The organism is Kitasatospora sp. NPDC004531 (assembly GCF_053602195.1).
On the sequence record NZ_JBSGDD010000013.1, the window covers coordinates 56,445 to 105,027 of the forward strand.

The 48,583-nt window shown below is 73.4% G+C and carries 36 protein-coding genes, 3 tRNA genes and 1 riboswitch (1 of these 40 running past the window's edge); of the genes, 27 read left to right on the forward strand and 12 right to left on the reverse strand.

Translation table 11 applies throughout. The features are described 5' to 3' along the window. Nucleotides 1–299, forward strand: partial view of an N-acetylmuramic acid 6-phosphate etherase gene (gene murQ / locus ACWEMJ_RS08750; RefSeq protein WP_452136294.1) — the final stretch only. Its footprint begins 649 nt before the window's first position; only the last 299 of its 948 coding nucleotides appear in the window; the start codon falls outside the window, past its left edge; the stop codon is at nucleotides 297–299. A gap of 11 nt (nucleotides 300–310) precedes the next feature. Here murQ and ACWEMJ_RS08755 read toward each other — a convergent pair whose 3' ends face one another. Beyond that, nucleotides 311–2,380, reverse strand: a complete 2,070-nt coding sequence (locus ACWEMJ_RS08755; RefSeq protein ID WP_452136259.1) for a SpoIIE family protein phosphatase — start codon at nucleotides 2,378–2,380, stop codon at nucleotides 311–313. Nucleotides 2,381–2,664: 284 nt separating this feature from the next. On the opposite strand from ACWEMJ_RS08755, the gene ACWEMJ_RS08760 reads away from it, so the two are divergent. Beyond that, nucleotides 2,665–3,921: a sensor histidine kinase gene (locus tag ACWEMJ_RS08760; RefSeq protein WP_452136260.1), complete on the forward strand. Its 1,257-nt coding sequence runs from the start codon at nucleotides 2,665–2,667 to the stop codon at nucleotides 3,919–3,921. 23 nt (nucleotides 3,922–3,944) lie between these two features. Here ACWEMJ_RS08760 and ACWEMJ_RS08765 read toward each other — a convergent pair whose 3' ends face one another. Further along, nucleotides 3,945–4,589 (reverse strand): response regulator, encoded by a 645-nt coding sequence (locus tag ACWEMJ_RS08765; protein WP_452136261.1) that lies wholly within the window; start codon nucleotides 4,587–4,589, stop codon nucleotides 3,945–3,947. Between the two features lie 95 nt (nucleotides 4,590–4,684). Here ACWEMJ_RS08765 and ACWEMJ_RS08770 point away from each other — a divergent pair, with 95 nt between their 5' ends. The 4 genes from ACWEMJ_RS08770 to ACWEMJ_RS08785 all read left to right on the forward strand — a co-directional run bounded on the left by ACWEMJ_RS08770 (nucleotide 4,685) and on the right by ACWEMJ_RS08785 (nucleotide 8,607). After that, complete coding sequence (locus ACWEMJ_RS08770) at nucleotides 4,685–6,520, forward strand: AMP-binding protein (RefSeq protein WP_452136262.1); 1,836 nt, start codon at nucleotides 4,685–4,687, stop codon at nucleotides 6,518–6,520. A 356-nt stretch (nucleotides 6,521–6,876) separates the two neighbouring features. Then, a tRNA-Asp gene (locus tag ACWEMJ_RS08775) sits at nucleotides 6,877–6,957 on the forward strand. Between the two features lie 6 nt (nucleotides 6,958–6,963). Then, a tRNA-Ala gene (locus ACWEMJ_RS08780) sits at nucleotides 6,964–7,035 on the forward strand. Between the two features lie 36 nt (nucleotides 7,036–7,071). Continuing rightward, the gene (locus ACWEMJ_RS08785) at nucleotides 7,072–8,607 is read left to right on the forward strand and encodes an SDR family NAD(P)-dependent oxidoreductase (RefSeq protein WP_452136263.1); all 1,536 of its coding nucleotides are present in this window, start codon (nucleotides 7,072–7,074) and stop codon (nucleotides 8,605–8,607) included. Nucleotides 8,608–8,739: 132 nt separating this feature from the next. Here ACWEMJ_RS08785 and ACWEMJ_RS08790 read toward each other — a convergent pair whose 3' ends face one another. From ACWEMJ_RS08790 to ACWEMJ_RS08805, 4 genes are all read right to left on the reverse strand, one after another. Then, nucleotides 8,740–9,318, reverse strand: a complete 579-nt coding sequence (locus tag ACWEMJ_RS08790; protein ID WP_452136264.1) for a hypothetical protein — start codon at nucleotides 9,316–9,318, stop codon at nucleotides 8,740–8,742. Further along, nucleotides 9,315–9,869: an RNA polymerase sigma factor gene (locus ACWEMJ_RS08795; RefSeq protein ID WP_452136265.1), complete on the reverse strand. Its 555-nt coding sequence runs from the start codon at nucleotides 9,867–9,869 to the stop codon at nucleotides 9,315–9,317. The genes ACWEMJ_RS08790 and ACWEMJ_RS08795 overlap by 4 nt, the downstream gene beginning before the upstream one ends. A 168-nt stretch (nucleotides 9,870–10,037) precedes the next feature. Then, nucleotides 10,038–10,799 (reverse strand): SDR family NAD(P)-dependent oxidoreductase, encoded by a 762-nt coding sequence (locus tag ACWEMJ_RS08800; RefSeq protein WP_452136266.1) that lies wholly within the window; start codon nucleotides 10,797–10,799, stop codon nucleotides 10,038–10,040. A 166-nt stretch (nucleotides 10,800–10,965) separates the two neighbouring features. Beyond that, nucleotides 10,966–12,105 carry an acyl-CoA dehydrogenase family protein gene (locus ACWEMJ_RS08805; protein WP_452136267.1) on the reverse strand — a complete coding sequence of 380 codons (1,140 nt, stop codon included), beginning with the start codon at nucleotides 12,103–12,105 and terminating at the stop codon, nucleotides 10,966–10,968. A gap of 399 nt (nucleotides 12,106–12,504) precedes the next feature. Between ACWEMJ_RS08805 and ACWEMJ_RS08810 the strand changes: the two genes are divergently transcribed. After that, nucleotides 12,505–13,098, forward strand: a complete 594-nt coding sequence (locus ACWEMJ_RS08810; protein WP_452136268.1) for a TetR/AcrR family transcriptional regulator — start codon at nucleotides 12,505–12,507, stop codon at nucleotides 13,096–13,098. Between the two features lie 18 nt (nucleotides 13,099–13,116). On the opposite strand, the gene ACWEMJ_RS08815 is transcribed toward ACWEMJ_RS08810, so the two are convergent. Continuing rightward, nucleotides 13,117–13,284, reverse strand: coding sequence for a hypothetical protein (locus ACWEMJ_RS08815; protein WP_452136269.1), 168 nt, complete (start codon nucleotides 13,282–13,284; stop codon nucleotides 13,117–13,119). A 193-nt stretch (nucleotides 13,285–13,477) separates the two neighbouring features. Here ACWEMJ_RS08815 and ACWEMJ_RS08820 point away from each other — a divergent pair, with 193 nt between their 5' ends. From ACWEMJ_RS08820 to ACWEMJ_RS08830, 3 genes are all read left to right on the forward strand, one after another. Next, nucleotides 13,478–13,996 carry a SigE family RNA polymerase sigma factor gene (locus tag ACWEMJ_RS08820; RefSeq protein ID WP_452136270.1) on the forward strand — a complete coding sequence of 173 codons (519 nt, stop codon included), beginning with the start codon at nucleotides 13,478–13,480 and terminating at the stop codon, nucleotides 13,994–13,996. 97 nt (nucleotides 13,997–14,093) lie between these two features. Further along, on the forward strand, nucleotides 14,094–15,089 hold the full coding sequence (locus tag ACWEMJ_RS08825) for a hypothetical protein (RefSeq protein ID WP_452136271.1): 996 nt from the start codon (nucleotides 14,094–14,096) through the stop codon (nucleotides 15,087–15,089). Between the two features lie 141 nt (nucleotides 15,090–15,230). Beyond that, entirely contained in the window at nucleotides 15,231–17,390 is a 2,160-nt protein-coding gene (locus tag ACWEMJ_RS08830) for an AAA family ATPase (RefSeq protein WP_452136272.1), read from the forward strand. 10 nt (nucleotides 17,391–17,400) lie between these two features. On the opposite strand, the gene ACWEMJ_RS08835 is transcribed toward ACWEMJ_RS08830, so the two are convergent. Both ACWEMJ_RS08835 and ACWEMJ_RS08840 read right to left on the reverse strand, forming a co-directional pair. After that, nucleotides 17,401–19,041, reverse strand: a complete 1,641-nt coding sequence (locus ACWEMJ_RS08835) for a translation initiation factor 2 (protein WP_452136273.1) — start codon at nucleotides 19,039–19,041, stop codon at nucleotides 17,401–17,403. A 162-nt stretch (nucleotides 19,042–19,203) separates the two neighbouring features. Continuing rightward, nucleotides 19,204–21,072 carry a flavin monoamine oxidase family protein gene (locus ACWEMJ_RS08840; protein ID WP_452136274.1) on the reverse strand — a complete coding sequence of 623 codons (1,869 nt, stop codon included), beginning with the start codon at nucleotides 21,070–21,072 and terminating at the stop codon, nucleotides 19,204–19,206. Between the two features lie 326 nt (nucleotides 21,073–21,398). Here ACWEMJ_RS08840 and ACWEMJ_RS08845 point away from each other — a divergent pair, with 326 nt between their 5' ends. The 13 genes from ACWEMJ_RS08845 to ACWEMJ_RS08905 all read left to right on the forward strand — a co-directional run bounded on the left by ACWEMJ_RS08845 (nucleotide 21,399) and on the right by ACWEMJ_RS08905 (nucleotide 41,298). Beyond that, complete coding sequence (locus ACWEMJ_RS08845) at nucleotides 21,399–22,643, forward strand: MFS transporter (protein ID WP_452136295.1); 1,245 nt, start codon at nucleotides 21,399–21,401, stop codon at nucleotides 22,641–22,643. Continuing rightward, the gene (locus ACWEMJ_RS08850; protein ID WP_452136275.1) at nucleotides 22,640–22,906 is read left to right on the forward strand and encodes a sulfurtransferase TusA family protein; all 267 of its coding nucleotides are present in this window, start codon (nucleotides 22,640–22,642) and stop codon (nucleotides 22,904–22,906) included. The genes ACWEMJ_RS08845 and ACWEMJ_RS08850 overlap by 4 nt, the downstream gene beginning before the upstream one ends. A 37-nt stretch (nucleotides 22,907–22,943) precedes the next feature. Next, nucleotides 22,944–23,161, forward strand: a riboswitch (cobalamin riboswitch). Between the two features lie 47 nt (nucleotides 23,162–23,208). Next, nucleotides 23,209–23,646, forward strand: coding sequence for an acyl-CoA thioesterase (locus ACWEMJ_RS08855; RefSeq protein WP_452136276.1), 438 nt, complete (start codon nucleotides 23,209–23,211; stop codon nucleotides 23,644–23,646). 229 nt (nucleotides 23,647–23,875) lie between these two features. Further along, nucleotides 23,876–25,600, forward strand: a complete 1,725-nt coding sequence (locus ACWEMJ_RS08860; protein ID WP_452136277.1) for a putative Ig domain-containing protein — start codon at nucleotides 23,876–23,878, stop codon at nucleotides 25,598–25,600. A gap of 168 nt (nucleotides 25,601–25,768) precedes the next feature. After that, nucleotides 25,769–27,031: an MFS transporter gene (locus ACWEMJ_RS08865; RefSeq protein ID WP_452136278.1), complete on the forward strand. Its 1,263-nt coding sequence runs from the start codon at nucleotides 25,769–25,771 to the stop codon at nucleotides 27,029–27,031. Then, entirely contained in the window at nucleotides 27,028–30,363 is a 3,336-nt protein-coding gene (locus ACWEMJ_RS08870) for a type I polyketide synthase (RefSeq protein ID WP_452136279.1), read from the forward strand. The genes ACWEMJ_RS08865 and ACWEMJ_RS08870 overlap by 4 nt, the downstream gene beginning before the upstream one ends. Further along, nucleotides 30,360–38,303 carry a MupA/Atu3671 family FMN-dependent luciferase-like monooxygenase gene (locus tag ACWEMJ_RS08875; RefSeq protein WP_452136280.1) on the forward strand — a complete coding sequence of 2,648 codons (7,944 nt, stop codon included), beginning with the start codon at nucleotides 30,360–30,362 and terminating at the stop codon, nucleotides 38,301–38,303. Before ACWEMJ_RS08870 ends, ACWEMJ_RS08875 begins: the two co-directional genes overlap by 4 nt. A gap of 365 nt (nucleotides 38,304–38,668) precedes the next feature. Beyond that, nucleotides 38,669–38,899, forward strand: coding sequence for a hypothetical protein (locus ACWEMJ_RS08880; protein WP_452136281.1), 231 nt, complete (start codon nucleotides 38,669–38,671; stop codon nucleotides 38,897–38,899). After that, nucleotides 38,880–39,398 carry a DUF6879 family protein gene (locus ACWEMJ_RS08885; protein WP_452136282.1) on the forward strand — a complete coding sequence of 173 codons (519 nt, stop codon included), beginning with the start codon at nucleotides 38,880–38,882 and terminating at the stop codon, nucleotides 39,396–39,398. The genes ACWEMJ_RS08880 and ACWEMJ_RS08885 overlap by 20 nt, the downstream gene beginning before the upstream one ends. Continuing rightward, the gene (locus ACWEMJ_RS08890) at nucleotides 39,395–40,234 is read left to right on the forward strand and encodes a helix-turn-helix domain-containing protein (protein ID WP_452136283.1); all 840 of its coding nucleotides are present in this window, start codon (nucleotides 39,395–39,397) and stop codon (nucleotides 40,232–40,234) included. The genes ACWEMJ_RS08885 and ACWEMJ_RS08890 overlap by 4 nt, the downstream gene beginning before the upstream one ends. 89 nt (nucleotides 40,235–40,323) lie before the next feature. After that, nucleotides 40,324–40,650: a hypothetical protein gene (locus tag ACWEMJ_RS08895; protein ID WP_452136284.1), complete on the forward strand. Its 327-nt coding sequence runs from the start codon at nucleotides 40,324–40,326 to the stop codon at nucleotides 40,648–40,650. Then, nucleotides 40,643–40,951: a hypothetical protein gene (locus ACWEMJ_RS08900; RefSeq protein WP_452136285.1), complete on the forward strand. Its 309-nt coding sequence runs from the start codon at nucleotides 40,643–40,645 to the stop codon at nucleotides 40,949–40,951. The genes ACWEMJ_RS08895 and ACWEMJ_RS08900 overlap by 8 nt, the downstream gene beginning before the upstream one ends. Next, nucleotides 40,948–41,298: a hypothetical protein gene (locus ACWEMJ_RS08905; RefSeq protein ID WP_452136286.1), complete on the forward strand. Its 351-nt coding sequence runs from the start codon at nucleotides 40,948–40,950 to the stop codon at nucleotides 41,296–41,298. The genes ACWEMJ_RS08900 and ACWEMJ_RS08905 overlap by 4 nt, the downstream gene beginning before the upstream one ends. A 572-nt stretch (nucleotides 41,299–41,870) precedes the next feature. Here ACWEMJ_RS08905 and ACWEMJ_RS08910 read toward each other — a convergent pair. Continuing rightward, nucleotides 41,871–41,955: transfer RNA gene (locus tag ACWEMJ_RS08910), tRNA-Leu, on the reverse strand. 247 nt (nucleotides 41,956–42,202) lie between these two features. Between ACWEMJ_RS08910 and ACWEMJ_RS08915 the strand changes: the two genes are divergently transcribed. From ACWEMJ_RS08915 to ACWEMJ_RS08925, 3 genes are all read left to right on the forward strand, one after another. After that, the gene (locus ACWEMJ_RS08915; protein WP_452136287.1) at nucleotides 42,203–43,525 is read left to right on the forward strand and encodes a M20/M25/M40 family metallo-hydrolase; all 1,323 of its coding nucleotides are present in this window, start codon (nucleotides 42,203–42,205) and stop codon (nucleotides 43,523–43,525) included. A 193-nt stretch (nucleotides 43,526–43,718) separates the two neighbouring features. Beyond that, nucleotides 43,719–43,961: a chaplin gene (locus ACWEMJ_RS08920; RefSeq protein WP_452136288.1), complete on the forward strand. Its 243-nt coding sequence runs from the start codon at nucleotides 43,719–43,721 to the stop codon at nucleotides 43,959–43,961. A gap of 368 nt (nucleotides 43,962–44,329) precedes the next feature. Further along, complete coding sequence (locus ACWEMJ_RS08925; protein ID WP_452136289.1) at nucleotides 44,330–45,238, forward strand: chaplin; 909 nt, start codon at nucleotides 44,330–44,332, stop codon at nucleotides 45,236–45,238. A gap of 149 nt (nucleotides 45,239–45,387) precedes the next feature. On the opposite strand, the gene ACWEMJ_RS08930 is transcribed toward ACWEMJ_RS08925, so the two are convergent. Beyond that, nucleotides 45,388–45,597, reverse strand: coding sequence for a DUF5703 family protein (locus tag ACWEMJ_RS08930; RefSeq protein ID WP_043912690.1), 210 nt, complete (start codon nucleotides 45,595–45,597; stop codon nucleotides 45,388–45,390). Between the two features lie 355 nt (nucleotides 45,598–45,952). Here ACWEMJ_RS08930 and ACWEMJ_RS08935 point away from each other — a divergent pair, with 355 nt between their 5' ends. After that, on the forward strand, nucleotides 45,953–46,555 hold the full coding sequence (locus ACWEMJ_RS08935; RefSeq protein ID WP_452136290.1) for a hypothetical protein: 603 nt from the start codon (nucleotides 45,953–45,955) through the stop codon (nucleotides 46,553–46,555). A gap of 159 nt (nucleotides 46,556–46,714) precedes the next feature. Here ACWEMJ_RS08935 and ACWEMJ_RS08940 read toward each other — a convergent pair. Beyond that, nucleotides 46,715–48,583, reverse strand: a 1,869-nt coding sequence (locus ACWEMJ_RS08940; protein WP_452136291.1) for a helix-hairpin-helix domain-containing protein, incomplete at its 5' end; no start/stop codon positions are given.

Sequence of the window (48,583 nt, forward strand, 5' to 3'; positions counted from 1 at the left end):
TGGTGCTCAACATGATCTCGACGATCACCATGATCCGGCTCGGCAAGACCTACGGAAACCTGATGGTCGACCTCCGCGCGACCAACGAGAAGCTCCGCCACCGCAGCCGCCGCGTCGTCGCCCTCGCCACCGACGCCGAACCGGCCGACGTCGCCGCCGCCCTCCACGCCACCGGCGGCAAGGTCAAGGACGCCGTCCTGCTGCTGCTCGCCGACCTGGACGCCGCCACCGCCGCCGCGCTGCTCGCCCGGTACGGCGGCCGGCTGCGCGAGGCCCTGCGCGAAGCGATGGCGAACTGAGCCCCGCCGCTTCAGAGTTGCTGCTCGGCCCAGATGGTCTTGCCGCGCGGAGTGTGCCGGGTGCCCCAGTTCCGGCACAACTGCGCCACCAGCATCAGGCCCCGGCCGCCCTCGTCGAAGGTGCGCGCCCGCCGCAGGTGCGGGGCCGTGCTGCTGCCGTCCGACACCTCGCAGATCAGCGTCCCGCCGTCCCGGATCAGCCGCAGACCGATCGGCGGCAGCCCGTAGCGGACCGCATTGGTGACCAGCTCGCTGACCACCAACTCGGTGACGAACGCCGCCTCTTCGAGCCCCCACTCGGCGAGCGCCGCCGCTGACAGCTTGCGGGCCCGCGCCACCTCCGACGGGTCGCGCCGCAACTCCCAATCGGCGACGTCCTGTTCGTGCAGCGCCCGGGTGCGGGCCAGCAGCAGCGCCACGTCGTCGCTCGGCGCGTCCGGGCCCAGCGTCGCCGACAGCACCCGGTCGCACAGCTCCTCCAGCGAGCCCGCAGGCTCGCTGAGCGCCGAACCCAGCCCGTCCAGGCCCAGCGCCGGATCGCCGCGCAGCTCCGAGGCCCGTAGCAGACCGTCCGTGTACAGCGCCAGCACACTTCCCTCCGGGACGGCCAACTCCACTGCCTCGAAGGGGAGTCCGCCGAGGCCGAGGGGCGGTCCCGGCGGCAGCTCCGGGAACGACACCGTGCCGCCCGGCTCTACCAGCACCGGGCCGGGGTGGCCCGCTCTGGCCATCGTGCAGGTCCGCGCGACCGGGTCGTACACCGCGTACAGGCAGCTCGCGCCGACCGCGCCGCCCGCCCAGGCGGCGGCGTTCTCCGACAGCTCGTCCAGATCCACCCGCAGCACCAAGTCGTCGAGGTGGGTGAGGAGTTCGTCCGGCGGCATGTCGATGTCCGCCAGCGTCCGCACCGCCGTCCGCAACCGCCCCATCGCCGCCGCCGCGGGCACCCCGTGGCCCACCACGTCGCCCACCACCAGCGCCACCCGGGCGCCCGACAGCGCGATCACGTCGAACCAGTCGCCGCCCACGCCGTCCCGGTCGTTCACCGGCAGATAGCGGAACGCCACCTCCACCGCCGCCTGGGCGGGCGTCCGGGCGGGCAGCAGGGAACGCTGCAACGCCAATGCGGTGTCCCGCTGTTGGGTGTACTGGCGGGCATTGTCCACGGACAGCGCCGCGCGCGCCGTCAACTCCGTGGCCAGCACCAGATCGTCGTCGTCGAACGGCTCCGGCGAACGGTGCCGCAGGAAGATCGCCACCCCCAGCGTCACCCCGCGCGCCGTCAACGGCACCATCAGCGAGGAGTGGATCCCGAACTCCGCCGCCGACCGCTGCCGCTGCGGCTCACGCTGCATCCAGTCCTGCTGCCTCGGGGCCCGCATGTCCGTCCGCAGCGGCCGGCCCGAAGCCAGCACCTGCGCCATCGGCGACTCCGGAAGGATCACATCGCGCGCGCCCGTGGGCACCGCCGACTCCGGACAGCCCGGCAGCACCGACTGCTGGGCCACCCGGTAGAACACCAGGCCCGCGCCGGACGGCGGGCCACCACCGAACACCGGATCCAGCAGGTCCACACCGACGAAGTCCGCGAAACCCTCCGTCGCGACGTCCGCCAACTCCTGCGCGGTGCGCTGCACTTCGAGGGTCGAACCGATCCGCAGGCCCGCTGCGCCGAGCAACGCCAGCCGCCGCCGGGCCAGATCCTCCGGGTGCGACGCCTCCGCGGACACCTCGGCGAGCGCCGCCGGCGGCTCGGCGTCCAGCGGCTGCAAGGGCTGCGCCGACACCACCCAGGTCCGCTCGGCGCCCGCCGTCCGCACCGGGACGAGCGCCAACTCCACCGCCACCGGCCCGCGTTCCGAACGGACCAGCCGCACCATGCCGGTGAACGGCTCGCCCCGAACCACCGCGCGCAGGACGGCGACCGGCGCGTCACCGGCCAACAGCTCGAACGCCGGCCGGCCCAGCACCCGGCCTGCCGGGAACCCCGACACGCGCTCGGCGGCCGCCGACCAACCCGTGATCGAACCGCCGCCGTCCACCGTCGCGGTCGCCGCGCGGCCCGGTACCCGTGTCGCCATGTCCGCACATTCCCCTTCGGAGCAGCAACCCCCAGGCCCTCCCCTCAGCATCGCGCCGCGACGCAGCGGCCTCAAACCGCCACGCCGAACGGCCCCGGGGTCCGCCGGGCACCTGCGGGCAGGGGCCGCGAGCCGACCGGCGCAGGGCGGCGAAGGCCGGAGCGGGCCGACGCGGGGCGGCGAAGGCCGACGCGGGCCCTCGCAGCCCGGAGCAGGTCGTGGCGATGATCGGACGGTGCGATCAGCAGACCCGGCCGGGCATATGGACCGGTACGCTGCCGCGCATGAACGGCGGTGGCAGAAGCGAACGGGAGGCCGAAGTACTGGCCGCGCTCGCGGAACTGGACCGGCTCGAACGCGAGCGCACCCACCGGATCGGCCTGCTGGACGTCCGCAGCACGCTGCGCGCAGTCGCCGAACGGGCCCGCACCGAGCACGGCTTCGAACTCGGCCTCGGCGGACTGGTCGAGGGCCGCGACCTGGTCCTGCGCGCCTGGTCAGGCACCCTCCACACCACCCTGCACGACCTGCGCATCCCCCTCGGACTCGGCCTCGGCGGCCGGGTGGTGGCCGTCGGCAGCGCCGTCGCGGTCCGCGACTACTACCGCTCCAGCCGGATCACCCACGACTTCGACCAGCAGGTCGGCAGCGAAGCCGTCACCGGCATGGTCGGCCTCCCGATCGGCACCGGCCCCGCCCGCGGCGTCCTCTACGGCGCCATCCGCGACACCGGGCAGATCGGCGACACCGCCATCGACGGCCTCACCCGCCTCGCCCACCTCGCCACCCTCGCCGTGGACGTCGCCGACGGAGCCGCCACCCTCGCCGACGCCGCCGTCACCGGAGAACGCCGCCGGATCGCCGCAGAACTCCACGACGGCGTCGGCGCCATGCTGTTCGGCCTCGGCAGCACCGTCCGCGACCTGCGCGCCGACACCGCCCAACACCCCGAACTCGCCGACCGCCTGCACCGCCTCGAACGCGAACTCGGCCACGCCGCCGCCACCCTGCGCGCCGCCGTCGCCCGCCTGCACCGCGACCGGCCCGCCGAACCCGACACCGGGCACCTTGCCGCCGACCTCGCCGCAACCCTCCGCGGCTTCGAACAACGCACCGGCACCCCCGCCACCTTCGTCCCCATCGGACCCGCGCCCCGCCTCGACACCGAACGCGCCGCCCTGCTCCGCCGCACCGTCGCCGAGGGCCTGCTCAACGTCGAGAAGCACACCCGCGCGGGCTCCGTCGCCGTCACCCTCACCCACGACGGCCACCGCCTCGACCTCGCCGTCATCGACGACGGCCCCGGCCCCGAAACCAACCGGAAACCGCTTTCCCACCCCAACGGGAAACCGCTTTCCGCACCCCACCCCGCCACCGGCGCGGGCCTCCCCGAACTCCGCGCCCACTACGAACGCCTCGGCGGCAACCTCCACCTGCACAGCGACGAGGACGGCACCACCCTGCGCGGCGAACTCCCGCTCCCCGCCCGCCCGTCCCCGCCGCCGTCCCCGCCACCGGCTCCGCTCCTGCCGCAGGTCTGACCGACCGGCGCGCTCGCCCGGGGTCAGAGCAGCTGCTCCTGCTGCGCGCGACGGATCGCCTCGACCCGGTTGCGGGCGCCGAGCTTCTGCATCGCCGTCTGCAGGTAGGTCTTGACGGTGTTCCGGGTCAGGCCGAGCTCCTCCGCGATCTCCGGGTTGGTGCGGCCCGTCGCGGCCGACCGGATCACGTCGTACTCGCGGCGGCTCAGCGACAGGCGGAACAGCCGGGCCTGCAACTGGGCCGGCCCCGAACCGTTCAGCCGGGGATCCAGCACCCGCCCGCCGGCCGCCGCCACCCGCAGCTGGGCGACCAGGTCGGTGTCGGTCACATCCTTCAGCAGACAGCCGTGCGCACCCGCCGCGAGCGCTGCGGACAGCGCGTTCCGGTCCTCGAACGCGGTGAACAGCACCACCCGCGCGTCCGGCGCGGCCGCCCGCAGCAGCGGCACCGTCCGCGAACCCGGCAGGTCCGGCAGCCGCAGGTCCAGCAGCACCACGTCCGGCCGCAACGTCGCCGCCAGCGCCACACCCTCGCGCGCCGTCCGGGCCGACCCGACCACGGACACGTCCTCGGCCCGCCGAATCAACGCGGACACGCCGTCGCACACCACTGGATGGTCGTCGACCACCAGGACCCGTACGGTACGACCAGTGGAGCCATCCGCCATCCGAGCGAACTCTCCTCTCCAGGTGGGGGGACCGCAGGCCCACGGCCAGCGGAAACATTGGGTGCGACGGTAACTGAACACAGAGGGGTCAGGCCATGGGCTCAGCCGAGAACGTCCAGAACAACGAGCAGCCGCCGTCCGGTCGAAGCACCGGCCCGGGCACCGGTGCCCGCCCGGCTGCCGGCACCGGCCCGGATGCCGGCACCGGCGCCCGCCTCGACCGGGCCGCGTCGGCGGCCAACTTCCGGACCGCCCGCGAGGTGCTCTGGCAGCACGCCACCGACTACGACACCGCGTACCGCACCTTCGCATGGCCCGAGTTGGGCGAGTTCAACTGGGCCCTCGACCACTTCGACCCGATGGCGCGCGGCAACGACCGGCCCGCCCTGTGGGTGGTCGAGGCCGACGGCAGCGAGCGGATCCACAGCTTCGACCAGCTCGCCCGCCGCTCCGACCAGGTCGCCAACCACCTGCGCGAACTCGGCCTCGGCCGCGGCGACCGGGTACTGGTGATGCTCGGCAACGTCAGCGAACTGTGGGAGGTGATGCTCGGTGCGATCAAGCTCGGCGTGGTGCTGATCCCCGCCACCCTGCTGCTGTCCGCCGAGGACCTCGCCGACCGCCTCGAACGCGGCGAGGTGAGCGCCGTGATCGCCGCCGCCGAGGTCGCCGACCGCTTCGCCGGCCTCCCCGGCGCCCCGCTGCGGATCGCCGTCCGCGCCGACCACGGCACCGGCCAGGTACCCGAAGGCTGGCACGACTACGCCCAGGTCTCCGCCGCCGCCGAGGAGTTCACCCCCGACGGCATCACCCTCGCCGACGACCCGCTGCTGCTCTACTTCACCTCCGGCACCACCTCCAAGCCGAAGCTGGTCGAGCACACCCACGCCTCCTACCCGGTCGGCCACCTGTCCACCATGTACTGGATCGGGCTGCGCCCCGGCGACGTGCACCTCAACATCTCCTCCCCGGGCTGGGCCAAGCACGCCTGGAGCAACCTGTTCGCGCCGTGGAACGCCGAGGCCACCGTCCTGGTGTTCAACTACGGCCGGTTCGACGCCCAGCAACTGCTGGAGGTGATCTCCCGCTGCCGGGTCACCACCCTGTGCGCGCCGCCCACCGTCTGGCGGATGCTGATCCAGGCCGACCTCGGAGCACACCGCACCGAACTGCGCGAACTCGTCGGCGCCGGCGAGCCGTTGAACCCCGAGGTGATCGAACAGGTGCGAGCCGCCTGGGGGCTCACCATCCGGGACGGCTTCGGCCAGACCGAGACCACCTGCCAGATCGGCAACAGCCCCGGCCAGCCCGTCAAGACCGGCTCGATGGGACGGCCGCTCCCCGGCTACCACGTCGCCCTCCTCGACCCGGACGGGAAGCCCGCCACCGAAGGCGAGTTGAGCCTCGACCTGGCCCGCCGCCCGCTCGGCCTGATGCGCGGCTACCGCGGCGACGCCGAACGCACCGCCGACGCCATGCGCGACGGCCACTACCACACCGGCGACGTCGCCGCCCGGGACGAGGACGGGTACATCACCTACGTCGGCCGCGCCGACGACGTGTTCAAGGCCAGCGACTACCGGATCTCGCCGTTCGAGCTGGAGAGCGTCCTGATCGAACACCCCGCCGTCGCCGAGGCCGCCGTCGTCCCCTCGCCCGACCCGCTGCGGCTGGCCGTCCCCAAGGCGTACGTGGTCCTGGTCGACGGGCGCACCCCCGGGCCCGAACTCGCCCGCGACATCCTCGCGTTCACCCGCGAGAAGCTCAGCGCCTACAAGCGCATCCGCCGCCTCGAGTTCGCCGACCTGCCGAAGACCATCTCCGGCAAGATCCGCCGCGTCGAACTCCGCACCCACGAGGCCCGGCGCACCGACGACCGCAACCCGAACGAGTACTGGGACAGCGACTTCCCGGAGCTCCGCCAGGGGTGACGGGGCTGCCGAGGTGCCCGGGTACCCGGCTGCCGGGCCGGTCGGTGTAGGCGGCTGGGCCGGCAGCGGGTCGACCGCCCGGCGCGTGACGGGAAAGCGCTTGCTGCACGCCTTGATCGCTGCGATCGGGTGGCGGGGAAAGCGCTTTCCCCGGGCTGTGATCACCGTGATCAGGGGGTCAGGTAAGCGCTTTCCCCAGTCCGTGATCGCCGCGATCAGAGGGGCTGGCAAGCGCTTTCCCGATGCCCTGACCGCCGCGATCACGCAGCGTGGCAAGCGCTTTCCCGGCGCCCGGAGGAGGGCTGCGGGAAAGCGCTTGCCGACCACCCCGTGCGTACCGATAGCATCCCTGTCACCTCACGGGCATAGCGCAGAGGCAGGCGCGCCGTCTTGTCAGGACGGACCACACCGGTTCGAATCCGGTTCCCGAGAGGCCAGGCGACGGGCCCGTAGCGCAGAGGCAGGCGCACCGCTTTCGCAGAGCGGGAACGCCGGTTCGAATCCGGTCGGGCCCGTCGCCGCTCACGCACCACCACCCCGGAGGGCCCCCGATGCGCACGCCCAGGCCGCACCACACCGGCGGCAGCCCGGACGCGGCCCGGACCCCTGACGCGAGTCACGACCCGGCCGCGCCGGCCGCGCCGCACGCGCCCGAGGCCCCAGCCACGAGCGCCGGCCCGACCGAGGCCGAACTCGCCGCCTACGACCGCACGATCCGGCAGCTGCGCGCCCTCCCCGCCGACCACCCGACGCGACTGCGCGCCGAACGTGTCGCCGAGTCCTTCGTCCGCGATGGCCGCCAGCAGCGTCGCCGGGAGCGCCGCACCGAAGCCGCACTCGCCGACGCCGAGCTGACCGCCGCCACTGCGACCGGCGGCGCCGCCCGCCGCGAGGACGCCCCGCTGTCGAGCACCCCCGCCCGCGCCCCGATCGGCGAACTCCGCCGCACTCGGCGCTGCTACGTCTGCAAGCGCACCTACCAGCAGCTCGACGGCTTCTACCACCGCCTGTGCCCGGACTGCGCCGCCGACCACACCACCCGGCGCGGCCTCAGCACCGATCTGACCGGGCGGCGGGTCCTGCTCACCGGCGCCCGGGTGAAGATCGGTTTCCAGCTCGCGCTGATGATGCTGCGCGACGGCGCCGAACTGATCGTCACCAGCCGCTTCCCGCACGACACCCTGCGCCGCTTCACCGCCGCCGACGGCAGCGACCGGTGGCTGGATCGGCTGCGGATCGTCGGCATCGACCTGCGCGACCCGCGACAGGTCCTCGGTCTGTGCGAGCAACTGCACGCCGAGGGGCGGCCGTTGGACGTCCTGGTCAACAATGCCGCGCAGACCGTCCGCCGCCCGCCCGAGGCCTACGCACTGCTCGCCGAGGGCGAGCACGGTCCCGTCCCGGCGCAGGTCACCCATGCCCCCGGCTTCCGCCCGATGCCCGCCCTCACCGCCGCCTGGCCGGCCGCCGGACTCGCCGCGCCGAAGGCCGAACTCGCCGCACCGGTAACCGCGTTGACCACGGTGCTGCCGTCGCAACCCCGGCTGCCCGTCGCGGTCGCGCTCGCCGTCGCGGACGAGGCCGGTCTGCTGCCCGACCGCGCGCCGCAGAACTCCTGGTCGGCGACGCTCGGCGAGCTCGATCCGGCGGAGGTCCTGGAGACCCAGCTCGTCAACGCGCTCGCCCCGGCGCTGCTCTGCGACCGGCTGCTGCCCCTGCTGGAGGCCTCCCCGCACCCGTCCCGCTACATCGTCAACGTGACAGCGGTGGAGGGCCGCTTCGCCGTCCGCAACAAGCGGCCCGGCCACCCGCACACCAACATGGCGAAAGCCGCCCTCAACATGCTCACCCGCACCAGCGCCGCCGAACTCGCCGAACGCGGCATCCACATGTGCGCCGTCGACACCGGCTGGATCACCGACGAGAACCCGGCCCCGAAGAAGTCCCGGATGGCCGACGCCGGCTTCCGCACCCCGCTCGACATCGTGGACGGCGCGGCCCGCATCTACGACCCGATCGTGCGCGGCGAGGCCGGCGAGCCCTTCGCCGGCGTCTTCCTGAAGGACTACCGCCCCGCCGAGTGGTGACGGCCCCAGCCGGGCTCACCGTCCCCACCCGGCCCGCCAGCCACCACCCTGCGGGCACAGCCCAGTTGCCCGCGCCCACCCCGTGAGCGACGTCGCGCACCGGCGCGGCGGGTACCGAGCGGGGGAGTCGAGCTACTGCTCCGCCTCGCCGCCGGCGATCGGGATGGGCTTGGCCCCGATCACGGCGCACGCCTGCTCCGGCGGCAGGCCGTTCGCGGGGTAGATGATCGGCCCGCCGGGGGCATGGGGATCCCGGCGGTAGCCGCCGTCGGGCTCCGGGACGTCGGCGCCGGGGTGGTAGCAGGCGGTGAACGAGGTCGGCAGCGGTTCGTTCGGGCCCCACATCTGGGTCCACTGCCGGGAGCAGGACGCGCCCGGGTCGCGCGGGTCGAAGTCCTCCGTGGTCGAGACCTCGGCAAGGTCCGCGCCCAGGGTGAGCGTTCGGGCGCACATCGCCGTCCGGCCGGGCTCGTTCCAGGGCAGCCCGCCTGCCGCGGCCAGCGCCCCGCCGCCCGCGAGGGCGGTCAGCAGCGCGCCCCCGACCAGCGCCGTCCGGGCCGGACGCCGTCGGGGCCGCTCGACGGCGGTGTGCTGCGTTCGACTCAGCACCGAGTCGAGCACGCGCCGGCCCTCCGGCGACCGGGCCCAGCCGTCGGCGCCGTCCTGCGGGCGCAGTTGCCGAACGGCGTCCAGGAGCGGGTCGTTCTTCATGCGGGCACCTCCGAGGCGATGGTGGTCGTGGACGTCTGCCGTTCCAGCGCGGCACGGAACCGCCTTCTGGCGCGGTGCAGACGGAGTGCGTAGGCGGCCCTGGTGCAGCCCAGCACCTTCGCGGCCTGCGCGGCCGTCAGGTCGTACCAGCCGGTGAGCAGCAGGACTTCCCGGTCTCCCTCGGCCAGCGTCAGCAGGACCCGGAAGACCTGTTCGCGATCGCCGACCCGGTCCTCGAACCGGCCTCCGTACGCGGCCGCCGGGGCGCCGTCCAGCGCGTCGCGGACGCGTTCGGCGAGCGCCTGGCGCCGCAGCTCCGACCGCACCCGGTTGGCCAGCAGGCGCCTCGCTGCGGCGAGCAGCCACGGCAGTGCGTCCGCAGGCACCGCCGACTGCTTGCGCCAGGCCAGCAGAAAGGTCTCCGAGACGACCTCCTGCGCGGTCTCCCGGTCCGTGCGGTGCAGCAGGTACCCCATCACCCGGTCGGCGTGGGCCCCGTACAACTCCTCCAGCCATCGGTGCCGCCCCTGCGGCTCCCCCTGGTCCGTCATGCGCGCCCTTCCTGTGCGACAGCCGTCACCGGGGAATGTCCGGCACCGCCCAGAACCGTTACACCCACCCGGAAGCGCCCCGGAACCGCCCCCGAACATGCCGCAGGGCCGCCCCGCACGAACGGGGCGGCCCTGCGGCGCGGCAGGAACCGCGGCAAGAACGAACGGTCAGCGCGCCGACATGCGCAGCGCGCCGTCCATCCGGATCGTCTCGCCGTTGAGGTAGTCGTGGTCGGCGACCATGGCCACCAGGCGGGCGTACTCCTCGGGGTGGGCGAGGCGCTGCGGGAAGGTGACGGTGGCGGCCAGGCCGGCCCGGATCTCGTCGGAGAAGCTCGCCATCATCGGGGTGTCGACGATGCCGGGGGCGATGGTGACGACCCGGATGCCGAACTGGGCGAGGTCGCGGGCGGCGGTGATGGTCATCCCGGCCACGCCGGCCTTGGACGCGGCGTACGCGATCTGGCCGACCTGGCCCTCGAACGCGGCGATGGACGCGGTGTTGACGACCAGCCCGCGCTGCCCGGCCTCGTCCGGCTCCAGGGCGGTCATCGCCTCGGCGGCGAGCCGCATCACGTTGAAGGTGCCGATCAGGTTGACGTTCAGCACGGTGCGGAACAGGTCCAGGTCGTGCGGGCCGCGACGGCCGACGATCCGGGCGGACGGGGCGATGCCCGCGCAGTTGACGGCCAGGCGCAGCGGGTGGCCGTCGGCGGCGATCCGGGCCAGCGCGTCGCGCACCGGCTGTTCCTCGGTGACGTCCGCGCCGAGCAGGGTGACGCCCTCGGGCGGGGTCGGCGCGGACTCCACGGCCTTGGGCAGGTCCAGGCCGTAGACGTGGGCGCCGAGGCCCGCCAGGTGGGCGGCGGTGGCCGCGCCGAGGCCGGAGGCGGCACCCGTGACCAGGGCGGCGGTACCGGTGAGCTGCATGCTGGAAAGCCCTTTCCGAGTGGCGTCCGGGGGCCGGGTGTGTCGGCCCCCGGACGAAGAACGACGAACCGTCAGGAGATAACGAAGCGCGAGTGCAGCGACCGCAGCGGCTCCAACGGCCGCGACGGCCGCAACAGCTGCAACGGCCGCGACAGCCGCAGCGGCCTCAGCGGGCGAACTGGCGGCTGATCACCAGGCGCTGGATCTGGTTGGTGCCCTCGAAGATCTGCATGATCTTCGCCTCGCGCATGAACCGCTCGACCGGGAAGTCCCGGGTGTAGCCGTAGCCGCCGAGCACCTGCACCGCGTCCGTGGTGACCTTCATCGCCGCGTCGGTGGCGATCAGCTTGGCGACGCTGGCCTGCCGGCTGAACGGGCGGCCGAGGTCGCGGCGGCGGGCCGCGTCCAGGTAGGTGGCGCGGGCGGAGTCGACGGCGGCGGCCATGTCGGCGAGCAGGAAGCCCAGGCCCTGGTGGTCGACGATCCGGCGGCCGAAGGTGGTGCGCTCGTTGGCGTACGCCACGGCGGTGTCCAGCGCGGCCTGGGCCAGGCCGGTGGCGCAGGCGGCGATGCCGAGTCGGCCCGAGTCGAGGGCGGAGAACGCGATGGGCAGGCCCTGGCCCTCGGCACCGATCAGGCGCTCCCGGCCGAGCAGCGCGCCGTCCCAGTACGCGGCCGTGGTCGGCACGCCGTTCAGGCCCATCTTCTCCTCCGGCGCGCCGAAGGTCAGGCCCTCGACCTGGCCGGGCGCGAGGAAGCACGAGATGCCGTGCGCGCCGGGGGCGGTACGGGCGAACAGCGCGTAGAAGTCGGCCTTGCCGCCGTGGGTGATCCACGCCTTGGTGCCGGTGATCCGGTAGCCGTCCTCGACCGGCTCGGCCTTGCAGGCCAGCGCCGCCGCGTCGGAGCCGGCGTTGGGCTCGGACAGGCTGTAGCCGCCGATCAGTTCACCGGCCAGCATCCGGGGCAGCCACTGCTCCTTCTGCTCCGGGGTGCCGAACGCGTTCAGCGGGTGGCAGGCCAGCGTGTGCACGCTGGTGGCGACCGCGACGGCCGCCCAGCGCGACGCCAACTCCTCCAGCACCTGCAGGTACACCTCGTACGGCTGCCCGCCGCCGCCGAACTCCTCCGAGTACGGCAGGCCCAGCAGACCGGCCTGGCCGAGCAGTGTGAACAGGCCCTCGGGGTACAGCTCCTGCTTCTCGTGGGACTCGACCTTCGGGGCGAGCTCCTTGTCGGCGAGATCGCGGGTCAGCGCGATCAGGTCGGCGGCTTCCTCGGTGGGAAGCAGGCGGTCCACGGCCATGTTCGGCTCCAAGCGGTACGCAAAGCGGTACGTCAGTACCGGGAAGCGTAGCGCAGCAGGTGCGGCGGCGGGAGACAGCAGGGCGACGAACAGGCAAAAGACCGCGAACCGACCGGGAAGCGGGAGCACCCGTGGGGCCAGGGGCAACCACTGGGGCCGAAACCCCGCGCGGCGCACGGGATGCACACAACGGCGCGCGAAGGACAGCAGAGTGCGCCCGGCGGTCGAGCACTGGCCTGTCGCAGGCCGGGCGCAGTCCGAGCAGCGGGCGAGCGGACACCGACCGGCGGCCGAGCGGACACCGACCGGCGGCCGAGCGCAGTCCGAGCAACGGCCGGGCGGAGACCGCACAGCGGCCGAAGCGAGGGCCCGGGAGAGGCCGACTGTCATACTGGCCGGGTGATCGACAGCGCCGCACCCCAGCCCAGCGGACGGGGCGCCGCCCGCCGCAGCGCCCTCTTCGAGGAACTCGTCGCGCTCTTCGTCGCCGAGGGCTTCGCCCGCTTCACACTGGACGACCTCGCGGCCCGCCTGCACTGCTCCAAGCGCACCCTGTACGGGCTGGCCGGCTCGAAGGAGCAGCTGGTCCGGGCGGCCGTGGTGCACTTCTTCCGGAACGCCACCGCCCGGGTGGAGGCCGCACTCGCCGCCGAGACCGACCCGGCCGCCCGCCTGGCCGCCTACCTGCGCGCCGTCTCCGCCGAACTCGCCCCCGGCTCCGCCCGGTTCTTCGACGACCTGGCGGCCTTCGAACCCGCCGCCGAGGTCTACGGCCGCAACACCCGCGCCGCCGCCCGGCAGATTCAGCGCCTGATCGACGACGGCGTCGCAGAGGGCGCTTTCCGCGAGACCCATGTCGCCTTCGCGGCCGACGTGATCAGCTCGGTGATGGTCCGCATCCAGCAGCGCCAGGTCGCCGAGGCCACCGGCCTCGCCGACGCCGAGGCGTACGGGCACCTGGCCGAACTGCTGCTGCACGGCCTGCTGCGCTGAGCCGCCCGAGGGCGCCGCTCAACCCCCTTGCCGCGCACCGGAGTCGTCGCCGGTCGCCGCTCCCGCCTCGCAGACCGGACACCGCCCGCCCTCCCGGACCTTGCCGCACTCCTCGCAGACCAGGTTCAACCAGCAGGCGGGCTCGCCGCCCTCGTCCTCGACGCGCTCCCCGCGATCCACGGCCATGACCCCAGTGTGCCGCCGTCGCCCGCCGAACGGGAGAGCGGGGCCACGGGCGGGAACCCCCGCGCCGGGGCCGCCCCCAACTCCCACGCAGCCGCCCACCGTTACCCAATCTTGATCTTCGCGGTGCGACGTAACCGCCGGGGTGACGCGTCTATCCAGAGCGTCGACGAACACTTTTCATCCGGGGGAGCACATGACCGAGGGGCTCGGCTTCGACGAGTTCGCGACCACTCGGGCACGACGCCTGTTCCAGCTCGCGTACCTGATGTGCGGGGACTGGCACCAGGCCCAGGACCTGGTGCAGACCGCACTCTCCAAGATGTACCCGGTCTGGGGGCGGCTGCGCCGGGCCGACGGGGACGCGGGCGTCGACGCGTACGCCCGGAAGGTGCTGCTGCGCTGCTACCTCTCACACCGCCGGCTGCGCCGCTCCACCGAACTGGCCGTCGCCGAGTTCCCCGACGAGCCGGCGGTCGGGGCCCGCGAGGGCAGTTCGGCCGCGCTGCGGATCACCCTGGTCGCCGCCCTGCGCCAACTGCCGCCCCGCAACCGGGCAGCGGTGGTGCTGCGCTACCTGGAGGACTACAGCCTGGAGGAGACGGCGGAGGCGATGGGCATCACCGTCAGCGCCGTGAAGAGCCTCAACTCCCGTTCGATGACCCGCCTGCGCGCCATCCTCGGCCCGGACCGGGCCCTGCTGCTCCAGGACTGACCGCCGCCGGGCGACCCCGGCGGCGAGACCCGCACGAGACCCCTACGAGTTGCGTCACCCCGTGACCCCCACCTGCCAGTACGGAAGGCATCGGACATTGGACCTGGACCTGGAGCTCTCCCGGATGATGGAGACGAGCGTCAAGGAGCTGAGCGTCCCGGTTGCCGTGATCGTCGCCGAGAGCAACCGCAGAGGCCGCCGGCTCCGGCTGGCCCGCCGACTGCGGATCGCCGGCGCCGCGCTCACCGTCGTCGCGCTGGCCGCCGTGGGGGCGAACGCCGGAATGTCCACCCTGGCCGCGAACGCGCCCGCCGGGGACACCGGCCCGGCCGGGACGGGCATCTCCCCGACCAGCGGCTCGCCCAGCACCCCGCCCGCTTCGTGGCCCAGCGCCCGGCCCAGTGACGAGCCCAGCACCCCGCCGGCCCGGACCGGACCCGCCGAGCGAACCCCCACCCCCGCCTACACCCCGATGCTGAACCTGCCCCAGGCGCCCCGGTTCGGACGACTGCCGACCACCGACACCCCGCCTCCGAGCAGCCAGCACCTGTTCAGCGCCGACCAGGTGTACAAGACGCTCACCACCCTGCTGCCGCTGGAGTACCAGGCCATCAAGGACGCCTGGCCCCACCCCGGCCCGCTTCCCGGCGGCACCGCCGGCGTGGTGATGAAGTACATCGACGGGGAGGGCGTGGTCAGCAGCATGGAAGTGACCATGCGTCACTCGCAGGCCCCCTTCCCGAAGGACCGCCGCGCACCCACCGACCCCAGCGACCTGCCGTTCCAGTGCGCGGAGACCGTCCTCGGCACCGGCGAACGCACCACCCTGGGCTGCGAGTACGGCTTCCTGCCGGACGGCACCTGGGAGATGGTGGAGAGCAACGACGCGGTCGCCCCCAACCTGTACAACTACCGGGTCCGGCTGTGGCGACCGGACGGCACCGTGCTGGAGCTCACCGAGTACAGCGGCCTGCGCGACTACACCGGCCCGGGCACGGCGAACACCCGCGCCACGCCGCCGATCCCGCTCGACATCTGGCGCGGCGTCGCCCAGGCCCAGGACTGGCGCTGGCTCACCCTCACCAAGACCTGACCCCCCAAGGCCCGACCCGCACCAAGACCTGACCCGCACCAACCGCGCCGGAACGCCAACCGCGCCGGAGCGCCGACCGCCCCGGAAGAACCGCCCCGGAAGAACCGCCCCGACACCCCTGCCACCGCGTAGGGTTGGCGGGTGACCGAACAGACGCGCAACGTGGTGGGCGACCACGCCCGGGTGGACACCGTGGTGCAGGCACAGCACGTCAACACCGTCAACATCCACCAGGCGGCAGCTGTCGTCCACGCCCCGGCCTTCGAACTCCCGCCCGAGCGCGCCCACTTCGTCGACCGGACGGAGGAGCAGCGGCGCATCGCCGACCTCCGCGAACCCACCGGCGCGAACGAGGGCACCCCGCAGGTCGCGGTGATCAGCGGCCTGGGCGGCATCGGCAAGACCGCGCTCTGCCTGCGCGTCGGCCACACCCTCGCCGACCGCTACCCCGACGGCGCGCACTACGTCGACCTGGACGACTACCGGCGCGACGGCGGCGTCGACCCGGCCGACGTCCTCGCCGACCTGCTGCCCGGCCTCGGCGTCGACGGCGAATGGCTGGGCCGCGGCTACCGCACCCTGCTGCGCCAGTACTGGGCCCGCACTCGCGGTGGCCGCCGCCTGCTGGTCATCGACAACGCCCACACCGGCGCCGAAGTCCAGGCGCTGCTGCCCGCCTCCGCCGGCAGCCTGGTCCTGGTCACCAGCCGCGGCCCGCTCTACGACCTCGGCGACGCCGCCCGCCTGGAGCTCGCCCTCACCCCGCTCAGCACCGACCACACCACCGAACTGCTGCGCCTGCTCTTCGGCGAACAGCGCTGGGCCGCCGCCGATCCCGCCACCGTGCACACCATCGCCACCGCCTGCGCCGGACTCCCCAAGGCCGCCGAGGTGGCCGGCGAACTCGCCCGCCGCCTCCCGCACCGCACCCTCGCCGCCCTCGCCGACCGCCTGACCGCCGATCTCCACCAGCGCGGCAGCGCCCCCGTCGAAGCCGTGTGGGACGCCGCCTACGCCGAACTCGGCCCGGACGCCGCCCAGTTGTACCGCGTCCTGCCCGAGTGCCCGGGGCCGTACGCCACCGAGTGCACCGCCGCCGCGCTGCTCGGCCTCGGCCTGCCCGACACCGAGGACGCCCTCGCCGAACTCCTCACCGCCGGACTGCTCGACTACCGCGCCGGCGGCTACCGGCAGCACGCCCTGGTCCGCGGCCACGCCCGGCGCCGCGCCGAACAGGCCGACCCGCAGGGCGCCGAACGCACCGAGGCGCGCCGCCGCGTCCTGCACTGGCTGCGCCGCCAGACCGCCCGCGCCGACCTCGCGATGGCCGGCGCCCGCCTCACCGTCGAGGCCGAGGTGCCGCCGCTGCCAGGCGTCCCCGACGCCGACCTCGGCACCGCCAAGTCCGGTGCGCTGCACTGGATGGAGGCCAACCGGCTCGGCCTGTACGGCGCGGTCGGCCTCGCCCACGCCGACGGCCGCGACGACGACGCCGTCGCCCTCGCCGAGTCGCTCTGGACGCACTACCTCGACCACCCCCGGCACGACGCCGTCGAGGCCTTCCGCACCGCCGTCGACTCCGCCGACCGCGCCGACAAGCTCCACGCCCGCATCCGCACCCGCTGCCTGCTGGCCCGCCCGCTGTGGGAGACCGCCCGGTTCGACGAGGCCGCAGCCCTGCTCCGCCAGGCCCGCGCGCTGAGCGAACTGCTCGGCGACGACCCCGCCGACCGCCGCCTCGCCGCCTCCGCCATCGACTTCCGCGGCCAACTCGCCCTCGCCCAGGGCCAATGGACGGCCGAACAGCACGGCGCCGAAGCGGCCCGGGAGCACTTCGCCGCCGCCCTCGCCGACTTCGCGGCCGTCCGCACCGCCCACCTGGCGATCGGCAACGCGTACGGCGCGGCGCTGCAGACCTACCAGTCCGCCAAGGCCCAGGCCGCCGCCGGCGACCACGCGGCCGCCGCCGAGCTCTTCACCGAGGCCTACCGGCAGTTCACCGGGATGCGGGGCCGCCAACGCATCACCGCCCGCGCCCGGTTCGGCCTCGGCCAGGCCCTGCTGCGCGCCGGACGGTACACCGACGCCGAACCGCACCTGACCGCCGCACTCGCGGACGCCGAGGACCGCGCCTCCACCTTCGACGAGGCCCGCATCCGCACCGACCTCGCCACCCTCGCCGAGTGCACCCAGCGCCCCGACGAAGCCGCCCGGCACCGCGCCCGGGCCGCCGAACTCCGCACCCGCTACGGCGGCGGCCCCGACGAGACGACGACCGAACCGCGCCCCCACGAAGGCTGACTCGCCGGCCTCACAGCTCCGCGTCGAGCTCCTCGGGCAGCGCCGGCCGGACGGTGAGCCGGGCCGTCAACGCGCCCAGCACGCAGTCGAGTTCGACCGGCCGGTCGTCCGCCGGGTGCCCGCCCAGCCAGGCGTGGACGGCGGACACGGCAGCCGTCGGGTCGATCCGGTGGATCCGCCCAGCGGACCGGGCGGGCGCCAACTGCACGGTCAGCGCCCCGCGTCGGCGGTGCCGCAGCACGCAGCGGTCGTCGGACAGCACGGCCGCGGCGGTCACGCAGGACGGCAGCTCCGCGAGCACGTGCGCCGTCCAGCCGGCCACCGTCCACCGCCCGGAGCCGGGCCGCCGCCACAGCACGGCCGCGCTGCGCACCTGCGCCAGCGCCGCCACCGGATGCTCGGCCGACAGGTGGTGGACCGGCAGCTCCGTCCCGGCGGGGAAGCGCTCCAGCCGCACCCGTCGCCCGTCGGCGTCCACCTCGGCCCGCACCGCCAGCGCCGGCGCGGCCGACCGGGGCACCGACGGCACCGGCAGCGGCCGCGCGTGCACCGCCTGCCGAGGGGGCGTCAGGTCGAGCAGCCGGTACAGCTCGGTGCGCAGCAGCCCCAACGCCTCCCCGGGCCGCTCGAACGCCCCGCCGGGCGCCCGCACCGCGGCCGACTCCAGGGCGCCGGGCGCGCGGACCGACTCCAGCCCGGTGAACCGCGGCGCGGCGGCCAGCAGCCGGGCCATCGGGGTGCCGGCGATCAACTCCCGTCCGCCGTCATAGGCGTTGAGCACCGGCCGGCCGAGCGCGGCGGCGTACAGCGCGGTGGAGCCGTGGTCGGTGATCACCGCGTCGGCGGCCACCAGCACCGCCGCCCAGTCCTGGTGCGGGGACGGCAGCAGCAGCCCGGCCCGCAGCTCGGGGCGGAACTGCTCGGCGAGGTCCAGCCGGCTGCGCTCGCCCACCTCGTTGGGGTGCACCAGCAGCGCCACCCGGTACCCGTCCACCGGCAGGCCGAGCACCAACTCCCTCGGCAGAAAAGGCCGTTGAACGAGCAGGCTCTCCGGCCCCCAGGTGGACAGCACCGCCAGCAGGACGCGGTCGCCCAGATCGAGTGCGGCCCGGTACGCCTCCCGGCGCGGGCCGGACTCCAGCAGCCGGTCCAGCGTGGGATCGCCCACCACCACCGCGCGGGTGGCCGCCGGCGGGCAGAACTCGGCCAGCCGGGACAGCTGTTCGGCATGCCCGAGCCCGTGCAGGTCGGCCCACGGCGCGCCGTCGGAGAGCAGGAACGCCGGGTCGAGACCGGACGGCAGCTCCGGCGAACCCTCCTCCCGCAGCGCCTTGTTGAAGCCCGCGCCGTGCGGCAGCAGCGCCCGGGCCCGGCCGGACAGACTGGCCAGCGCGCCCTTCGGGCTGGTGGTCAGGATCAGGTCGAACGGCCGGGCGGCGGCCTGCTCGAAGTCGATCACCCGGGCGCCGGAGCGGTCCAGCGCGGCCAGCGCGTCCAGGTCGAAGCGGGAGCCGGGCACCAGGGTGAACCAGCGGGAGATCCGGCCGTCGCCCTCGAACACCGGCAGTACGTCCAGCAGTCGGTGCAGCGCCACCGCCGAGCGGAACGCCAGCAGCACGGAACGCCGCTGGTCCCCGCCGGTGTCACGCATGCGCCGATGGTATCCGTGCGCCGGCGGCCCCGGGGGCCGGGACACGGTCGCCCGGCCCGGCGCGGTCGTCCGACCCCCGGTCAACCTCCTTGGCCGGGCGGCACGAAGCCGCCGCCCCCGACCGACTGCGGGCGGGGGCGGCGGCGGACGGACACCGGACGGTCAGACGGCGTCGACGACCTGGGTCGCGGCCTCGGTGCCGGAGGCGATCGCGCCGGAGATCCACGCGTGGTAGCGCGGCTGGCAGTGGTCGCCGGCGAAGAACAGCCGCCCGTTCACCGGCGACGGCACGTGCGGGCCGAGGCTGAGCAGCTGGCCGGGCGTCTCGATGACGGCCTCGCCCAGCGCCCACCGGTTGCGCAGCCAGGACTGCGAGACGTGCCGGTCGGTGACGTAGCGCCGGATCCGCTCGCCGTACAGGCCGGTCAGGTGCTCCAACGCCTCGGTGTGCCGGTCGGCGGGCGTGAGCGCGTCGAAGCGCAGCGCGTCCTCCGCCCAGTTGTAGGCGGCCAGCACCACACCGCCGGGCGCGCCGTCGTCGCTCGGGTGGGAGGGGAAGTAGACGAACCGGCTGGCCTCGTCGGAGACGCAGCCGCCGCCGACCGCGGGCACCGCGTCGCCGTGCGGGGCGGGCCGGTAGTCGGCGCCGAGCTTGGCCTTCCAGGTGTCCTCGTCCCACTCCCACCAGCGCTCGGTGAACTCCAGCAGCACCTTGTGCGCGGTGTCGTGCTTGAGCTCGTTGATCGCCCGGCGCTTGCCGTAGGGGAGCAGCGGTTCGAAGTCGACGTGCCGCAGCGCCGCGAACGGCACCGCCAGCACCACCATGTCGGCGCGGTACTCGGTGGCCTTGCCGCCGATCGCGCCCTCGCAGGCCTCGTCCTCCGGGCCGTCCTCCGGTTCGGCCGTCAGCGTGACGCCGTCGTCGTCCGCGCGGACCTTGGTGACCACCTGGCCGCGCTCGATCGGCAGACCCTTGGCGAGCGCCTCGGTGAGCGCGTCGGTGCCGGCGCTGAACTCGAAGTAGGTGACGGACGGGTTGATGTCGCCGGCGTCGAACACCGAGTGCAGGAAGCCGTAGGACAGCCGGCTGGTCAGGTTCTCCAGCGTGCCGACCGCCTGGATCTGGGCGTCGCTCCAGCCCTCGCCCTCCTGCAGGTAGCGCAGCAGCGAGTAGCCGTCCATGTCGTACAGCAGGTCGGCCATGCCGGTGACCCGCTCCTCGATCGGCTTGTCGGTCCAGCTGCCGTCGGGGTTCTTGACCATGGTGTAGGCGCGGGCGGTGTCCAGGGCCCGGTCGAAGGCCGCCGCGGTGGTCTGGCCGCTGTCCCAGCCGAAGCTCTTGTTGATCGGGCCCGGGTCCGCGCTGTACTCGGCCTTGGTGACGGTCTGCCCGTTGACGTGCACGAACCGGCCGCCGAGACCCTTCGGCGCGCTGTACGGCGGGGCCTCGCCGCTGGCGAACTCCTCGCCGGTCCACGAGGTGTACACCACCCGCGAGTCGTGCGAGACCTCGTCCGGCTCCGGCGGCAGGTCCACGATGTCGAACGGGCGGCGCGGCACCTTCAGGTGGTCGGCCAGCGCGAGGGTCAGCACGTGGCTGGACGGGATGCGCATCGCGCCGGCCTCCGCGTGCAGGCGCGGGTCCTGCCACACCTCGCCGCGGAAGGTCTTCACCCGGCCGCCCACCCGGCTGCGGTTGGCCTCCAGCACCCGCACCTTGTGGCCGGCCGCCTGCAGCAGCCGGGCGCACACCATGCCGGCCACGCCCGCGCCGACCACCACGACGTCGCGCGCCTCGGTCTGCTTCAGGCGCTGACGTCCGGTCAGCAGCTTCAGATACTGGAGTGTCAGGTCGTTGTGGTCGGCGTCGGTCAGCAGGATCCGGCGCGCCATGATCAGCGCCGCCTCCCGCCGCGCCGGGTCCGGCGGAAGCGGGTCCGCCGCACGAGAAGTACCGGCCCCCGGGCCGGCCAGGGCGGCGGCCGTCACCGCGCCGCCGGAGGCAAAGAGCAGTCCGCGTCGAGAGATCACCGCCCCACCCTGGCAGCGCCCCGCCCCCGACGCGTCCATTCCGCCCACCCACCCTCGGACCATCACCCGCACGGGGGGCGCGCACCCGTTCACCGGGCGCGCCATGCCCCTGAGGGCGCGCCCGGCGCTCGTTCGGCCGGGTCGAATATGGTATTCCACGAAACTTTGGAGAATCGAGGAGAGCCGTGAACCCCGAGACCAGCGCCGCCGCGCCGCCACCCGCCGACCGCGCCGGAACCGCCGACCGCACCGACCGCGCCGGAACCGCCGACCCCACCGGCCGCACCGACGCCGCCGATCCCGCCGCGCTCGCCGCCGATCCCGCCGTGCTCGCCGCCGACCCCGCCGTGCAGCAGCGCATCCTGCGCGTGCTGGTCACCTCGCAGATCCTCAGCGGCGCGGGCCTCGCCGCCGGCATCACCGTCGGGGCGCTGCTCGCGAAGGACATGCTCGGCAGCACCGGGCTGGCCGGGCTGCCCAGCGCGCTGTTCACCGCCGGCAGCGCGCTCTCGGCGATCGTGGTCAGCCGGATATCCGCCGCCCGCGGCCGCCGCCCCGGACTCGCCCTCGGGTACGCCACCGGCGCCGTCGGCAGCGCCGGCGTGATCGTCGCCGCCGCGCTCGACAACGCCGTCCTGCTGTTCCTCGCGCTGTTCGTCTACGGCGCCGGAACCGCCACCAACCTCCAGGCCCGCTACGCCGGCGCCGACCTCGCCGCCCCCGGGCGCCGCGCCCGGGCGATCTCCACCGTGCTGGTCGCCACCACCCTCGGCGGCGTCCTCGGCCCCAACCTGGCCGCCCCCACCGGCGTCCTCGCCCACGCCCTGCACCTGCCCCGCCTCGCCGGACCGTTCCTGCTGGCCGGCCTCGCCTACGCCGCCGCCGCACTCGTCCTCGCCGCCCGACTGCACCCCGACCCGCTGCTGCTCGCCCGCGCCGCCGCGACCGCCGCCGAGGCCCCGGCCGACGACCGGGCCGCCGACCCCGCCGCCGACGCCGCGGCCACCGCCCGCATCCGCAACCGGGTCCTGCTCGGCGCCCAGGTGATGGTGGTCACCCAGATCGTCATGGTCGGCGTGATGACCATGACGCCCGTGCACATGCACGACGCCGGACAGGGCACCGCCGCCTCCGGCTTCGTCATCGCCCTGCACGTCGCCGCGATGTACCTGCCCTCCCCGCTCACCGGACGCCTGGTCGACCGCCACGGCCCGCTCGCCGTCGCCGCGGCCGCCGGCCTCACCCTGCTCGCGGCCGGACTGCTCGCCGCCGCCGCCCCCGCGCAGACCGTCCCGCTGCTGGCCCTCGCCCTCGTGCTGCTCGGCCTCGGCTGGAACTTCGGCCTGGTCTCCGGCACCGCGCTGCTCACCGACGCCGTCCCGCTCGCCAACCGCGCCAGGACCCAGGGCGCCGTCGACGTGGCCATCGCCGTCTCCGGCGCCACCGCCGGCCTCGCCTCCGGCGTCGTCGCCGACCTGGCCGGCTACTCCGTCCTCGCCCTCGGCGGCGGCCTGGTCGCCCTGCTGATCCTCCCCGCCCTCGCCACCGCCGCCACCCGGAGCCGACGATGACCCGACTCACGGTCGACGGGCGGGGCCTGCTCTGCGTCACCCTGCTGCTGCGCCTGCGCGCCGCGATCGCCGACGCCCCCGCCGGCACCCTCGTCCACGTCCGCGCCACCGACCCGGCCGCCCCGCTCGACCTCCCCGCCTGGTGCCACCTCACCGGCCACCACTACCTCGGCCCCGTCGACGACGACACCTACGCCCTCCGCCTGACCGCCACCCCCGCCCCCACCCGCCCCGACGCCCCCTGGCACCGCCCGGCCGACTGACCCGGGCGGCCCCGTCGGGAGCACTTCGGGCGGGGATATAGGCTGGTCACGCAGCGGTTCGCCCCGTCCACGCCTGGGCGGGCGCGTCGCAAGAGGGAACCTGGTGGGAGTCCAGGACTGCCTCGCAGCGGTGAGCGGGAACGACCGCCGTCACACGCACTGGACCCGATCGGCCCGGGAAGCGACGGCCAGTAGGAAGACCCTGCACGGGACAAGCCCGCGAGTCCGAAGACCTGCCGCCGCCCGCAGCGCCCACCGGCGTGGCGGAAATCCCAAGTCGCGACTCGCGAAGGAGAGTTGACGTGGCAGATCAGACCGCAGCAGCTGTGATGTCCGCCGCAAAGCCGGTGGAGGCGTCGCAGGTGACGCTCGCGCACATCATGAGCGAGCACGACACCAACCTCTACGGCACCATCCACGGCGGCGTGGTGATGAAGCTCATCGACGACGCCGCCGGCGCGGCCGCCGCCCGGCACGCGGAGGGTCCGGCCGTCACCGCCTCGGTGGACCGGATGGACTTCCTGGCCCCCGTCCGGGCGGGCGACCTGCTCACCGCGCACGCCGAGCTGGAACGGGCCGGCCGCACCTCGATGACCGTCCGGGTCACCGTCTCCGCCGAGCGCTGGAACGCCGCCGGCCCGCTCACCCGGGTCGCCACCGCGCGGCTCACCTTCGTGGCGATCGACGCCGAGAGCCGTCCGCGCCCCGTCCCGGCCCTGCTCGCCCCCGCGGCCGCCTGACGATCCGTCGCCCTCCCGTGTGCCCGCAGCGCCGTCCGACCCGGTGCTGCGGGCACACGGCTGTCCGGCGGCGCTACGTGATCACTCTCACGCCGGACAAATCGCCCCATCGCGGACGGCGCGTGATCGACATGTTCCGTTCAAGCTCCGATTACCCCACCATGGCAGCGTGTGCCCGCCTACGCGCGTAGCGCACCCCATGGTTCCTGTGGTTCGAGGAGATTGACAGATGATCAGAACGTGGAAGGCCGCCCGTCCGCTGGCCCTCGCCGCCGCCGCGCTGGTGGCGGCGGCCGGTGCGAGCGCCGTCCCGCAGCACGCCCACGCGGCCGGCCCCGAGGCCGCCCCCCGGGCCGCCGCGGCCGCCGCCCCCAAGCGTGTGCTGTTCGACAACTCCAAGGCCGAGACCGCGGGCAACGCGGACTGGATCATCTCCACCAGCCAGCCCGACCCGCTGGCGCAGAACGCCAACCCGACCTCCGAGACCAGCTGGACGGGCGCCATCTCGGCCTGGGGCGTGGCCCTGCAGAAGGCCGGCGGCTACAGCCTCAAGACGCTGCCCGCCGGCAGCACCATCACCTACGGCACCGGCGGCGCGCTCGACCTCGCCAACTTCGACGAGTTCGTGCTCCCCGAGCCCAACGTGCGCCTCAGCGCCGCCGAGAAGACCGCCGTCATGACCTTCGTGCAGAACGGCGGCGGGCTCTTCCTGATCTCCGACCACACCGTCAGCGACCGCAACAACGACGGCTGGGACTCGCCGGCCATCATCAACGACCTGCTGACCAGCAACGGCGTCGACAACACCGACCCGTTCGGGTTCTCCGTCGACCTGCTGAACATCACCACCGACAACCCGCGGGCGATCTCCTCCGCCGGCGACCCGGTCCTCAACGGCCCGTTCGGCACCGTCACCGGCTCCATCATCCGCAACGGCACCACCTTCACCCTCAAGCCCGCCGACAACCCGAACGTCAAGGGCCTGCTCTACCGCACCGGTTACAGCGGCAACACCGGCGCGGCCTTCGTCACCTCCACCTTCGGCAAGGGCCGGGTCGCGATCTGGGGTGACTCCTCGCCGGTCGACGACGGCACCGGCCAGTCCGGCAACACCCTCTACGACGGCTGGAACGACCCGGCCGGCACCGACGCCGCGCTCGCCCTCAACGCCACCGCGTGGCTCGCCCAGGGCGGCTCCACCGGCAGCACCGGCTCCGTCACGCTCACCAACCCGGGCGCCCGCACCGCCACCGTCGGCACCGCGACCAGCCTGCAGCTGTCCGCCACCGACACCGCCGGCGGCACCCTGACCTACGCCGCCACCGGCCTGCCCGCCGGGCTCACCGTCAACCCCGCCACCGGCCTGATCAGCGGCACCCCGACCGCCGCCGGCGCCTCCACCGTCACCGCCACGGCCACCGACTCCACCGGCCCGTCCGCGACCGCCACCTTCAGCTGGACGGTCGGCACCGGCGGCGGCAGCACCTGCACCGCCGCCCAGCTCATCACCAACCCCGGCTTCGAGACCGGCAGCACCTCCGGCTGGACCGAGACCAACAGCGGCGGCTCCTCCACCATCAACAGCAGCAGCAGCGAGCCCGCCCACACCGGCAGCTACGACGCCTGGCTCGACGGCTACGGCGCCACCAACACCGACACCCTCGCCCAGACCGTGACGCTGCCCGCCGGCTGCGCCGCCTACAACCTGAGCTTCTGGCTGCACATCGACAGCGCCTCCTCCACCACCACGGTCTTCGACACCCTCACCGTCACCGCCAACGGCACCACCCTCGCCACCTACAACAACACCAACGCCGCCGCCGGCTACCAGCAGCGCACCTTCAACCTCGCCGCCTACGCCGGCCAGAGCGTCACGCTGAAGTTCACCGGTGCGGAGGACTACACCAAGCAGACCTCGTTCGTCCTCGACGACATCACGCTCAACGTCTCCTGACGCCCCGTCGAAGACCCCGCGGGCCGGTTCGCCCGGCCCGCGGGGCTTTACCTCGCCCAGAGATTCCGAGCCGTTTTGTGAAGGTCTTGCCATGAGGATCTTCACCTTCCTAGACTGCGGAATCCATGGCCGGACGCGTCCATGTCACGCGCTTGGGGGAGGGCCGAGGTGAAGCGTTTCCGCCTGCTTGTCGCGGGCAACGCGGTTTCCGCGTACGGCAGTTATCTGAATATGGTCGCGCTCAACGTTTTCGTGTACCACCTGACGGGCAGTGCCCTGACGGCCGGTCTGTACATGGCGGTGCGACTGCTGACCAGTGTCGCCTCGGGGGTCGTCGCGGGCGCCCTGGCGTCCCGGATCCCGCGCAAGCGGCTCATGGTGGGCTCGGACCTCACCCAGGCCGCCGCGCTGGTGACGCTGCTGCTGGCGCCGTCGGGCGCGCGGGTCGCGGTGCTGTTCGCGGTCGCCGTGGTCGCGGGCGCCTGCTCGACGGTCTCCGGGGTGTCGCTGCGCAGCGCGGTGCCCGAGATCGTCGGGGCGGAGCTGCGGACCAGGGCCAACAGCCTGCTGGCGACCGGCCGTTCGCTGGCGATGGTGGCCGGGTTCGGCTCCGCCAGCGTGATCGTCGCCCAACTCGGCTACCGCTGGGCGTTCGCGCTGGACGCGCTGACCTTCCTCGTCTCGGCGAGCGTCCTGCTGTCGCTGCCGATCCGCACCGAGGCCGCGCCCACCGGCGACGCCCCGGCGCCCGCCACGAAGGAGCGGCCGGCCGGCGGACGGTGGGCCACCCTGGTGCTGCTGCGGTCGATGCCCGTGGTGGCCGTGATGGTCCTGGTCCGGGCGGTCGACGGCCTCGGCTCCTCGTCCCACAACGTGGCCCTGCCGATCTACTCCGACGCGCTCGACCCCGCCCACCCGGCCGCGTTCATCAGCCAGTTCTGGGCGACCTGGGCGATCGGCAACATCGCCATGCAGCAGATCCTGTCCCGCTGGACGTCCCGCACCGGCCGCAGCCCGGGGGAGCGGATCTTCGCGCTGGGCGCCTGCGTGATGTCGGCCGCGTTCATCCTGGTCTTCGCCGGGCTGCCGACCGCCCTCGCGGTGGTCGCGGCCCTGGTGGCCGGCATGGCGGACGGCCTGACCGAGGTCGCCTACGTCTCCCGGCTGCAGACCGTCCCGGACGCGCAACGGGCGCGGCTGTTCGGCCTGTCGGCGTCGGTGGAGAACCTGGGCTTCGGCCTCGGCATGATCCTCAGCGGCGCGCTGCTGGAGCAGTTCTCGCCGCTGGCGGTGGTGGGCGGCTTCCACGGCCTGGCGATCCCGCTCTGCCTCGGGTTCCTGCTCCTGCTGGTGCGGGGCGCGACGCGCGCACGCGGGGCGGCGGAGGCGGCCGACGACCGGATTCCCGCAGCCGAAGGAGAACGGGTATGACCGCCCCCGCCGCCCGCGAGGGCACTGCTCCCGCCGCCCGCGAAGCCGTCCCCGCCGACCGCCGGGTCGCCGTCATCGGGCTCGCGCTGCGCCTCCCCGGCGCCGACACCCCGGACGCCTTCTGGCGGGTGATTCGCGACGGCGAGGACCGCGTCCGGCATTTCGCGGACGAAGAGCTCGCCGCCGCCGGAATCCCGGCCGAGAAATACCGGGCCCCCGACTTCGTGGGCGCGAGCGCCGTCCTGGACGGCGACATCTCGCAATTCGACGCCGCGTTCTTCGGCATGAGCGGCCGGGAGGCCGCGCTCACCGATCCGCAGCACCGCCTGTTCCTCGAAGTCGCCTACCACGCACTGGAGAACGCCGGCTACCCGAAGGAGCGCCCGGGCACCCGCGTCGGCGTCTACGCCAGCACCGGCTACGAGCTGTACTCGCTGCAGACCTACCTGATCAACAACGTGCTCCCGGGCGCGCTCGGCGAGGACTGGCTGTCGCGCCTGCAGGTGCTGATCGGCAACTACCCCGACTTCACCGCCACCCGCGCCTCGTTCCGGCTGGACCTGACCGGCCCGTCCTTCAACATCCAGAACGGGTGCTCCAGTTCGCTGGTCGCGGTGCAGACCGCCGCGCAGGCGGTGCTGTCCGGCGAGAGCGACCTCGCGCTGGTCGGGGCGGCGGCCGTGCACACCCCGCAGGTGCTGGGCTACCAGTACGTCAAGGGCTCGATCCTGTCGAAGACCGGCCGGGTGCGGGCGTTCGACGCCTCGGCCGACGGCACGGTCGGCGGCAACGGCGTGGTGGCGATCGTCCTCAAGCGGCTCGACCGGGCCCTCGCCGACCGGGACACCGTCCACGGCGTCATCAGCGGCTGGGGCGTCAGCAACGACGGTGCCGCCAAACACACCTACACCGCGCCCAGCCCGGCCGGCCAACAGGCCGCGATCCGAAGGGCGTTGGAGAGCAGCGGGATCAGCGCGGACGAGATCGGGTTGCTGGAGACGCACGGCACCGGCACGCTCAAGGGCGATCCGATCGAGTTCGACGGCGCCACCGCCGCGTTCCGCGTCGACACCGACCGCACCGGCTACTGCGCGATCGGCTCCACCAAGTCGAACATCGGCCACCTGGACGTCGCCTCGGGCCTGGTCGGCCTGATCAAGGCGATGCTCGCCGTGCGCCACGGAGTGATCCCGCCGATGGCCAACTTCGAGCAGCCCAACCCGGGCATCGACCTCGCCGCCAGCCCCTTCTACATCCCCCGCGAGGCCCGGCCGTGGCCGCGCGACGGCCGCCCGCGCCGGGCCGGCGTCACCTCGCTGGGCGTCGGCGGCACCAACGCCCACGTGCTGCTGGAGGAACCGCCGCCCACGCCCCGCGCGAGGGACGAGGACGCCCACTCCGCGCCCGGCGTGCTGCTGGTCTCCGGACGCGACCCGCAGGCGCTCAGCGCCAACGCGCGCGCCCTGCGCAACCACCTGCGCCGGCACCCGGACGCGTCGCTGCCCGACCTGGTCACCACCGCCGCCCTCGGCCGCACCCACGGACGCCACCGGCTCGCCGTGCGCGGCGACAGCCCGGCCGCGCTCGCCGACGCGCTCGACCGCGCACTGACCGGCCCGGCCCCCGCGGCCCGCGGGCGCGGCCCGGTGTGGTCCGGCCTCGCCCCGCGCGAGGGCGCCACCCCGGTCGGCTTCCTGTTCGCCGGCCAGGGCAGCCCGTTCCGCGGCATGGCCGCCCCGTTCGACCGGCGGTTCCGGGCGGTCGCGGACGTCCTCGACGCGTGCGAGGCGCAGTACCGCCGGGAGTACGGCACCCCTCTGCTGGACGCGTTCCGCACCGGCCGGGCCGCCGACGGCCACGAGACCTGGCCGACCGCCCTCGCGCAGCCCGCCCTGTTCGCGCTCCAGACGGCCCTCACCCGGATGTGGCAGCAGGCCGGCATCCGGCCCGCCACCGTCGCCGGGCACAGCGCGGGGGAGTACGCGGCCCTGGCCGCCGCCGGGGCGCTCACCGTCGAGGACGGCCTGCGGCTGACCGCCGAACGCGGCCGGCTCATGCAGGCCTGCCCGCCCGGCGCGATGGTCGCGATCGCCGCCGACCGCGCCACCGCCGACCAACTCGCCGCCGCGGTACCGGGGTTGGAGGTGGCCGTCGCCAACGGCGAGCACGCGCACGTCCTGGGCGGACCGGTCGAGGCGGCCGAGAAACTCGTCGCACTGCTCGCCGAACACGGCATCCCCGGCGAATGGCTCCCCGTCGACCGCGCCTTCCACACCGCACTCACCGAACCGGCCCTCGACGCGTTCCGCACCGTACTGGAGCACACCGCGTTCCGGCCGCTGACCGTCCCGTTCGTGAGCGGGCTGGACGGCGCCGTCCGCCCCGTCGGCTGGGTGCCGGACACCGACTACTTCCTGCGGCACACCCGCGAAACGGTCCGGTTCGACGCCGTCCTCGCGACGCTCGGCGAACACGCCGCCGGCGAACCCGTGCTGCTCGACCTCGGCCCGCACCACACGCTCGGCGCCCTCGCCAGGCGCGCCCTGCCCGGCGCCACCGTCGCCTCGGCGACCCGCCGCGGCGCGGGCATCGACCCCCTCTGGTCCGCGGCCGCCGCCCTGCACTGCGCAGGCGCACCCGTGGACTGGCACCACCTGCTGGACGGCACCCCCGGCGGCCGCACCCCGCTGCCCGCCTACCGCTTCCAGCGCCGGCACTACTGGACAGGCCCCGCACAGACGATCAGCACCTTCGGTGAACCAACGGAAGACGAGGACGCAGTGGAACCGAGCAACACGGGCACCATCACCGCCGACGACGTACGCCGCCACATCGTCGACGTGACGGCCGAGCACTTCGGCGCGGAGCCGGGGGCGGTGACCGACGACACCTCGTTCTTCGACCTCGGCGCCGACTCGCTCCAGCTGATCCACCTGCTGCGACTGATCGAGCAGGAGCACCGGGTCAAGGTCGCCATGCGCGAGCTGTTCGAGGAGGCCGGGACGCCGCGCCTGCTGGCCGAGCTGATCGTGGGCCGGATCCCGGGCGCCCCGGCGCCGGCCGCCGCACCCGCCGTCGTTCCGGCTGCTGCCCCTGCTGCTCCCGCGCCCGTCGTCCCTGTCGCTCCTGTGCCTGTCGCGCCCGTCGCCCCCGCCGCTGTGGACCCGTCCCCGGCGTACGCGACGCGCCAGGAGGTCGCGGACCTGGCCCGGCAGATCCAGCAACTCACCCAGATCCAGCTCCAGATGATGACGCAGCTCTCCGACCTGGTGACCCGCCAGCTCGCCGCCCTGCCCGGTGGCACCTCGACCGCGCCCGGCGGTGGCCGATGATCGCGCCGCAGCCACCGGACGCCCTCGCGGCCGCCACCGCCGCCGCCGACAGCGACCTCGCCGAGATGGCGGAACTCTCCCGGCGGATCGCCGAGCAGCTCGCCGGGACGGCCCCGGCGGCGCCGTCCGGCACCGCACCGGCGATGCACGGCCCGCGGGTGGCCGTCGACCGCGGCTCCGGCATGGTCAGCGGCACCGGGCCCGACAGCCGCAAGCGCCACCTGGACGACCTCGTCCGCCGGTACACCGCGAAGACGGCGACCTCGAAGGAGCTGGCGCAGCGCCACCGCCGGGTCCTGGCCGACAGCCGGGCCGTCGTCGGCTTCCGCTCCAGCACCAAGGAGATGCTGTACCCGATCGCGGCACGCGGCGCGTCCGGCGTGTCGATCACCGACATCGACGGCAACCGGTACACCGACATCACCATGGGTTTCGGCGTGCTGATGTTCGGCCACGAGCCGCCGTTCGTCCGCGAGGCCGTGCGCGAACACCTGTCGCGCGGCGTGCAGTTGGGCCCGCGCAACGCCGAGACCGGCGAGGCCGCCGAACTGCTCGCCGAGATCACCGGCATGGAGCGGGTGGCGTTCGCCAACTCCGGGACGGAGGCCAACTCGGCGGCGATCCGGCTCGCCCGCGCCGCCACCGGCCGCCGGAAGATCGTCACCTTCCACGGCTCGTACCACGGCCACGCGGACAACGTCCTCGGCCGCGCGGCGCACAAGGGCGAGGGGCGCGCCACCGCCCCCGTCTCCATCGGCATCCCGGACAGCGCGGTCGCCGACCTGCTCGTCCTCGACTACGGCGACCCCGCGTCGCTGCGCGTCATCGAGGAGCAGGCCCAGTCCATCGCCGCCTGCATCGTCGAACCCGTGCAGAGCCGCCACCCGTCCCTCCAACCCGTCGAATTCGTCCGGGAGTTGCGCGAACTCACCCGGCGCCACGGCATCGTCCTCATGTTCGACGAAATGCTCACCGGCTTCCGCCCGGCCCTGCGCGGCGCCCAGGAGCTGTACGGCGTCACCCCGGACCTCGCCACCTACGGCAAACTGCTCGGCGGCGGCTTCCCGATCGGCGCCATCGCCGGCCGCGCCGACATCATGGACGGCGTCGACGGCGGCCACTGGAACTACGGCGACGCGAGCTACCCGCCCGGCGAGACCACCTTCTTCGGCGGCACCTACATCCAGCACCCGGTCTCCATGGTCGCCGCCCGCGCCGTCCTCACCCACCTCAAGAACGAGGGCCCCGCCCTCCAACAGCGCCTCAACGCCCGGACGGACCGACTCGCCGCCGACCTCAACGGCTTCTTCGAGGCCGAGGAATTCCCGCTCCGGCTCGCCCACTTCGGCTCGATGTTCCGCTTCGAACACCGCGCCGACATGGAACTGCTCTACCACCACCTGCTGCTGCGCGGCGTCTTCGTCTGGGAGTGGCGCAACTTCTTCCTCTCCACCGCCCACACCGACGACGACCTCGCCACCGTCACGGCCGCCGTCCGGGACTCCCTCCACGACCTGCGCAACGCCGGCTTCTTCCCCACCACCCGCACCCCGGCACCGACCGGAACGGCGCCCCGGGCCACCCCTACACCGGCCGTCCAGACGCACGCCGGGCCGCAGGCCCCGGCACCGGTCGGGCCGGAATCCTGCAACGTGCCGACACCGGCCCTGGCTGCCGTGCCTGCCGTAGCAGCCGCTGAGCCGACCCAGGTGGCTTCCCCGGTTGCCAGGCCGGCCACCGCCGTGGCCGGCACAACGACCACTGCGCCGACCTCTCCCTCCGCCCCGACGCCGATCCTGGGCACCGCGACGTCCGTTGCGTCGACACCGGTCGCCACCCCGGACGCCGCTCCGGCCGCCGCGGTGGCCGCCGGGCCGCAGGCCACGGCGACGCTCGGGGCTGCATCCCTTGCCGACCCGACGCCGAATGCGGCTGCTGCGCCCACCGCTGCGCCGACCCCGGTCCCGCCCGCCGCGACGCCCGCCGGGCCGCAGGCCCCGGCGCCGGTCGGGGCGATGCCTCTCTCTGCCCCGGTCGCCGGTACGTCCACTGTGCCGCAGGCCCTGGCGCGGGTCGGGGCGATGTCCCTCTGCGGCCCGGCTGCTGCTGACGCCGGGGCCGCCACCGCCGATGCCCCGGTCGCCGGAGCGCCCGCCGCGCCGCAGAGCCCGGTGCCGGTCGGGGCGAGGCCCCACACTGCCCCGTCCCCGTCGTCCCCGTCCCCGTCTGCGTCCCCGTCCCCCGCCACCGCCCCCGCGCCGTCGGCCGCCCCGCCCCGCGCGGCCGGGGCGGCCGGCGTCGACTTCGGCATCTACTTCTTCGGCGACTACCCCCAGGAGGACGCCCCCCGCCTCGACAAGTACGCCACCATCCTGGAGACCGCCCGGTTCGCCGACACCCACGGCTTCCACTCCCTCTGGATGCCCGAGCGGCACTTCCACTCCTTCGGCGGGCTGTTCCCCAACCCCGCCGTGCTCGGGGCGGCCCTCGCCCGGGAGACGGAGCGGGTGCGGATCAACGCGGGCTCGGTGGTCCTGCCGCTCCACGACCCGATCCGGGTGGCCGAGGAGTGGTCGATGGTGGACAACCTGTCCGGCGGGCGGGTCGGCATCGGCTGCGCCAGCGGGTGGAACGCCAACGACTTCGTGTTCTTCCCGGAGCGCTTCGGCCGCCACCGGGAGTCGATGTTCGAGCAGCTCGCCGACGTCCGGGCACTGTGGCGCGGCGAGGCCCTCAAGCGCACCGTGGGCGACGGCGGCGAGACCGCGATCAGCCTGTTCCCGAGGCCGGTCCAGGAGATGCCGCCGATGTTCACGGCGGTCGTCGGCAACCCGGCGTCCTACGAACTGGCCGCCCGTCACGACCTGGGCATCGTCACCAACCTGATGTCGCAGAGCATCGACCAGCTGCGCGACAACATCGCCCGCTACCGCCGGGCCCGCGCCGCCCACGGCCTCGACCCGGCGGCCGGACGGGTCGCCATCCTGCTGCACACCCTGCTCGGCAGCGACCACGACCAGGCCCGCGACGCCGCGTTCGAGCCCCTCTCGCGGTACATGCGGGCCTCGCTCTCGCTGTTCGGCAGCGTGACCAACAGCCTCGGCTACCAGGTCGACCTGTCCTCGCTCAGCCAGGACGACCAGGACGTGCTGTTCGCCCGCGCCTACCGCCGCTACTGCGACGACCGCGCACTGATCGGCACCGCCGACAGCGTGGCCCCGGTCGTGGACGCCGTCACGGCGGCCGGCGTCGACGAGATCGTGGCGCTGGTCGACTTCGGCGTCCCGGAGGCGACCCTGCGCGCCGGCCTGCCGCACCTCGACGCGCTGCGCCGCTCCCGCACCCGGCCCGCCGCCCCGTCGGCGCCCGCCGCCGCCCGCGAGCCGCAGCAGCACCCCCTCTCCTGCGGCCAGCAGCGGATCTGGATGCAGGAGCGGATCATGCCGGGCGGCACCGCCTACAACGAGTCCAAGGCGCTCCTGCTGGACGGCCCGCTCGACGTCCCCGCGCTCCGCTCCGCCGTGCGTTCGCTGGTGGCCCGGCACGAGAGCCTGCGCACCGTGTTCCGCGAGGACGGCGCGGGCGAGCCCGTGCAGCTCGTCCTGGAGCCGCACGAGCCGGACTTCGAGGTGATCGACCGCTCGGCGCGGACCCCGGCCGGGGCCGACCCGCACGCCGCCGTCCAGGACGTGCTCGACGCGGAGAGCGCGCGCTGCTTCGACCTCGCGGCCGGCCCGCTGTTCGTCACCCGGCTGGTGAAGCTCGCCGAGCAGCGCCACGTCCTGGTGCTGTCGCTGCACCACATCGTGGTGGACGCGGAGTCGGCGTCCGTGATGACCCGCGACCTCTCCGCCTTCTACCGGGCCGCGACGGCCGGCCGGACCGTCCCGGACGGCGAACTGCCCGCCCTCACCGGGTCGTACGCCGACCACGCCCGCGCGCAGCGGGCCGCCGCCGCGAACCCGAGGACCGCCGAGGACCTCGCGTTCTGGCGCGAGACCCTCGGCGGCGAGCTGCCGGTGCTCGACCTGCCCACCGACCGTCCCCGCCCGCCGGTGATGACCTCCCGCGGCAAGGCCGCCTTCCGCACCCTTGCCCCCGAACTCTCCGACGGGCTAAGGGCGTTGAGCCGCAGCAGGCGCGCGACGCTGTTCATGACCCTGGTCGCGGGCTACGCGGCGCTGCTGCACCGCCTCACCGGCGACCAGGACGTGGTGATCGGCACGCCGATCTCCGACCGCCCCGAGGGCTCGGAACACCTGGTCGGCTTCTTCGTCAACACCCTGGCGCTGCGCGTCGACCTGTCCGGCGACCCCGACTTCGGCACCCTCCTCGACCGGGTCCGGCGCACCGCCCTGGACGCCTACGACCACGCCGAGGTGCCGTTCGAATCGGTGGTGCGGGAGCTGGCGCCCAGCCGCGCCACCGACCGCACGCCGGTCTTCCAGGTGCTCGCCGAGTTCGAGCGGGACGAGCCGTTCCGCCTCGACCTGCCCGGCGTGCGGGCCACCGCCCTGGACGCCGGACCCGACAAGGCCCTCGCCGACCTGTGCGTGTACTTCACCGACGGCGGCCCGGCCGAGGGCATCCGCTGCCACCTGGAGTACAACACCGACCTGTTCGACCAGGCCACCGTCGACGGCTGGTTCACGGCGTTCGCCGACATCCTCCGGCAGGCCGTGGCCGACGACGCCACCCCGCTGTCCCGCCTCACGGCCGCCCCGGCGGCGAGCACCGCCCGGGAGGCGAGCACCGCCCCGGCGGCGGGCACCGCCCCGGCGGCGGACGGCTGGCTGCGCGGCCCGGCCCGCGAGGTGCCCGGGACGACCGTGCACGCCTGGGTCGCCCGCCAGGCCGCCCGCCACCCCGGCCGCCCGGCCGTCGTCGACGGCGAAACCGTCCTCACCTACGGGGAGTTGGAGCGCCGGGCGACCCGCCTCGCCGCAACGATCCGGCACCGGCTCGGCCCGCCGCAGGCCGACCGCCACCGCCCGGTCCCGCTGTGGCTGGACCGCTCGCCCGAGCTGATCGTGGCCATGCTCGCCGTCCTCAAGGCCGGCCACGGCTACGCGCCGATCGACCCGGGCCTCGGCCTCGCCCGCGCCGACGCCGTCCTGGCCGACTGCGCCTCGCCGCTGCTGCTGACCACCGGCGACGCGGCCGCCGCCCTCGACCTGCCCGCCGGCACCACCGTCCTCGACGTCACCGCCGCCGACGACCCCGGCAGCGCCCCCGCGCCCGCCGAGGCCGCCGACCCGGCGACCCCCGACGCCCTGTGCTACGCCCTGCACACCTCTGGAACCACCGGACGCCCCAAGGGAGTTGCCGTCCCGCACCGCAACCTGGTGGCGTTCTGCCAGTGGCACCACCGGCACTTCGAGACCACCACCGAGGACCGCACCGCCCTGCTGTCCAGCGTCGCCTTCGACGGCTCGCTGATGGAGATCTGGCCGACCCTGACGGCGGGCGCCACCCTGGTCGTCGCCGACGACGAGACGCGCAAGGACCCGCTGGCCCTGGCCCGCTGGTACACCGTGCACGGCATCACGTTCTCCTTCCTCACCACGGCCTTCGGCGAGGCGCTGATCGGCCTTGACGAGCGGCGCCAGCCGCCGCTGCGCCACCTGGCCGTCGGCGGCGACGTGCTGCGGGCGCGCCCGCACGCCTCGGCGGCCTACCGGGTCACCAACGTGTACGGGCCGACCGAGACCACCATCCTGTGCACGGTGGAGACCGTCGCGCCCAAGGGCGCCGAGACCGGCCCGATCCCGATCGGCCTGCCCATCGACAACGTCCGGGTGCGGCTGCTGGACGCCGACGGCAGGCCGGTGCCCGACGGCGCGGTCGGCGAGGTGTACGTCGCCGGCGCGGGCGTCGCGCTCGGCTACCTGGACCGGCCGGACGAGACCGCCGCACGCTTCCTGCCCGGCCCGGACGGATTGACGTACCGCACGGGCGACCTGGCGCGGCGCAACCCCACCTCCGGGGCACTGGAGTTCTGCGGGCGCGCCGACGACCAGGTGAAGATCCGCGGGTTCCGGGTCGAACCGGGCGAGGCCACCGAGCAGCTGCGCCGGGTGTGGGGCGTGCGGGACGCCGCCGTCGTCGCCCGCCGCGACGCGCGCGGCGACGCCTTCCTGGTCGGCTACGTCGTCCCGGCCGAGCCGCTGGACGGCGACGACCCGGCGGCGGCCGCCCAGCGCTCGGCCTTCGCCGTCCTCACCGCGGGGGCGCTCGGCCGCCGGGTGCCGGAGTACCTGGTGCCGCGCGCCTGGTCGGTGCTCCCGGCGCTGCCGCTCAACGGCATCGGCAAGCTGGACCGCTCCGCCCTGCCCGAGCCGGACCTCACCGCCCTGCCGACGCCCGCCCCGTCGGCGGCCCCGGCCCCCCGCCCCTCACGGACCCTCGACCGGGTGCGCGAGCTGTGGGCGGCCGAGTTCGGCACCGACCCGGAGGCGATCGACCCCCAGGCGTCGTTCTTCGCCCTCGGCGGGCACTCGATCATCGCGATCCGCCTGGTCAACCGGGTGCGGGAGGCGCTCGGCGTGGACGTCCCCGTCGCCCGGCTCTTCCAGCAGCCCACCCCGGCGGCGATGGCCGCCTTCGTGGACGACTCCGGCCCCGCCGCTCTGAGCGCACCCGCCGCCGTCGCCGCCGACCGACCGCCGCTGACCGTGATCCAGGCCAGGTTCGTCGACCGGATCGGCAAGCTCCCCGTGCCCGAGGTGTTCAACGTCGCGCTGCGGCTGCTGCTCACCGGCCCGCTGGACGTCGCCGCGCTCCACACCGCCCTCACCGGCCTGACCGAACGCCACGAGTCCCTGCGCACCCGCTGCGTGCGCGGCGAACGGATCGAGGACTGGTGGCAGGAGGTGCTGCCCGCCACCCCCGTGCGGCCCCCCGTCGAGGACCTGCGCGGCCTGACCGAGACCGAGCGGGACGCGGAGCTGTCACGGATCAGCACCGAGGCCGCCCGGCACCCGTTCGACATCGAAGCGGGCGCCCGGCCGGCGATCCGCCTGGTCCGCACCGGCGAGCAGAACTGGGCGCTGGTGTTCGTCATGCACCACTCGATGTGCGACGGATGGGCCGTCAGCCTGCTGCTCAAGGACCTCGCGGCGCTCTACCGCGCCGCGCTGACCGGCCAGCCGCACGGCCTGCCGCCGGCCACCCAGCAGATCGCCTACGCCCGCGCCGAACAGGCCCGCAACGCCGCCGACCGCGAGGACGACTACGCCTACTGGGAACGGCAGTTGAAGGACGCACCGCCCTTCACCCACGACCTCCCCCTGGACCGGCCGCGCCCCGAACAGCTCAGCGGCCTCGGGCAGGTCGCGCAGTTCACCGTGCCGTCCGACACCCGGCGCCGCGTCGAGGAGCTGGCCAAGCGGCTCGACACCACCCCGTTCGCCGTCACGGTCACCGCCCTGGGCCACTTCATGAGGGCCCTCAACGGCCGCACCGACCACCTCGTCCAGGTCGCCTACGCCAACCGCACCCGCCCCGAGGAGGAGAACCTGCTCGCCTGCACCGCCTCCTCCCTCCTGCTACGTCTGCGCACCGACCCCGCCACCCCCTTCGCCGACCAGGTCCGGGAGACCGCCCGCACCGCACACGAGGCCCTGGCCCACCTCATGCCCCTCTCCCAGATCGGCCCCCGCCTGCGCGAACGCGGCCACCACCACATCCCCGACCGCCTCGCCCACGGCTTCCAGTACCAGAACTCCCTCGAAACCGACATCGACCTCCCCCACCTCACCACCCAGGTCGAAGACCTCACCGTCCCCGCCGCCCGCGGCGAGTTCAACCTCGGCCTCGTCCCCGCCGGCGACACCTACGCCGGCTACCTCGAATACACCACCGACCTCTGGACCCCCGAAACCATCACCACCTGGACCACCCACTACACAACCCTCCTGCACACCCTCACCACCGAGTAGCGCCCACCGCCCCGGAAAACGCGAAATACCCCAGGAGAACCTGGGGTCTTTCGTCCGGTGTCCGAGGGGGGACTTGAACTCTCGCCTCGGGCACCAGTCTTTGTTAGTTCTGACCTGCGGAAACACCGTTGATCCGCCATCAACTCGGCCACTCGGCCTGTCCACCTGACCTGGGCGTTTCTGACCGTTCCGGACCGCTGTTGGTCATGCGTTGGTCACGTGACCATCCGCCTCTGGCCTGCTGTTGGAAGAAGATCCTTATGCCAACACGGGAATATCGCAGAGTCGGCATAGACAGCCCTGGGCGAGGCTCCCTACCTTCGTACCTGCACGGCTCAACCAGGGCCGATCATTAGGGGGTTGACATGGCTGACAAGCCGGGGCTGACGCGACTGACTGGCCTGGGTAGCGGCGACGGCAGCGGTTCGGGGGAGTGCGGTGCCGACGACTGTCCCAACGTGTATGCGACCGATCGAGGGTCGTTCGTGGTGCAGGGTGACCTCTTCGACGGCTTCAAGCCGCCGGAGGGTGAGGGTCTGGTCGAGATCCCGGAGCACATCTTGAGGGAGGCGTTCCGTGCTCTTGGATGGAAGTGACTGGCGCAAGTACTTCGACGCCATGGAGCGGGATGCGTGGCGATTGGAGACGCACCCCGTCTACACCATGCCGCAAGAAGAGGAAGCCATCCGCCGGTTCCGGGCGGGTGAGCCGGTCACGGCTGCTGACACTGCGGCATGGACCGAGCGACTTGAGGGCTACCGCAGGACCGGGCGGACGGTCGGGCGAGTCCATGTGATTACGCGTCCGCTGACCGAATATCTTCGGTTTGAATTTGCTCACTACCGACACAACGTCGGAGCGGGCGAGGACGTCAGGATCCTCGATTTGACTGACCGGGAGAACCCTGGACTCCCGGAACAGGACTTCTGGATTTTTGATGATTCGCGCGTAGTCCTCATGAACTACCGTTCCGACGGAACTCAGATCAACCGTGAGGTGCTCGACGGAGACCCTCGTCCTTATCTGGAGTGGAAGCAGCTTGCCCTTGCCATGTCGGTTCCATTCCTGGAGTACGTGAAGAGCATGGGTGAGTGACAATAGATCCTGAGCAGCTCGGTCAGTCCAAATCGGACCTGGCCAAGGAGTTGCGAGAACTGCGCAAGCGAGCCGGCCTCACTGGGGTCCGGCTCGCTAGGCTTTGCTCGATGTCTCAGAGCACGATCAGCAAGATCGAGACCGGCAAGAAGATTCCGACGCTTACCGAGGTCGAGCGTATCCTCCGGGCGGTGGGCGCGCCGGCCGATATTGTGGACGAAATATCAGCCCTTGCTCGAAGTGCGAATACGCAGTGGCAGGAAGTCCGGGCGTCGTGGCGACTGGGACTGGAGAAGCGGCAGGCCGAGCTGGCTGCGCTGGAGACCGGAGCTCGTGAGCTACGGTTCTTCCTCCCGGCCATGCTCACGGGACTGCTGGCCACGCCTGAATACGTCAGAGCGAGCCTGGAATACTCACCGGGCGATGTCTCGAAGGCCGTGGCGCGAAAATTGGAGAGGCAGGAAGTTCTCTACGACACTTCGAAGTCCTTCACTTTCATGCTCACTGAGCAGGCTGTGAAATGGGCTGTGGTTGGCCCATCGGCCATGTCTGTCCAGATCGAGCGGCTTGCGGCTCTCTCCAACCTCCCGAACATTCGAATCGGTGTGATTCCATTCGGAGCGCTTCTCAGCCGTGGCCCCATGAACACCTTTACCGTCTATGATGACCGCCTGGCTACCGTTGAGACGTTCACTGGGCGGATGGTATTTCAGGACCCGAGAGATGTGGCGGAGCACCTCGAAGTATTTTCGCTTTATGAGCGTACAGCTGTCTTCGATGAACAGGCTCGTCGACAGCTCTTTGAGTGGGCGGAGATGTATCGAAGAGATCTTTAAGCGATCACCAGAATAATTGCGATCCTGGCTCTCTGACGGTTTTAACCTGGCTTCTCGCCCAGTGAACACCGAGCCATGGAGAGCCAGGAATGTTCGCCGAAGTTGAGAGAGAGCCCGCCGTCGCCGGGCCGCATGTCGTGATGCGCTATGACGTGGTGGAGGTGGACGGCTCGTTCGTCCTCAAGGACCTTCTGTTGGACGGGTACTGCGCTCTGCCGGACGAGTCGGGCCGTGCGGTGCTGCTGAGGTTCGGGAGCGCATACGAGGCGCGCCTGTGGCTGATGCGGGCCGACACCCGCAGGGCATACGCGGCGAGCATGACCAGGATCAGGGCGGAGGCCGGCGAGAAGCCGCGCCCCGAGGACGTGCCGCTGCTGGCCTTCGACCTGTACCTGCCCGGTGATGTGTGTGGGTGAGGTCGGCGTGCCGGATGACCCGCTGGCGAACGATGAATTGCGGGCCGCGCGGGCGAGGGCGGGCGAACTCGCCGCGGAACTTGCCGTGTTGACCCGGGAGCGTCCCTCGATCACGTGGACCCTTGGCGGGGCGGTGCGGGTGTCCGTGCGAGTGCGCGGGGCACCCGACCTGGGCCTGACAGTGGGCCTGCTCGCGGTGCTGAGTCGGGCCGACCGGTTCGGGCACCGGAAGGCCGAGGCATGGCAGCACGTCTGGCTTGAGATCGGCGGAACACCTACGAAGGACGAGGACTGGTCATGACCGCACTGGTCGAGTACTACCCCCGCGAAGCATTCGGACTGGGCCTGCACTGGGAGGCAACCGCTGTGGACGACGAGGACGAGATCCGGGGAGTCGTGATCGCAGCAGCTCAGGACGGTTGGCTCGTCCTGGGGCACATCGAGGACGACCGCCGCCTCTTGCGTCTGCGGCCGGCCGAACTCGCCGGGCTGCGTGACGCGTTGGTGAGCGGGGAGTTCGACCACCTGATGCGCGACCGTCACAAGCACCTGCGACGGCCGATCCTGGACGCCGAGGCGGCGGCGGTGCGGAAGGGCCTTCACCTTCCCTGGTACCGCAGGCTGTTGCGCGCCGTCACCGGCCGCTGAGCAAGTCGCGCCCGACGCCAACGAATGAAGCCCCGACCATCTGGTCGGGGCTTTGTTTGTTGCTGAGTCAGAGCAGTGCGCGGAAGGGGTAGGCGGACAGTGGTCACGCCCGGGGCGCGGCCGGCCGATCGGAGCGGGAGAGGGGCGGTCCTCGGTGAGGGTGTAGACGGTGGCCGGGCGGCCGAGTCCGGAGCGGTCGAGGGTGACGTTCACCCCTGGCAGTGCCCGGGCTTTCTCTGCCAGGCTCGACGTAGACGGCCTGAGCCTCGGGAAGCGTCTCGGAGATGATCCGGGTGTACCGGCGAATGGTCTTCCAGAGCTGTCGGGCGTCGCCCCCGAGGCAGATCGCCCGGTCACGGGCGGTGGCCCAGGCGTAGGCGTCGGTGAGATCCCACCCGGCCACCTTCGGCAAGGTGGCCTCGGGGTCAAGAAGCCGGCGGCGTCCAAATCCAGCCGGATCGGTCTCTCGTCCCTGGTCTGACCAGGGAACTTCCGGGGCTGCTGGTCACCTGGTTGGTCACGCCACAGCCCGGAAACGCAAAAAACCCCAGATAAACTGGGGCCTCTGCTTGTGTCCGAGGGGGGACTTGAACCCCCACGCCCGATAAAGGGCACTAGCACCTCAAGCTAGCGCGTCTGCCATTCCGCCACCCGGACCGGGTGTTGTCGTTGCGGGTTGTTGTCCCGCGCTGACATCGACAACAGTAGCAAAGATCGCCTGGTAGACCCAAAACCGGGGGCGGCGGGGTGGGTGGGGCTTGGAAAGCGGGGGGTGGTGGGGGCCGCGCCCTTGGGGTGGGGCAAGGGGTGGGGGAGGATGGCGGGATGGCGCCCGCGGCTCCCGGTCGGGCCGGGGCGGTGCGGGCCGCAGCCGCGCCGGGCGGGCCGAGGTGAGGTGGGAGCGATGAGTGTGGGCAGCGAGCGCGCGGTGACGGCCGAGTCGGAGGTCGCCGAGATCTGCCGCGACCTGATCCGTATCGACACCAGCAACTACGGGGACGGCTCGGGACCGGGGGAGCGGAAGGCCGCCGAGTACGTGGCCGAGCAGCTCGCCGAGTTCGGGCTGGAGCCGCAGATCTTCGAGTCGGCGAAGGGCCGCGCCTCCACGGTGGTGCGGATCGAGGGCGAGGACCGTTCCCGCCCGGGCCTGCTGATCCACGGGCACACCGACGTGGTCCCGGCCAACGCCGACGACTGGACGGTGCACCCGTTCTCGGGCGAGATCACCGACGGCTGCGTGTGGGGTCGCGGCGCCGTCGACATGAAGGACATGGACGCGATGACCCTCGCCGTGGTCCGGGACCGCCTGCGCACCGGCCGCAAGCCCCCGCGCGACCTGGTGCTGGCGTTCCTCGCCGACGAGGAGGCCGGCGGCACCTACGGCGCCCGGTTCCTGGTGGACCGGCACCCCGAGCTGTTCGAGGGCGTCACCGAGGCGATCGGCGAGGTCGGCGGCTTCTCGTTCACCGTCAACGACCAGGCCCGGCTGTACCTGATCGAGACGGCGGAGAAGGGCATGCACTGGATGCGCCTGACCGTCGAGGGCCGGGCCGGGCACGGCTCGATGGAGAACGACGACAACGCGATCACCGAGCTGTGCGAGGCGGTGGCCCGGCTCGGCCGGCACCAGTTCCCGCTGCGGATCACCAAGACCGTCCGGGCGTTCCTCGACGAACTCTCGGACGCGCTCGGCGTCCCGCTCGACCCCGAGGACATGGACGAGACGCTCCGGGTGCTCGGCGGCATCGCCAAGATGATCGGCACCACCCTGCGCAACACCGCCCAGCCCACCATGCTCGGCGCCGGCTACAAGGTCAACGTGATCCCCGGCCAGGCCACCGCGCACGTGGACGGCCGCTTCCTGCCCGGCTTCGAGGAGGAGTTCCTGGCCGAGCTGGACAGCGTGCTCGGCCCCCGGGTGAAGCGCGAGAGCCTGCACTACGACAAGGCGCTGGAGACCAGCTTCGACGGCGCCCTGGTCGAGGCCATGCAGACCGCGCTGCGCGCCGAGGACCCGATCGCCCGGGCCGTCCCGTACTGCCTGTCCGGCGGCACCGACGCCAAGTCCTTCCAGGACCTGGGCATCCGCTGCTTCGGCTTTGCGCCGCTGCAGCTCCCGCCGGAGCTGGACTTCGCCGGCATGTTCCACGGCGTGGACGAGCGGGTGCCGGTGGACGGCCTGAAGTTCGGCGTCCGGGTGCTGGACCGTTTCATCGACCTGGCCTGAGCGAAGCCTGAGAGAAATCCGCACATCCAGGAAATATGAGAAGCAGTCGAGCGTGAGAGATGGCGATCAGCTGTTCGCTTGATCACTTCAACGGGTGAATGTCGGCCCGGCCCCGCATCCCGGGTGCCGGGCCTTCGTTCATCCGTGTGCAGCCCGGGGGAACGGGCTGGAAGAGACCAGGAGGAACAGACAGATGAAGGCCAAGAAGATCGCTGCCGTTGCCGCCGCCACCGGCGGTCTGCTGCTCGCCGGCGCGGGCGTCGCCTCGGCGCAGGGCGGTGCGCACGCGGACGGTGCCGCGGTCGGCTCCCCGGGCGTGCTCTCCGGCAACCTGATCCAGATCCCGGTGCACGTCCCCGTCAACGTCTGCGGCAACACGATCAGCGTGATCGGCCTGCTCAACCCGGCGTTCGGCAACACCTGCGCCAACGGCTGACGGATTCCGCGAACCCCTGCCCGCCCCCGTCCGACCTCCGGGTCGGGCGGGGGCGTTCGCATGTCCGGGCACTGCTTTTCGGGGGCGATGTTCCACGGTCGCCCCGTCCGAGTGAACGTCGTGGTTCCCGGAATACCGCATACCTCACTCGATCGAATGAACTGCCTGCAACTGGCTCAACCTTCACCACCACGGGTCGTTGAACGTAGTGCTGCCGCAAAGGCGGCACGGAATTCCGACTATCGGATCGATGAGCGGTCCCGGCTGGCGGAATGCGGAAGTCATCGGAAGTCGGTTCACCTGTCCACCGGACAAGAAAACAAGGGGAGTCAATGCACAAGGTCGCCAGGAAAGGCCTCCTCACGGCCATGGCCACCGGCAGCGTGCTGGCCTCGACCGCGGGCTACGCCCACGCCATTGCCGACGCCCACGGCGTGGCCGCGAACTCGCCGGGCGTCGGCTCGGGGAACGCGGTGCAGGTCCCTGTGGAGCTCCCCGTGAACGCGTGCGGCAACACCATCAATGTGATCGGCCTGCTCAACCCGGCGTACGGCAACAACTGCGCGAACCACAGCCCGGCGGCCGGCTCGGCCACCACCACCTCGGGCTCCACCGGCACGCACACCGGGGGCTCGCAGACCGGGGGAGCCCACCACGGTGGCCCGGCCTCGACCGGCAGCGGCGCGAACACCGGGACGAGCACCGGCGGCTCGCACACCGGCGGCTCGCACCCCGGCGGTCCCGCCTCCAGCCCGGTGGGCACCTCCGCGAGCGGCACCTCCGGGGCCGGCTCCGCGGCGAGCGGCACGGCCACCAACTCGCCGGGCGTGATCTCGGGCAACCAGGCGCAGGCCCCGGTCGACGTGCCGGTCAACGCGTGCGGCAACACGGTCGACGTGATCGCCCTGCTCAACCCGGCGTTCGGCAACACCTGCGCCAACACCGAGACCCCGCCGCCGGTGCAGCCGCCCACCCCGGTCACCGAGACCCCGCCGGTCTGCACCCCGCCCGGTGGCGAGTGCCCCCCCGGCACCGAGGAGCACACCCCGCCGCCGAGCACCCCGCCCGGCACGGAGCGCACCGTCGTTCCGGTCGGCGGGCACGGGCTGCCCCCGAGCCCGCAGACCGGCGCCGTGAAGGCCGCCGCGGGCGCCACGGGCCCGCAGCTGGCCTCCACCGGCGCCTCCGGCCTGGAGATCCTCGCCCCGGCCGGCATCCTGCTGCTGCTCGGCGGCGGCGTGCTGTACCGCCGCTCCCGGGTCCTCGCCCGCCGCTGACGCCGAACCCCGCGCCGGGGCCGGACAGTTCGGCCCCCGGAAGCCCCGGAAGCCCCGGAAGCCCCGGAAGCCCCGGAAGCCCCGGAAACGCCCGCGCCCGGGCCGCCCCTCGCCTCGCACGAGGAGCGGCCCGGGCGCGGGCACGCGCGCTACCAGGTGGAGCGGACCTGCCGGATGATGCGCCGCTTCAGTCGGACCGTCCGGCTGCCGTCGGGGTACAGCCGGAGCCGGTCGAGCTCCCACTGGCCGTACTCGGCGTGGTCGGTGAGCAGTTGGCGCGCGGCGTTGCGGGAGGTGCCGCGCGGCAGGCGAAGCGACTGGTACTCGTACTCCGGAAGCCGGACCGGTTTGGTAGGGATCAAGACTTCTCCTCCGCTGCTGTGCTGCCTGCAAGCCTACGGCGCGCCGCCGACCGGTGGCCGCTTCGGGTCCGGGCCGCACCGGGCGGCCGGGACGAGCCTTGCCCGGTTCGGAGCTGACCGTCAATCAGTTTTCCCTTCCGGTACGGATACCCGCCCCGGGCCGCGCCGACGCGCAGCGGGGAGGTCGGAGGAATGCGGTCACGAACCAGCGCCCGGAAGCCCTCGGGGGCTTGAGGAGGCGTGGTGACAGAAGGGTGCGGAACGGACATCGAGGGTGAACTTGCCCGGTTTTAACGGCTGTAGGTGACAACCGCTGTGCGTGTCGTCGCCAGGTGGGGATAGCGTCTGCACCATGTCTGATGCCGCGCAGCTGACCATCACCGAGGTACGGGCCGCCGCAGAGGCGGTCAAGGCCGCTATCGACCGCCACTTGCAGGCCGTCTCCAGCTCCACCGAGCCCGGCGATCCGGTCGTCGTCCACGCGTACGAGGAGCTCGCGGCGGCCGCCATTGCCTACGACCAGATCCTTTACGAGGTCTACGACGAAGTCACCCCTTTCGAGATCCCGGGCGACGAGACCGGGACGGGATACCAGGGGCCCGAACAACCCGAGGCGATCAGTGTGTTGATCCGCCGCGACTACCTGGTCGCCGACCCCAAGCGCCTGCGTGCCCAGGCCGAACGGGTCGACGAGACGCTGACCCCCGGCGGGGGCGGCGAGGCCGAGATGACGGCGGCGATCGGCGTGCTGTTCGGCGAGTACGAGCCGGACGAGATCGCCGCCCGCGCCGAGGAGTTCGGCCTGGAGGAGGGCGACTCCACGCTGTGGGTGTCGGCCACCGACCCGGCCGAGCCCGGCGAGTGGCTCCCGGAGCCGTTCGACGGCGCCGACCCGGAGTTGCTGATCTGCCGATTCGACGTCAGCGAGGTCTACGACGACGAGTTGGACGACTGACCGATCACCTGATCACCCGACCAGAAACACCGGCAGTACCGGCCACGCCGGCAGCACCGGCAGCACCAGCAGTACCGGCAGTACCGGCCACGCCCATGGGGAAGGGCCCGGGACGACGAGCGCGTCGTCCCGGGCCCTTCCCCATGCGTGCGCCGGCCGCTACTGGTCGGTGAGGACCGACCGCAGCCGGGTGGTGCGGGGCGCGGCGGGCCGCTCGGCGACCGCCTGGGCGAGCGCGGGGCCCGCCGCGTGGACCACCGACAGGTGCCGCTCGGCCCGCCCGAACGCCGAGTACACCCACTGCCGGGTCAGCTGCCCGGCCGCGTCCTCCGGCAGCACCACGACCACCGCCGGCCAGCGCCGGCCGACCGCCTGGTGGGCCGTCATCGCCCAGCCGTGGCGCAGCTTGGCGGCCTGCTGCGGGCTGAGCGTGAGCCGCCCGCCGTCGGCCAGCTCCAGGTGCAGGCCGCGCGCGTCGCCGTCCAGCACCCGGCCGGGCAGGTTGACGCCCAGCGCGGGGGAGTGGACCACCCGGTCGCCCGGGTCGAAGCCGCCGAACCGGCCCGGGCCGGGGTTCAGCCTGGCCTTGGCGGCGGCGTTCAGCGCCCGCGTGCCGGCCGGCCCGGCGTGGCCCGGCGTCAGCAGCACCGTCTGCTCGGACGGGATGGACAGGGCGCGCGGGATGGAGTCGGTGAGCAGCTGGACGGCGCGGTGCACGGCCTCGCCGCCGTCCTTGGCGGTGAGGATCACCACCTCCTTGTCGGGGGCGTCCACCGGCTGGAGTTCGCCGATGCCGATGCCCGAGACCAGTTCGCCGATCGGCCCGAAGTCCGGGGTGCGGGAGGCGACCGTCGGGCAGGCCTTGGCGGCCAGCAGGTCGGGGAAGAACCGGCCGGGGCCGGCCGACCACAGGCCGCCCGGGTCGCCGGACAGCACCAGCCGGGTGCCGTCCGCGAGCGCCTCCAGCAGGGTCGCGGCGGTCTCCACGTCCAGCAGCGGGGCGTCCAGCACCACCAGCACGTCCAGCGGCAGGGTGCCGTCCACCGCGCGCGGCAGCTCGGCGCCGTACAGCAGCTCGGCGAGGGTGCCGATCCGCCCGGCGGCGGGGGAGCTCTCCGGGAGCAACGCGGCCAGCGAGTCGCGGCCCTGGCCGGTCCAGGTCGCCGCCCAGGCGCGCAGGCCGAGCCCGGCGGCGGCGTGCAGCAGCGCGGCCGGTTCGGCGCGGGCCGCCTCGCCGCCGGTGTGCAGCGTCAGACCGGATTCGGCGACGGTGCGCACCAGCTCCTGCGCGGACCGGGACGGGGCCGCCGCGGCCGCCGCCTCCCACGCCGCCGGACCGGGCTGCGCGGGGGCGGCCACCGCAGCCTCCCCGTCCTCCGCAGCCCCGCCGTCCGCCGCGTCCTCCCCGCCCTCGGCGGACTCCCCGGTCTCCTCCTCCGCGTCCTCGCCCGGCGCGAAGGTGGACAGCAGCCGGACCAGGCCCTCGCCGAGGCTCTCCTCCGCCAGCGCCAGGCGCTCCAGGGCGAGCAGGGTGCGGACGGGCGGTTCCTCGTCCTCGTCGTGGCTGCCGGGCGGCATCGGCAGCTCCTCCTGGAACGGCATCACCCGCCCGTCCTCCAGCACCGCCTGGAGCGCGCCCGCCGGATCGGGGACGTGCCGGCCGCGCAGCGCCTCGGAGACCTCGCCGAGCTCCTGCGCGGAGTGCCCGCGCAGCGCGGCCTGCTCCAGCAGCCACGTCACCAGCGCCTGGGCGCGCCGAGGGTCGCCGGGCTGCGCGTCGGCACCGAGCAGGCCGCGGGCGAAAGCGTCGGCATGCTCGGGCCGGACGCCGGGCAGCGACAGGACCGCCCACGGGTTCTCGCGCAGCTGCTCGGCCGCGCCCTCGCCGAGCTCGGCGACCGCGACGGGGCCGAGCTGCGCGGGCGCGCCGCCGGCCGACAGCACCTGGTTGACCTCGACCCGCGAGGGCTCGTCCACGAGCACCTTCTGGTTGAAGGAGGTGCCCTGGTTGGAGCGGGTGAACTTGGC

Bases quoted from the DNA above. Each gene is read 5' to 3' on its own strand.
- ACWEMJ_RS08895 (WP_452136284.1), top strand. From the start codon at position 40,324: ATGTTCGCCGAAGTTGAGAGAGAGCCCGCCGTCGCCGGGCCGCATGTC.
- ACWEMJ_RS08920 (WP_452136288.1), top strand. From the start codon at position 43,719: ATGAAGGCCAAGAAGATCGCTGCCGTTGCCGCCGCCACCGGCGGTCTG.
- ACWEMJ_RS08880 (WP_452136281.1), top strand. From the start codon at position 38,669: ATGGCTGACAAGCCGGGGCTGACGCGACTGACTGGCCTGGGTAGCGGC.
- ACWEMJ_RS08770 (WP_452136262.1), top strand. From the start codon at position 4,685: ATGGGCTCAGCCGAGAACGTCCAGAACAACGAGCAGCCGCCGTCCGGT.
- ACWEMJ_RS08820 (WP_452136270.1), top strand. From the start codon at position 13,478: ATGACCGAGGGGCTCGGCTTCGACGAGTTCGCGACCACTCGGGCACGA.
- ACWEMJ_RS08870 (WP_452136279.1), top strand. From the start codon at position 27,028: ATGACCGCCCCCGCCGCCCGCGAGGGCACTGCTCCCGCCGCCCGCGAA.
- ACWEMJ_RS08835 (WP_452136273.1), bottom strand. From the start codon at position 19,041: ATGCGTGACACCGGCGGGGACCAGCGGCGTTCCGTGCTGCTGGCGTTC.
- ACWEMJ_RS08905 (WP_452136286.1), top strand. From the start codon at position 40,948: ATGACCGCACTGGTCGAGTACTACCCCCGCGAAGCATTCGGACTGGGC.
- ACWEMJ_RS08785 (WP_452136263.1), top strand. From the start codon at position 7,072: ATGCGCACGCCCAGGCCGCACCACACCGGCGGCAGCCCGGACGCGGCC.
- ACWEMJ_RS08805 (WP_452136267.1), bottom strand. From the start codon at position 12,105: ATGGCCGTGGACCGCCTGCTTCCCACCGAGGAAGCCGCCGACCTGATC.
- ACWEMJ_RS08915 (WP_452136287.1), top strand. From the start codon at position 42,203: ATGAGTGTGGGCAGCGAGCGCGCGGTGACGGCCGAGTCGGAGGTCGCC.
- ACWEMJ_RS08795 (WP_452136265.1), bottom strand. From the start codon at position 9,869: ATGACGGACCAGGGGGAGCCGCAGGGGCGGCACCGATGGCTGGAGGAG.
- ACWEMJ_RS08790 (WP_452136264.1), bottom strand. From the start codon at position 9,318: ATGAAGAACGACCCGCTCCTGGACGCCGTTCGGCAACTGCGCCCGCAG.
- ACWEMJ_RS08765 (WP_452136261.1), bottom strand. From the start codon at position 4,589: ATGGCGGATGGCTCCACTGGTCGTACCGTACGGGTCCTGGTGGTCGAC.
- ACWEMJ_RS08860 (WP_452136277.1), top strand. From the start codon at position 23,876: ATGATCAGAACGTGGAAGGCCGCCCGTCCGCTGGCCCTCGCCGCCGCC.
- ACWEMJ_RS08755 (WP_452136259.1), bottom strand. From the start codon at position 2,380: ATGGCGACACGGGTACCGGGCCGCGCGGCGACCGCGACGGTGGACGGC.
- ACWEMJ_RS08760 (WP_452136260.1), top strand. From the start codon at position 2,665: ATGAACGGCGGTGGCAGAAGCGAACGGGAGGCCGAAGTACTGGCCGCG.
- ACWEMJ_RS08850 (WP_452136275.1), top strand. From the start codon at position 22,640: ATGACCCGACTCACGGTCGACGGGCGGGGCCTGCTCTGCGTCACCCTG.
- ACWEMJ_RS08935 (WP_452136290.1), top strand. From the start codon at position 45,953: ATGTCTGATGCCGCGCAGCTGACCATCACCGAGGTACGGGCCGCCGCA.
- ACWEMJ_RS08875 (WP_452136280.1), top strand. From the start codon at position 30,360: ATGATCGCGCCGCAGCCACCGGACGCCCTCGCGGCCGCCACCGCCGCC.
- ACWEMJ_RS08925 (WP_452136289.1), top strand. From the start codon at position 44,330: ATGGCCACCGGCAGCGTGCTGGCCTCGACCGCGGGCTACGCCCACGCC.
- ACWEMJ_RS08815 (WP_452136269.1), bottom strand. From the start codon at position 13,284: ATGGCCGTGGATCGCGGGGAGCGCGTCGAGGACGAGGGCGGCGAGCCC.
- ACWEMJ_RS08800 (WP_452136266.1), bottom strand. From the start codon at position 10,799: ATGCAGCTCACCGGTACCGCCGCCCTGGTCACGGGTGCCGCCTCCGGC.